At 69.5% G+C, this 57,671-nt stretch carries 43 protein-coding genes (1 of these 43 running past the window's edge); 34 read left to right on the top strand and 9 right to left on the bottom strand.

The window, feature by feature from the left end; genetic code table 11:
* Positions 1-468: the 3' portion of a purine-nucleoside phosphorylase gene (deoD, locus tag ACJ8AT_RS21325; protein ID WP_407739628.1), read on the top strand. The gene continues 258 nt to the left of window position 1, outside the view; the window shows 468 of its 726 coding nt (coding positions 259-726); its start codon lies off the left edge, out of view; the stop codon is at positions 466-468.
* 4 nt (positions 469-472) lie between these two features.
* Here deoD and ACJ8AT_RS21320 read toward each other — a convergent pair whose 3' ends face one another.
* Together ACJ8AT_RS21320 and ACJ8AT_RS21315 are read right to left on the bottom strand one after the other, a co-directional pair.
* Positions 473-1,756, bottom strand: a complete 1,284-nt coding sequence (locus tag ACJ8AT_RS21320; protein WP_407739627.1) for a DNA polymerase beta superfamily protein — start codon at positions 1,754-1,756, stop codon at positions 473-475.
* A 27-nt stretch (positions 1,757-1,783) separates the two neighbouring features.
* Complete coding sequence (locus ACJ8AT_RS21315; protein ID WP_407739626.1) at positions 1,784-4,282, bottom strand: PKD domain-containing protein; 2,499 nt, start codon at positions 4,280-4,282, stop codon at positions 1,784-1,786.
* A gap of 227 nt (positions 4,283-4,509) precedes the next feature.
* Between ACJ8AT_RS21315 and ACJ8AT_RS21310 the strand changes: the two genes are divergently transcribed.
* Both ACJ8AT_RS21310 and ACJ8AT_RS21305 read left to right on the top strand, forming a co-directional pair.
* Complete coding sequence (locus ACJ8AT_RS21310; RefSeq protein WP_407739625.1) at positions 4,510-5,382, top strand: creatininase family protein; 873 nt, start codon at positions 4,510-4,512, stop codon at positions 5,380-5,382.
* A gap of 73 nt (positions 5,383-5,455) precedes the next feature.
* Positions 5,456-6,376: a ribose-phosphate diphosphokinase gene (locus ACJ8AT_RS21305; protein WP_407739624.1), complete on the top strand. Its 921-nt coding sequence runs from the start codon at positions 5,456-5,458 to the stop codon at positions 6,374-6,376.
* 29 nt (positions 6,377-6,405) lie between these two features.
* Here the strand turns inward: ACJ8AT_RS21305 and ACJ8AT_RS21300 are convergent, their stop codons facing one another.
* Positions 6,406-6,963, bottom strand: a complete 558-nt coding sequence (locus ACJ8AT_RS21300) for a hypothetical protein (RefSeq protein ID WP_407739623.1) — start codon at positions 6,961-6,963, stop codon at positions 6,406-6,408.
* A gap of 380 nt (positions 6,964-7,343) precedes the next feature.
* Between ACJ8AT_RS21300 and ACJ8AT_RS21295 the strand changes: the two genes are divergently transcribed.
* The gene (locus ACJ8AT_RS21295) at positions 7,344-8,456 is read left to right on the top strand and encodes a serine/threonine protein kinase (RefSeq protein WP_407739622.1); all 1,113 of its coding nucleotides are present in this window, start codon (positions 7,344-7,346) and stop codon (positions 8,454-8,456) included.
* A gap of 117 nt (positions 8,457-8,573) precedes the next feature.
* A complete protein-coding gene (eutB, locus tag ACJ8AT_RS21290) occupies positions 8,574-10,889 on the top strand; it encodes an ethanolamine ammonia-lyase subunit EutB (RefSeq protein WP_407739621.1) in 2,316 nt (771 codons plus the stop codon).
* Between the two features lie 9 nt (positions 10,890-10,898).
* Here eutB and ACJ8AT_RS21285 read toward each other — a convergent pair whose 3' ends face one another.
* Positions 10,899-11,528: a hypothetical protein gene (locus tag ACJ8AT_RS21285; RefSeq protein ID WP_407739620.1), complete on the bottom strand. Its 630-nt coding sequence runs from the start codon at positions 11,526-11,528 to the stop codon at positions 10,899-10,901.
* Between the two features lie 188 nt (positions 11,529-11,716).
* On the opposite strand from ACJ8AT_RS21285, the gene pssA reads away from it, so the two are divergent.
* From pssA to ACJ8AT_RS21215, 14 genes are all read left to right on the top strand, one after another.
* On the top strand, positions 11,717-12,364 hold the full coding sequence (gene pssA / locus ACJ8AT_RS21280) for a CDP-diacylglycerol--serine O-phosphatidyltransferase (protein ID WP_407739619.1): 648 nt from the start codon (positions 11,717-11,719) through the stop codon (positions 12,362-12,364).
* A 260-nt stretch (positions 12,365-12,624) separates the two neighbouring features.
* Positions 12,625-15,567 (top strand): choice-of-anchor D domain-containing protein, encoded by a 2,943-nt coding sequence (locus tag ACJ8AT_RS21275; protein ID WP_407739618.1) that lies wholly within the window; start codon positions 12,625-12,627, stop codon positions 15,565-15,567.
* Between the two features lie 167 nt (positions 15,568-15,734).
* On the top strand, positions 15,735-16,085 hold the full coding sequence (locus tag ACJ8AT_RS21270; RefSeq protein WP_407739617.1) for a hypothetical protein: 351 nt from the start codon (positions 15,735-15,737) through the stop codon (positions 16,083-16,085).
* Positions 16,086-16,217: 132 nt separating this feature from the next.
* Positions 16,218-18,443 carry a protein kinase domain-containing protein gene (locus tag ACJ8AT_RS21265; protein WP_407739616.1) on the top strand — a complete coding sequence of 742 codons (2,226 nt, stop codon included), beginning with the start codon at positions 16,218-16,220 and terminating at the stop codon, positions 18,441-18,443.
* A gap of 19 nt (positions 18,444-18,462) precedes the next feature.
* On the top strand, positions 18,463-20,346 hold the full coding sequence (locus ACJ8AT_RS21260; protein ID WP_407739615.1) for a protein kinase domain-containing protein: 1,884 nt from the start codon (positions 18,463-18,465) through the stop codon (positions 20,344-20,346).
* 177 nt (positions 20,347-20,523) lie between these two features.
* Positions 20,524-21,048: a MerR family transcriptional regulator gene (locus ACJ8AT_RS21255; protein WP_407739614.1), complete on the top strand. Its 525-nt coding sequence runs from the start codon at positions 20,524-20,526 to the stop codon at positions 21,046-21,048.
* Positions 21,049-21,099: 51 nt separating this feature from the next.
* Entirely contained in the window at positions 21,100-21,591 is a 492-nt protein-coding gene (locus ACJ8AT_RS21250) for a sigma factor-like helix-turn-helix DNA-binding protein (RefSeq protein WP_407739613.1), read from the top strand.
* 103 nt (positions 21,592-21,694) lie between these two features.
* The gene (purH, locus tag ACJ8AT_RS21245; protein ID WP_407739612.1) at positions 21,695-23,239 is read left to right on the top strand and encodes a bifunctional phosphoribosylaminoimidazolecarboxamide formyltransferase/IMP cyclohydrolase; all 1,545 of its coding nucleotides are present in this window, start codon (positions 21,695-21,697) and stop codon (positions 23,237-23,239) included.
* A gap of 4 nt (positions 23,240-23,243) precedes the next feature.
* Positions 23,244-26,096 (top strand): tetratricopeptide repeat protein, encoded by a 2,853-nt coding sequence (locus tag ACJ8AT_RS21240; protein ID WP_407739611.1) that lies wholly within the window; start codon positions 23,244-23,246, stop codon positions 26,094-26,096.
* A 1-nt stretch (position 26,097) separates the two neighbouring features.
* Positions 26,098-27,357 carry a phosphoribosylamine--glycine ligase gene (gene purD / locus ACJ8AT_RS21235; protein WP_407739610.1) on the top strand — a complete coding sequence of 420 codons (1,260 nt, stop codon included), beginning with the start codon at positions 26,098-26,100 and terminating at the stop codon, positions 27,355-27,357.
* Positions 27,354-28,466: an LptF/LptG family permease gene (locus ACJ8AT_RS21230; protein WP_407739609.1), complete on the top strand. Its 1,113-nt coding sequence runs from the start codon at positions 27,354-27,356 to the stop codon at positions 28,464-28,466. The genes purD and ACJ8AT_RS21230 overlap by 4 nt, the downstream gene beginning before the upstream one ends.
* The gene (locus ACJ8AT_RS21225) at positions 28,463-29,587 is read left to right on the top strand and encodes an LptF/LptG family permease (protein WP_407739608.1); all 1,125 of its coding nucleotides are present in this window, start codon (positions 28,463-28,465) and stop codon (positions 29,585-29,587) included. Before ACJ8AT_RS21230 ends, ACJ8AT_RS21225 begins: the two co-directional genes overlap by 4 nt.
* 72 nt (positions 29,588-29,659) lie before the next feature.
* Entirely contained in the window at positions 29,660-30,244 is a 585-nt protein-coding gene (locus tag ACJ8AT_RS21220) for a hypothetical protein (RefSeq protein WP_407739607.1), read from the top strand.
* 90 nt (positions 30,245-30,334) lie between these two features.
* Positions 30,335-31,594 (top strand): O-antigen ligase family protein, encoded by a 1,260-nt coding sequence (locus ACJ8AT_RS21215; RefSeq protein WP_407739606.1) that lies wholly within the window; start codon positions 30,335-30,337, stop codon positions 31,592-31,594.
* Positions 31,595-31,601: 7 nt separating this feature from the next.
* Here ACJ8AT_RS21215 and ACJ8AT_RS21210 read toward each other — a convergent pair whose 3' ends face one another.
* Positions 31,602-32,669: a glycosyltransferase family 4 protein gene (locus ACJ8AT_RS21210; RefSeq protein ID WP_407739647.1), complete on the bottom strand. Its 1,068-nt coding sequence runs from the start codon at positions 32,667-32,669 to the stop codon at positions 31,602-31,604.
* A 140-nt stretch (positions 32,670-32,809) separates the two neighbouring features.
* Here ACJ8AT_RS21210 and ACJ8AT_RS21205 point away from each other — a divergent pair, with 140 nt between their 5' ends.
* The 7 genes from ACJ8AT_RS21205 (at position 32,810) to ACJ8AT_RS21175 (ending at position 43,384) form a co-directional block, all read left to right on the top strand.
* Positions 32,810-33,943 (top strand): glycosyltransferase, encoded by a 1,134-nt coding sequence (locus tag ACJ8AT_RS21205; RefSeq protein WP_407739605.1) that lies wholly within the window; start codon positions 32,810-32,812, stop codon positions 33,941-33,943.
* 44 nt (positions 33,944-33,987) lie between these two features.
* Positions 33,988-35,178: an adenylate/guanylate cyclase domain-containing protein gene (locus ACJ8AT_RS21200; protein ID WP_407739604.1), complete on the top strand. Its 1,191-nt coding sequence runs from the start codon at positions 33,988-33,990 to the stop codon at positions 35,176-35,178.
* Positions 35,179-35,218: 40 nt separating this feature from the next.
* The gene (locus ACJ8AT_RS21195; RefSeq protein ID WP_407739603.1) at positions 35,219-35,869 is read left to right on the top strand and encodes a 2OG-Fe(II) oxygenase; all 651 of its coding nucleotides are present in this window, start codon (positions 35,219-35,221) and stop codon (positions 35,867-35,869) included.
* Positions 35,866-36,534 (top strand): SRPBCC domain-containing protein, encoded by a 669-nt coding sequence (locus ACJ8AT_RS21190; RefSeq protein ID WP_407739602.1) that lies wholly within the window; start codon positions 35,866-35,868, stop codon positions 36,532-36,534. Before ACJ8AT_RS21195 ends, ACJ8AT_RS21190 begins: the two co-directional genes overlap by 4 nt.
* 79 nt (positions 36,535-36,613) lie before the next feature.
* Positions 36,614-37,246, top strand: coding sequence for a hypothetical protein (locus tag ACJ8AT_RS21185; RefSeq protein ID WP_407739601.1), 633 nt, complete (start codon positions 36,614-36,616; stop codon positions 37,244-37,246).
* Positions 37,247-37,500: 254 nt separating this feature from the next.
* Positions 37,501-38,895 carry an undecaprenyl-phosphate glucose phosphotransferase gene (locus ACJ8AT_RS21180; protein WP_407739600.1) on the top strand — a complete coding sequence of 465 codons (1,395 nt, stop codon included), beginning with the start codon at positions 37,501-37,503 and terminating at the stop codon, positions 38,893-38,895.
* A 181-nt stretch (positions 38,896-39,076) separates the two neighbouring features.
* Positions 39,077-43,384, top strand: coding sequence for a hypothetical protein (locus ACJ8AT_RS21175; protein ID WP_407739599.1), 4,308 nt, complete (start codon positions 39,077-39,079; stop codon positions 43,382-43,384).
* A gap of 78 nt (positions 43,385-43,462) precedes the next feature.
* On the opposite strand, the gene ACJ8AT_RS21170 is transcribed toward ACJ8AT_RS21175, so the two are convergent.
* Entirely contained in the window at positions 43,463-46,228 is a 2,766-nt protein-coding gene (locus ACJ8AT_RS21170; protein WP_407739598.1) for a vitamin B12-dependent ribonucleotide reductase, read from the bottom strand.
* Between the two features lie 536 nt (positions 46,229-46,764).
* Between ACJ8AT_RS21170 and ACJ8AT_RS21165 the strand changes: the two genes are divergently transcribed.
* The 5 genes from ACJ8AT_RS21165 to ACJ8AT_RS21145 are packed head-to-tail and all read left to right on the top strand — an operon-like array spanning position 46,765 to position 50,430.
* Positions 46,765-47,112, top strand: a complete 348-nt coding sequence (locus ACJ8AT_RS21165) for a (2Fe-2S) ferredoxin domain-containing protein (protein ID WP_407739597.1) — start codon at positions 46,765-46,767, stop codon at positions 47,110-47,112.
* Between the two features lie 23 nt (positions 47,113-47,135).
* Positions 47,136-47,960, top strand: coding sequence for a phosphate ABC transporter substrate-binding protein (locus ACJ8AT_RS21160; RefSeq protein WP_407739596.1), 825 nt, complete (start codon positions 47,136-47,138; stop codon positions 47,958-47,960).
* Positions 47,917-48,795 carry a phosphate ABC transporter permease subunit PstC gene (gene pstC / locus ACJ8AT_RS21155; RefSeq protein WP_407739595.1) on the top strand — a complete coding sequence of 293 codons (879 nt, stop codon included), beginning with the start codon at positions 47,917-47,919 and terminating at the stop codon, positions 48,793-48,795. The genes ACJ8AT_RS21160 and pstC overlap by 44 nt, the downstream gene beginning before the upstream one ends.
* Positions 48,788-49,642, top strand: coding sequence for a phosphate ABC transporter permease PstA (gene pstA, locus ACJ8AT_RS21150; RefSeq protein ID WP_407739594.1), 855 nt, complete (start codon positions 48,788-48,790; stop codon positions 49,640-49,642). The genes pstC and pstA overlap by 8 nt, the downstream gene beginning before the upstream one ends.
* Before the next feature lie 32 nt (positions 49,643-49,674).
* Positions 49,675-50,430, top strand: a complete 756-nt coding sequence (locus tag ACJ8AT_RS21145) for a phosphate ABC transporter ATP-binding protein (protein ID WP_407739646.1) — start codon at positions 49,675-49,677, stop codon at positions 50,428-50,430.
* A gap of 26 nt (positions 50,431-50,456) precedes the next feature.
* On the opposite strand, the gene ACJ8AT_RS21140 is transcribed toward ACJ8AT_RS21145, so the two are convergent.
* Together ACJ8AT_RS21140 and ACJ8AT_RS21135 are read right to left on the bottom strand one after the other, a co-directional pair.
* Entirely contained in the window at positions 50,457-51,164 is a 708-nt protein-coding gene (locus ACJ8AT_RS21140; RefSeq protein ID WP_407739593.1) for a Bax inhibitor-1/YccA family protein, read from the bottom strand.
* A 139-nt stretch (positions 51,165-51,303) separates the two neighbouring features.
* A complete protein-coding gene (locus ACJ8AT_RS21135) occupies positions 51,304-52,776 on the bottom strand; it encodes a hypothetical protein (RefSeq protein ID WP_407739592.1) in 1,473 nt (490 codons plus the stop codon).
* 67 nt (positions 52,777-52,843) lie between these two features.
* On the opposite strand from ACJ8AT_RS21135, the gene ACJ8AT_RS21130 reads away from it, so the two are divergent.
* From ACJ8AT_RS21130 to ACJ8AT_RS21120, 3 genes are all read left to right on the top strand, one after another.
* Positions 52,844-53,437 carry a 2-hydroxychromene-2-carboxylate isomerase gene (locus ACJ8AT_RS21130; protein WP_407739591.1) on the top strand — a complete coding sequence of 198 codons (594 nt, stop codon included), beginning with the start codon at positions 52,844-52,846 and terminating at the stop codon, positions 53,435-53,437.
* Positions 53,438-53,563: 126 nt separating this feature from the next.
* Entirely contained in the window at positions 53,564-53,953 is a 390-nt protein-coding gene (locus tag ACJ8AT_RS21125) for a hypothetical protein (protein ID WP_407739590.1), read from the top strand.
* Between the two features lie 201 nt (positions 53,954-54,154).
* On the top strand, positions 54,155-55,876 hold the full coding sequence (locus ACJ8AT_RS21120) for a hypothetical protein (RefSeq protein ID WP_407739589.1): 1,722 nt from the start codon (positions 54,155-54,157) through the stop codon (positions 55,874-55,876).
* Between the two features lie 92 nt (positions 55,877-55,968).
* On the opposite strand, the gene ACJ8AT_RS21115 is transcribed toward ACJ8AT_RS21120, so the two are convergent.
* Positions 55,969-57,480, bottom strand: a complete 1,512-nt coding sequence (locus tag ACJ8AT_RS21115; RefSeq protein WP_407739588.1) for a hypothetical protein — start codon at positions 57,478-57,480, stop codon at positions 55,969-55,971.
* Positions 57,481-57,671: the final 191 nt, after the last annotated feature.

Raw genomic sequence — 57,671 nt, 5'->3', positions numbered from 1 at the left:
ATCCGGGTCGGCAGTTGCGGGGCCATCCGCAAGGACGTGCCGATGCGCAGCGTGATCGTCGCGATGGGCGCGGGCACGGACTCGAAGGTCAACCGCATGCGGCTGATGGATCATGACTTCCCGGCCGTGGCGGACTTCACCCTGGCCCGGCGGGCCGTGGAGTCCGCCGAGCGACGGGGCAAGGCGGTGCGAGTTGGCTCCGTCTTCTCCACGGACTTCTTCTACCACCCGCAGACCCAGTTCCTGGACGCGATCGAGCGCATGGGCATGTTGGCGGTGGAGATGGAGGTCGCGGGCCTCTACGGCGTCGCCGCCGAGTTCGGAGCTCGGGCGCTCGCGCTGCTCACGGTGTCGGATCAGATCCGCCTGGGCCAGAGCCTCACGCCCGAGGAGCGGCAGCTCACCTTCGATGAGATGATCGAGGTGGCGCTGGATGTCGCGGTCGCCGAGGCCAGCCCCAGCACCTGAGGGATTACTCGGCCTCTGGCTCGGTGTCGCTCGAGGTGTACTCGGGCGACGCGGGAGCCTCTCGGCCCCACGGCCCCGGCTCCTGGAGCACCCAGCGCCGTGCGAGCTCCTCTCCCGCGCGGCGCAGCAGCCGGTCGGCGCGGGCATAGTCCGGGTGTTCCGGCAGGGGGCTCTTGTCCCGTGCTGATTCGAGCTCGGGGGCGAGCGCCTCGGCGTCCCGGAGGACTTCGTCCAGCGCCACACGGCCATGCTTGATGTCGAGCAGCCGCTCGCGCAGCGCACCCGTGGCCTCGAAGACGGGCGCCCCATCTCGCAGCCAGCCCGTGGCCAGGGCGATGAGCCTCAGCAGGTTGTAGGCGTTCTTGGGCCGCAGCTCGCGCGCATCGGGAGGGCGCCTGCCTCCGCCTCGCGCGTAGCGGGTGAGCGCCGCGAAGTCGTTGGCCTCGATCAGCCCCTGGTCCGACAGCGAGCGGTAGAGCTGTTTGATGTACGTCTTGGCCGCGAGGATCCCATCCTCGAGCGTGGGAGCCTGGCGCGGCGAGTGCTTCGCCAGCCGGCGGGCCACCTCGTCAAGGTCCGGCGCGGGCTCCTCGCACAGCCAGTCGAGGACGAGATCGCGGTGCTCGGCCAGCCGCTGCGAGCTGGACAGCTTGTGGAGCTGGCTCAGCGCGTAGCGGCCGAAGCTGCCGAAGATGTTTCGAGACACGAAGGCTTCGCGCTCGGCCAGCATCCACTCGCCGAGGACGTCCTTGGCTCGGACGGAGGGGACGAAGAGCAGCTCCAGCGTGTTGGGATCGGCTCGGAGCGCCTGATCGATGGCCTTGCGGTATTCCCAGTAGGTGGTGCTGCCATCGGCGCTGACGAGATCCCTCGGCGCCTCGCCCAGCCCCCACGTCCATGACAGCGGGAGGGCGAAGACGCCGCGCGAGTCCGTGTCCGAGCCCTCATGCGCGAGCCCCCAGGCGCGAGAGCCCACCGTCGCCTCGAGCACCACACAGGGCTGGAGCGCCTCCCACGCGGCGGCGCGGCGCAGGGCGAACTGCACCTGGCCGGGCTTGCGCGGCACCAGCTCTTCCCGCGCGTACCAGAGCTCGCCCACGCCGGTGATCTGCACGTCGAAGCCCCCGTCGCGGGCGCGGACGACACGGCCCACCATGCCCTGGGGAACGCGGCGCTCTCCGGAGACTCGCGCGACGCGGGTGATGACCTCGGTCCCATGGGGCAGCGGGACCGAGAGGGGATCGACGCTCTGAAGTCCACGGATGCGGGGCTGATGACCTTGGCTCATGGATGGGTCGGCCTCCGGAGGAGCGGCTCAGTCGTTGTTGGCGCCCGCGAGGATCCACGAGCGAATGCGAATGATCAGCCCCGGGTTCTGGACGAAGTAGTTGGGCTTGTTGGTCGGCATGCGGTTGCCACAGGCAGTGCCCGAGATCTTTTGGACGAGCGTCGAGTTATCCGGATCGCCCGGCGTGACCCGCCTCAGCGTGGAGCACGCAGCGTTGACGGTGGAGGCATTGACCAGGTTGCCATAGCTGACTGTTGCCCCGAGGTTGAGACCACCCGAGGCGCCGTGGCAGCCCGTGCACGGCACGGAGTTCCAGATGCTCTGGATATCGGCGGCGTAGTGGGGCACCGACACGGGCACCGTGATGGTGCGGACCACGGGAGTGCTCTGGCCATCCGTGACGCTCACGGAGAGGGTGAAGGAGGTCTGCGTGCCCATCTGTGGCGAGAACCACTGCGCGCTGCTGGCGGTCTGGCTGCCCACCCAGCTTCCCTGCGTGTTCAGGTCCGTCTGAGTCCACGAGTAGGTGAGCGGGTCCCCATCCGGATCGCTCGCGGTGATGGAGAACGAGCCGGTGTCACCTGCCAGCAGCGAGTTCGGGCCGGTGATGGTGGCGGCCACCGTGGGCGGCTGGTTCACCTTCTTGACGGTGATGTTGAGGGTGCCCTGCACGCTGCCACCCTGGCCGTCCGTGACGGTGACTTGCAGCGTGTAGGTGCCATCGGCGGTCACATCCGGCGCCTTCCAGGTGGTGTTGGCCACGTTGGAGTTGCCGAAGGTGCCCATCAAGTTGGTAGGCGCCGTCTGGACCCACTTATAGGTGAGCGGGTCACCGTCCGCGTCCGAGGCGCTGACCGAGAGGTTGAGGGTCTGCTGCTCGTTGATGGTGGTGGCGGAGGCCGAGGGCCCCGCGGTCAGCACGGGCGAGGTGTTGACGAAGGCGTGCACCGTGACCGGAGCCGTGTTGGTGTCCGTGCCGCCCTTGCCATCGGACACCGTGACGCGCAGCTGGAAGACCGTATCCGCCGACGTTCGGGGGGCCGTCCAGGTGGGGTTGGCCACCGAGGTGCTGCTGAAGGTACCGGCGGGCGTGGCCGGCTCCTGGGTCCACGCGTAGCTGATGGGATCGTTGTCGGGATCCGAGGCGGTGAGCGAGAGGCTGGTGGACTGCTGCGCGTTGAGCGTGGAGGGAGTCGCCACGGGGCCCGTCAGGGTCGGCGGGTTGTTCGTGGGCACGGGCGGGGCCACGTCCACGTTCACCGTGTCCTGCACGGTGCCACCCTGGCCGTCCGACACCGTCACCGTCAGCGTGAAGCGCTGGGCGCTGGCCACCACCGGCGAGGTCCAGGTGGGGTTGGCCACCGAGGTGCTGTTGAAGGTGCCGGCAGGTGAAGCGGGCGTCTGCGTCCACGCATAGGTGAGCGTGTCGCCGTCCGGATCGCTCGCGCTCACGGAGAGCTGAACGGGCGCGGAGCCGGTCACCGACGTGGGCGAGGCCTGAGGCGCCTGCGCCAGGGTGGGCGGACGGTTGACGGGCGCGAGCACGTTCACGCTCACCGTGCCGCTGACGCTCCCGCCCTTGCCGTCCGAGACGGTGACGCGGAACTGGAAGGCCGTATCGGCCGTCACCTTGGGCGCCGTCCACGTGGGAGTGGCGGCGGTGGAGCTGTTGAAGGCGCCTGCCAGTGAGGCGGGCGCCGTCTGGACCCAGGAATAGGAGAGCGGGTCACTATCCGGGTCCGAGGCGCTGACCGACAGACTGACGGACTGCTGCGAGTTGATGGTCGCGGCGGAAGCGGAGGGACCTGCGGTCAGCGCGGGCGGCTTGTTCTGGGGCACGGGCGGATCCACGTCCACGTCCACCGAGCCTTGCGCGGAGGCGTCCAGGGGGTCCGAGACCGTCACTGTCAGCGTGAAGCGCTGGTGGGCGCTCACCACGGGCGGGGTCCAGGTGGGGTTGGCCGCGCTGGCGTCGCTGAAGGTGCCGGCGGGGAGGGCGGGCACCTGGGTCCACGAGTAGGTGAGGGCATCGCCGTCCGCGTCCGTCGCGGAGGCGGTGAGCTGGATGGGGGTGGCTCCCACCACGGACGTGGGAGAAGCCTTGGGCGATCCCGCGGCGAGCACGGGAGCCCGGTCAACGACGGGGGTCGGGTGCACCGTCACCTGCGCGGACTGGTGGGACATGCCGCCCTTGCCATCCGAGACCGTGATGCCGAGAAGGAAGGCCGTGTCCTCCGTCACCTCGGGGGCCTTCCAGGTCGAGTGGGCGGCGTTGCGATCGCTGAACGTGCCCGCCGGAGAGGGAGGGTTCTGCGTCCAGCTATAGGTGAGCGCGTCTCCCTCTGGATCGGTGGCCTCGATGGCCAGCGCCACAGAGGCTCCAGACGTCACGTCCGTCGACTGGGCCGTCAGGCCCGTCAGCACCGGCGGTTGGTTGCCGGGGGCCTTGGTGTCATTACCGCAAGCAGCGATCCACAGCCCTACGAGCAGCCATGGCAAGACGGACCGGGTCAGGCGGCGGTGCATATGTCCTCCCCAAAACGAAATGGCCCGGCAGTCTAGCCCAGGGTCATGTATTTCGGGGAATCGCAGATTACTCAGTGCGCGGCACAGGTCCAGGACCGCAGGGAGCACAGAAGACATGAGCTGCGGAGCTTGCTCGTGCGGGCACAACATTGTCGCCAGGCTGTCGCGAGCCACTTGCCTTGGCCCCCCGGGCTTCGCTCAAGCTTCGCTCCGAAAGTGAGGATGTCGTGACGAACCTCCAAGGAGTTCCTCGGGTGTTGCTGGGCGTGTTGCTCTTCGGGTTGGCGGGGCTCTCCACGGCCCATGCGGGGGGGCGCGCGGCCGCGCCTCGGGGCGTGCTCCTGGAGCAGCTCGCCTGGCCTCAGGCCGAGAAGATTCTCACGCCCGAGACGGTCGTGGTCATACCCCTGGGGGCGCAGTCCAAGGAGCACGGTCCGCACCTGCCGCTCGGCAACGACTGGAACATGGCCGAGTACCTCAAGCAGCGCGTGCTCCAAGGCGCTGACGCCGTGGTCGCTCCGACGATCAATTACTCGTACTACCCCTCGTTCGTGGAGTACCCCGGCTCGACGTCGCTGCGGCTGGAGACGGCCCGGGACGTCATCGTCGACATCTGCCGCGGCCTCTCTCGCTTCGGCCCTCGCCGCTTCTACGTGCTGAACACCGGCATCTCCACGCTGAAGGCGCTGCGGCCGGCGGCGGAGCAGCTCGCGGCCGATGGCATCCTCCTGCGCTTCACCGATCTGTCGACCGCCACGGCTGACGTGGAGAAGGAGATCTCCCAGCAGGAGGGCGGCACGCACGCCGACGAGATCGAGACCTCGATGATGCTCTACATCGCCCCGAAGACGGTGGACATGTCCAAGGCGGTCAAGGACTACCACCCCGGCACGGGCCCGCTGCACCGGAACCCCACGAAAGAGGGCGTGTACTCGGCGAGCGGCGTCTACGGGGACGCGACGCTGGCCACCCGCGCCAAGGGGCAGCGCGTGGTGGAGGCGCTGGTGAACGTGCTCCTCTCCGACATCGAGGCCCTGCGCAAGGCCTCCCTTCCGGCGGCTGCTCCCTCGGAGGGGAGCGCGCCCAAGGGCTCACCCTGAGCGTTCGAGAACGTGATCAGATCGCGCCGGGACGGCACAATCCGCAGCGGTCAGTTCTGCACCGGGAGCCTCCATGCGTGTCGTCCTGATGTCCGGCTCATCCCACCCCGCGCTGGGGGCCGCCATCGCCAAGGTGCTCGATCTCGAGCAGGGGCGATGCGTCACCGCTCAATTCCCGGACGGAGAGCACCACGTCGAGGTCGCGGAGGAGGTGAGGGGCTGTGACGTCTACCTCCTCCAGTCGCTGGGGCCTCCCGTGGATGCGCACCTCATGGAGCTGCTCCTGCTGGTGGATGCGTGCCGGCGCCGCGGTGCCGGGAGGGTGACGGCCGTCGTGCCGTACCTGGCTTACGCCCGGCAGGATCGCCGGGAGACGGGACGCGAGCCGCTGGGAGCCCGCCTGGTGGCGGACCTCATCCGGGTCTCGGGAGTGGATCGGGCCGTCGTGGTGGACCTGCACAGCCCGGCCGTCGAGGGCTGCTTCAACATCGCCGTGGAGCACCTGAGCGCCATGCCGCTGCTGGCCGACCACGTGCGCCGCACGGTCACTCCTGGCTCGGTGGTCGTCTCACCGGATCTGGGCGGAGTCAAACGCGTGGAGCGGTACGCGGCGCAGCTCAAGCTCCCGGTGGCCGTGGTCCACAAGCACCGCAGGAGCGGCTCCGAGGTCCAGGCCCGCACCATCACCGGCGACGTGAAGGGCTGCCCCCCCATTATCGTGGACGACATGATCTCCACGGCAGGCACCATCGAGGCGGCGGTGAACGCACTGCTGGAGGCCGGCTGTGCGCCCGAGGTCACCGTGGTGGCCACCCACGCGCTGCTCGTGGGCCCCGCGGTCGAGAGGCTCTCGCGGCTGCCGATCCGGCGGCTGCTCACCACGGACAGTGTCCCTCGGGTCGATCGGCTCCCCTTCAAGGTGGAGGTCGTGTCGATCGCCGCCCTGTTGGCGCGGACCATCGAGCTGCTGCGCCTGGGCTCCCAGGGAGGGTGAGGCAAGCTCCAGGCGCTCACCCGGCGCTACTATCGAGCAGCGGCGGCGCCCGGGGCCTCGAGCTTCTGGACAGCGGCAGGGTCCAGCTTGCGCATCAGCGCCAGCTCCATGTCGAGATCCCGCGAGGGAGCGTAGATGGCGCGCTGGGACTGCATGGACAGCTCCTGCTGGGCCAGCAGCCCCCGGTTGTCCTGCGCCGACTGCGTGCCAGTGGTAGGCATGGCCGACAGATCGCCCGCCTGATCATTCGGGTCTGCCTTGAGGCCCCGGGAGACACGCAGGATGCACCCTCCCGCTGCGTGTGGCTCGCCCTGGATGAGGTAGCTGACCAGGGTGCGATTCGCGCCGCCCGTCCCGTTCTCGCGCCACTCCGTGCGCAGCACGTACTGCCCGGGGGCCGTGCGGAAGCTGTAGCCCTGCTCGGTCATGAAGGCCTCCACCTGGGGCCAGACCTGGGCCAACGGCTGGGAGTACACGTGCTGGGCGGCCTCGTCTCGAAGCACCTGGGATGAACCCGCACAGGCCGTGAGGAGCAAGGCACTCAGGAACAGGAACGGGTTACGGCTCCAGCAGCGGGGGGCGGACATCTTCAGGACTCCAGTGGAGAAGAGGAGGGCTCGGAGAGACGCTCACCTGTGAACGAATGCCCCGGTTCCTCATATCGAGGCTTTTTCATGCCGCTCAAGAGCTGAATTGTCTGCTTTCAAACTTGAAACCCAGTGTTTCAATCTTGAAAAAGCAGACAGCTTTTAAACCCGTTTTTCAGTATCGAAATGCTCCTCCGAGAAGCCTTCGCTTCCCGGAATTGACCCGCCGAGGAAGAGGTGTAAGCCTTTGAGTCGACAGGGAACCGCGAAGTCGCTCGTCCCGTCCGCTCCCCTGTCAGAGCAGATCGATCGGGTCCACCTGATGGGTCTGCTACAATACATATCGTCATCAATCCCTTGATGACCTGGAGTCTTCGATAATGGACAAGGCATTGAACCTGATACGTCCAGAGATGTTGACTCCCGGAACGCAGGTCGAGCACTGGCGGGTGCTCGAGAGCCTGGGCCTGCACGCCCACGGCGCGCTCTACCGCGTGGAAGATGTCCGAGGCCCGGCGCCTTCGCTGGCGATGAGGCTCTCGTTCCGCAGGGGCGAGGGCCAGTTCAGTGACAAGGTGGCGCGGCTGCAGGCGGCGCACCCCAACATGGCGCGGCTGCACGGCTACGGGCGCTGGCACCACCAGGGCGATGGCTTCTTCTACTGCGTGCGCGATCACGTGCAGGGCCAGTCCTTGGCGCACTGGGTGGAGACGACCAATCCCACGTTCTTCCAGATCGCCGCGCTCATGGGCCGGGTGGCCTCCGCGCTCGGGGACACGCACGCCCGCGACACCTGGCACCGCGACATCCATCCGGACAACATCCGCGTGCGCGATGGGGACGGAGAGCCGGTGCTGATGGAGCTGCGCACCGGCGGCAACGAGTGCCTGGACTCGCTCGTGCAGATGCCGCTGCCGCAGGAACTGCAGGTGTTCCGCAGCCCCGAGGAGCTGCGCTTCCAGCGGACGAACCTGGGCCGCCAGCACGCCTGCTACCTCTACCGGCCCACCGATGATCTGTACTCGCTCGGGGCCACCGCCTACTGGCTGGTGACGGGCCATCCGCCGTTCTCGCCGAGCTTGTCGTGCGAGCAGCTCCACACCGAGATCGAGCTGCGCGCGCCGCTGCCGCCCTGGGAGGTGAACCCGCGCGTGCCCAAGCCCCTGGGCGCCATCATCCTGCGGCTCCTGAGCAAGCTGCCCGAGGCCCGGCCCCAGAACGGAGAGGTCGTATGCGCGGAGCTGATGGTGGCCCTGTCCGCGGGCTCCCGCGCCATGTGGGCCAAGCGGGTGTTCGATTGCGACGAGGGAGGCCTTCGCTGGCCGGAGGCTCCCAAGGTATGCCCCCGGCCTGGGCCGCGGCTGCCCCGCGTGGTGCACTTCAGCCCGCGCACCGAGCGGCCGGCCAAGGTGTTCGAGGGGGGGCCTGGAGGGGCGGCGGTTGTTCCGAGCGAGCCATCCGAGCCGCTGTCCCCCTGGGCGCGGATGATGTAATTCGTGAGTTTCTGGACTTGATGGAGTCTCCCCGGCTGGCGGAAGGGCTGGCGGGCTTGGCGCTCGGACGCACCTCTCATTAACCTGCCGGGATTCAGCGGTTGGGATGGGGTGCCAATGAGCCAGCTTCAGCGTGTGCCGCCCGAGCCGTCCTCTCCATCACCTCGCTCGTCGGGTGAGTCCGAGCGCTCCGCGGAGTCCGCTCCGAGAGTGCTGGAAGACGGCGTCTCCATTGCCGAGATCCAGGCGGGTGAGGACGTCTTCGCCTATGTGCGGCGGGTCCGCGGCGCCTTGGATCTCCGGCTGTACCAGCAGGTGCTGGGGGCGGCGAACACCTATAAGGAAGGGGATGAGGCCATTGGCGTGGCGGCGGCGGACGAGGTGTCTCGCGCCCACGCCCGGACGCTGCTGGCGCGCACCCGCCTGGGAGAGCTCCACGCCCATCCGCCCCTGGAGGATCGGCTCTACGCGTTCATGTTGGAGGCCATCGACGCCGAGGCCCGCGCGGCCACGGCGGACTGGACGCTGGGGCGGCTCAAGGACTTCTTGCTGACGGCTCGCGAGGAGGAGATCAAAGGCGTCTGTCGCGGCCTGAGCAGCGACGTCATCGCCTGCGTCGTCAAGCTGATGACGGACGCGGAGCTCACCACCGTGGGGAGCAAGGTCTTCCACCCGCTGCCGGGCAGCAAGCTGGGAGCGCGGGGCTACCTGGGAGCGCGCATCCAGCCCAACTCGCCCACGGATCACCCGGACGACATCCGCTGGCAGGTGTTCAACGGCTGGGCCTTCGCGGTGGGGGACGTGGTGCTGGGCACCAACCCGGTGTCCTCGGCTCCCGAGTCCGTGGCCGCGGTGGAGGCGGCGCTGCACGACATCCTGGCCACCTTCGGGCTGCAGGAGGTGATGCCGAACTGCGTGCTCTCTCACATCGATATTCAAGCGCGAGTGGAGGAGCAGCAGCCGGGCACCACGGGCATCTGGTTCCAGAGCATCGCGGGCACCGAGGCGGCCAACCGCACCTTTGACGTCACCCTGGAGAAGATGGTGGAGCACGCGGCCCGGCGCACGGGGCGGTTCGGGCTCTACTTCGAGACGGGGCAGGGCGCGGACGCGACGAACGGCCAGCACGCCGGCTGCGACATGGTGCTGCTGGAGTCTCGCAAGTACGGCTTCGCCCGGGCGCTGAAGCGGCGCGTGGCGCTGGCGCAGGTGGGCGCGGGGCGCGAGGCGGCGCCCTGGGTCCACGTCAACGACGTGGCGGGCTTCATTGGCCCGGAGGTGTTCCGCTCGCGGGAGCAGCTCGTGCGCTGCTGCCTCGAGGACATCGTCATGGGCAAGCTGCACGGGCTGATGATCGGCCTGGACATCTGCTCCACGCTGCACATGGACGTGACGCTGGAGGAGCTCGGCTGGTGCCAGGAGCAGATCGCCCCCGCGTGTCCCGGCTATCTGATGGCGCTGCCCACGCGCAATGATCCGATGCTCAGCTACCTCACCACTTCGTTCCAGGATCACGTGCGCCTGCGCGAGCGCTTCGGCTACCGGGTGGATGACCGGATGTGGGCCTTCTTCCAGCAGCTCGGGGTGATCGATGCGCAGGGACGGCCCACGGCCCGCTTCGGGGATCCGCGCTGGGTGTATGTGGAGTATCGCAAGCGCAAGGGAGATCAGCGCTCGGAGGCGGAGCTGCTGGCCGAGGCCCGGCAGCAGATGGACGCGGTGCGGTCCCGGAGCGTGCCGCTCGCGGTGGGGTGCGGCCAGCACGTGTGGGACCTGGAGCCGGGGCTCGAGCGGGAGCTCCACAGCCACTACGAGGATGCCAAGCAGGGCATCTGGACGGAGCTGTCGCCCGCGTTCCTGGAGACGATTCCCCACGCGGTGATGCTGCGGACCGAGGCCTTGGATCGGCGCGACTACATCCTCCACCCGGTCTCCGGCGAGCGGCTGGATGCGGACTCGGTGCGCGTGGTGGAGTCGCTGCGGCAGCGCCGAGGCGCTCGGTGGGATGTGCAGATCGTCCTCTCGGACGGGCTGGATCCGCGCTCGCTCATGGACGAGGGCCACCTGGCGCCCTTCCTGGAGGCCCTGCGCCACGAGCTGGAGGCGGCGAACTACCGCGTGGCCCCCGAGCATTTCATCGTCAGGTACGGGCGCGTGCGAGCCGGCTATCAGGTGGGAGAGCTGCTGTTCGGCGATGCGACGGATGGGCTGCCACGGGCCCTCGTCCACGTGGTGGGGGAGCGGCCCGGCTCGGGCCACCACAGCTTCTCCGCGTACCTCACGGCGCCCTCGGGCCGGGTCTGGTCGGGCCACGAGCGCCCGGTGGACCACGACATCACCCGGGTCATCGCGGGCATCTCGGACACCAGCGTGCGGCCCGAGGCGGCGGCGCACGAGGCGGTGCGCATCCTCGGGTCGCTGTGCCGGGGCTGAGCCGCGGGCCTACTTCGCCAGCGGCTTGCTGTTGGTGATGGTGAGCCCGCTCTCGGTGGCGGTGGCGAACACCTCGCTGGCGGCGGGGATGTTGAGCAGCGCGCGCACCGTCTTGGTGCCGAGGACGAACTTCACCTCGACGGTGTGCTCACCCGGTGGGACATCCCTCACCACCACGAGCTGGGTGTTGGCGGCGCCCTTGCGCAGCCCGTCCACGGAGACGGAGCACTGCTTGGGGCAACGCACGTTGAGCACGGAGGGACCGCCAGTGGCCGCCTTGGCCTCCTTCTCCTGGCCGAGCGGCGTGCGCTCGGTGATGGTCAGGCGCTTACTGTTGTCGACCTGCACCATCACCTTCATGCCGGCGGGGATGTCCGCATAGCCACTGTAGAGGGGGCAGTTGAGGAAGCCGCCCGTGGCCTCGACGCGCCGCTGCCCGGGTGCCACGTCCGTGAACTCCCAGCTGTTCGGGGCCTGGCGCCGACCGGCCTTGCCATCCACGCGCACGGCGCAGTCATCCATGCAGCGCACGATGACGGTGGAGTTCCCTCCCGCCTTGGTGTCGGGAGTCTTGGCCCCAGCCGGCGGGGTCGCGGGGGAGCTGGCGATGAGGGCGACAAGGACAGCGGTGAGGCGCATGGGGCGGAAGCCTTTCGAGATCCGGTGAGACGGCCTTGCCCTACCGTCCCGTCCTGTGGCTCGTCAACTCAGCGGTGGGAGACAGGGCAAAGCGCATGCCGTGCCAGAAAAGCATGGTGCCGCCACGCGATCCCGGGGATGGTTCGGCCGCAGCGATGGCGCCCTCTGGGACGCCCAGGAGAGTCCGAATGACGACCGAGACTCGCGAGAAACCGCCTCGCCGCCACTTTTCGATGATCCGGACCTTCGTGCTCGCGGACTTCGTGACGCTGGGCAACGGCTTCTCGGGGGCGGGGGCCATCCTGTCCTCGATGCAGTTCCTGGCCACCGGCGCGCAGCACTGGCTGTGGGTGGCCTTCGGGTTGATGCCGCTGGCGCTGGTGCTCGACTTCGCGGATGGGCGGATTGCCCGCTGGCGCTTCAAGTCCTCGCCGCTGGGGGCGGATCTGGACTCGCTGGCGGACGTCATCTCGTTCGGGATGGCGCCGGCGGCGCTGGCCTTCGCGGTGGGGATGCGGGGCGCGCTGGACATCGCGGTGCTGCTGTACTTCGTGGCCTGCGGGATCAGCCGGCTGGCGCGCTTCAACGTCACGGCCGCCGAACTCAGTGATGGAACGGGCAAGGTGAAGTACTTCGAGGGCACGCCCATCCCCACCAGCCTGGCCTTGGTGGCGGTGCTGGCGGTGGCGACCTGGAAGGGGCGGATCGGCACCGGGGAGCAGCTGCTCGGAGGCGTGTGGGAGCTTGGCCCCGTGGCGCTGCACCCCCTGGTGCTGCTGTACCTGGCCAGCGGCAGCGCGATGATCAGCAAGACGCTGCGCATCCCGAAGTTCTGAGCCGAACGCAGCCTTGTCCTCTCGCTCCGGGTTGATGAGAGCAGGCGAGCATTTGATCTTGTTCCCCAGTGCACGTCCGGCGCGGGAAACGTGCAGTGCTCTGCGGGCCCGCGCCACTCCCAAGGCCTTCCCTGGGTGTGTGCTTGCCCGGCCCACCCTGGGTGCCTAGTTTCGCCACCTGATCCTCCAGACTCTCATGGTGGGTGGTGAGAGGACCTGGGGGTGGGTACGGGCGAAGGTGTCGGGGAGGGATGGGTGCCATGAGTAGGCGCTGGGGCCTTTGGGTCCTCGTGGTGGGGCTACTCGCCGGGTGCGCGGACCGGGAGGATGCCTCGATGGCGGACGGCCGGCTGACGGCCACGCCAGGCGGAGTCGACTTTCAACGTGTCGCGGTGTTCGACGGGCGCGAAGCGGAGGTGACGCTGCGCAACGTGGGACGCTCGCGCATCGAGGTCAACGACATCTGGGTGGAGGGGCCGGACGGGCAGTACCTGGCCAGCTTCACCCATGAGGGGCCGCACAGCCTGCTGCCTGGAAGTGAGTGCGCCCTGAAGGTGCGCTTCGCTCCGCTGGAGACGGGCGAGCTGCCCGCCACGCTCGTCATCCGCTCGGATGCGAAGCGCGAGCCCCTCCTGCGTGTGCCCCTCAAGGGCTCGGGAGTGGATGCCTGGGCGAGGGTGTCTCCGCACCAGCTGGACTTCGGCCGCATTGAGGCCGAGTCCTCGAAGACGCTGGCCGTCACCGTGGAGAACCCCACGAACATGCCCGTGGAGGTGGCCGCGCGGCTGGTGGGCGCGGACAAGGACGAGTTCGCCATCGCGCCGGTGACGCTGGCGCCGTGGGAGAAGCGCGAGCTGCCGCTGGCGTTCAACCCGGCGCGCGTGGGCCACAAGGAGGTGGCGCTCGCGGTGACGCCGTGCCGTGGCTGCGCGGACGTGCCCGTGCAGGTGGCGGCCGAGGCGCTGGACAGGGCCGTGGTGGCCGAGCCGGCCGAGCTGGACTTCGGAGGCGTGCCCATCGACAAGGACAAGCGGCTGATGGCGCGCATCCACAACATCAGCACCGAGCCGATGACGGTGACGTTGTTGGATCTCGAGGGCCGGGACGTCTCCTTCAGCCAGGCGGCCAAGGACTTCCCGCTGGTGCTCCAGCCCGGCGAGGCGCGCGAGTGGGAGCTGCGCTACAGCCCGGGCCACATGGGGTTCGCGGATGACACCGCGCGCTTCCACGTGGCGAGCAAGCGCAACCCCATCACCCCGGTGTCGCTGCTGGGCCATGGCGGCGCGGCGGAGCTCTGCGTCTCGCCGGTGGCGCACGAGTTTGGCGCGCAGCCGCTCGGCTCCAAGACGAGCGTGATCGTCAACATCAAGAACTGCGGCTCGGAGAACGGCGGGCCGCTCAAGCTCACCGGCCTGGAGTTCCAGCCGGATCCCTCGGGCCCGGTGCAGTTCAGCACCGCGCCCATGCAGTTGCCCTACAAGCTGGAGCCCGGCGAAGAGGTCAACCTCAAGGTCTTCTACGAACCCACGCGCGAGGGCTCCGGCACCGGCGCGCTGACGCTGACGACGAACGCCTTCAACGCGGCCTCGGTGCGGCTCGACTTCCATGGCGTGGCTCAGCGCCATGCCCCGTGCCAGCTCGCCATCACTCCGATGGCGATCAACTTCGGCACGGTGCCGCCGAAGCGCGGCGCGGTGCTCGGCGTGAAGCTGGAGAACCGCGGCAACGATCTGTGCCCGGTGAAGAACATCCGGCTGCGCGATGACGGCGGCGGCGTCTTCCGGCTGCCGGGCGGCGAGCTGGATGGCGTCATCATGCCCCCGGGCAACTGGTTCAGCTTCGAGGTGGCCTTCGATGCGCCGGCCTCGGGCGGGACGTTCCTGGGCTCGGTGCAGATGGAGGAGATGGATCCGGCCAACCCGCTGGTGCTCGTGCCGCTGCAGGCGAACTCGCAGAGCGCGTGCCTGGTGCCCTCGCCGCGCTTCGTGGACTTCGGCGTGGGCCGCAAGGACTGCCCGCCGGAGCCTCGCCAGGTGCACTACGTCAACGCGTGCGCCAGCCCGATCACCGTGTCGGGAGTGCGCCTGGGCCCTGGCACCACGGACTCGGAGTTCTCGCTGCGCTCGGCGCCCAATCCGTTGCCCGTCACGCTCCATCCGGGGGACGGCTTCACAGCGGAGATCGAGTACTACGCCCAGGTGACGGGCATGAACCTGTCCCCGCTCTTCGTGGACTCGAGCGATCTGCCCGAGCCGCTGCTCGTCTCGCTCGTGGGCGAGTCCTCCAAGCTCGTGAACAAGACGGACACGTTCGTCCAGCAGGACGGCTCGAAGGTGGACGTCCTCTTCGTGGTGGACAACACCGCCTCCATGGTCGAGGAGCAGCCGCGCTTCATCAACGCGCTGCCTTCCTTCGTGAACACCGCGCTAGACAAGAGCGTGGATCTGCACGTGGCGGTGACCACCACCGGCATCAACCCCGAGTCCAACAGCTGCCCGGGCGGAGCGCAGGGCGGCGAGGCGGGGCGCCTGTTCCCCGTGGATGGCAGCAGCCCGCGCCTCCTCACGAACCAGACGCCCAACCTCATCGCCAAGCTCCAGAACAACTCCCAGGTGGGCCTGTGCGCCTCGGTGGAGCAGGGCTTCGAGGCGGTGCGCCGCGCGCTCTCGGATCCGCTCGTGGCGGGGGCGGATGATCCGCGCACCCCGCAGCCCAACGACGGCAACGCGGGCTTCCTGCGGAGCGAGGCCGCGCTGGTGGTCGTCTTCGTGGGAGACGAGGACGATCACTCGCCGGACAGCGTGGACACCTACGTGCGCTTCTTCCGGGCCAAGAAGGGCGAGTTCCAGCCGCAGCGCATGACCCTCTATGCCATCGCGCCCACGGCGGCGGCCTGCCCCACGGCGGGCGGCACGGGCACGCGCTACGCCGAGGCGGCCACCCGCACGGGCGGTGAGGTGCTCTCCGTCTGCGCCCCGGACTACGCGCCGCTGCTGCGCAACGTGGCCAACAAGGCGTTCTCTCCCCAGGACCGCTTCCCGCTGAGCGAGCTGCCGGACGCGGGCACGGTGGCGGTGCGCATCAACGGCGCCGCCGTCACCAGCGGCTGGAGCTACGACGCGGCCACCAACAGCGTCGTCTTCTCTGCGAGCCCGGCCGCGGGCGCCAAGGTGGAGATCTCCTACCGGCGCGCCTGCCAGTGAACGTGGCCTCAGGGTAGCGGGGAAGCCGACTTTCCGGCTCCGGACGAAGGGATGTCGGCCCTGGGTGCTACAGGGCTGACTCACCCTGTGCGGATGACCAGAAAGTTGGAGGACACCTCGTGCTGAGTACCCTGAGCCCGTCGCAGCCGCAGCCGAGGAGGCGCCTGGTGAGCACCCGTCAGCACAAGCAGCCGTTGTCCGCCGCGCCGAATCCCTCGCGCTCGGGCCCCGGCCTGCGCGTCATCCGCGGTGAGGGGCAGCGCCGCCCGGATGAGCCGCTCACCTCCCGGGATGCCGTGGCCCGTGTGCTGATGGAGGCCGGCGCGGATCTGCTGCTGCGGCGCATCTCCCCGGACCGAGCCGAGGAGATCGAGCGCCAGGTGGACCGTGCCCTGGAGCTGTTCGACCGCGTGGACGACAACCCCCTGGTGATGCCCGTGCTGCGCCGCCACCTGGACGCCCTGGAGGCGCTCATGCGAGAGACCCGCGAGCGCCGCACCGCCCGCCGGGGGGGCTGAACGCCTGGCTGCCCGCCTGCCTGAGGGTTGCCCTAATTCCTGAATCTGAATCAGGGGTTTGACCCCCCTGCCAGTGGGGCTTACGCTCGCGATCTCTGGAAACCCAGGCCCTCCCAGCGGGCGGGTCAGATCGTGTCGCTCGAGAACTACGGCAAGTACCAACTCCTGAAACGGCTCGCGCAGGGCGGGATGGCGCAGATCTACCTTGCGCGCCACCAGGGGGCGCCGGCTTCCGACGAGCTGGTGGTCATCAAGCGCATCCTTCCGCACCTGGCCGAGAACGTGGAGTTCATCCGGATGTTCTTGGATGAGGCCCGCATCGCCGCGCGGCTGGCCCACCCCAACATCGTGACGATCCACGATCTGGGGGCGCAGGACGACAGCTTCTTCCTGGCCATGGAGTACATCCACGGCGAGGACCTGCGGCGCATGTGCAAGCGCGCCGCCGCCGAGGGCCACGAGCTGCCGGTGCCGCTGGCGTGCCGGATCATCATCGACGCGTGCGCGGGGCTGGACTACGCGCACAAGAAGACGGACCCCTCGGGCAAGCCGCTGGGCATCGTCCACCGGGACATCTCGCCGCAGAACATCCTGGTGTCCTTCGATGGCGTGGTGAAGGTGGTGGACTTCGGCATCGCCAAGGCGGCCGACCAGGCCACCGTGACGCGCTCGGGGGTGCTCAAGGGCAAGTACTCGTACATGTCTCCGGAGCAGGCGGCTGGTAAGCGGGTGGACTGCCGCAGCGACGTGTTCGCGCTCGGGGTGGTGCTCTACGAGATCCTCACCAACACGCGCCTGTTCAAGCGCACCAGCGACATGGCGACGCTGTCGGCGGTGGCCGAGTGCCAGGTGACGCCGCCCTCCCAGGTCAACCCGCGCGTGCCGGCGGATCTGGATCCCATCGTCATGAAGGCGCTCGCCAAGGAGCAGGAGGCGCGCTACGCCGAGGCGAGCCAGCTCCAGGTGGCGCTCGAGCAGTGGCTGAGCGCCCACCAGCTCACGGCGAGCCCGGCGGAGCTGTCGGCCTTCCTGCATCAGGTCTACGCGGAGCGGCTCGCTCGCGAGGCGCGCTCCGGCGGCATCGTGGTGGACGAGGATCCTCCCTCCACCGGGCAGCGCACGGCCGTGGAGGGCCACCGCCGCTCGGGGGTCAACCCCAGCGTCGCCTCGAGGAGGGAGAAGGAGGTCACCCGGGCGGATCGCGGAGAGCTGCTCTCCGCCGAGGAGCCGATCGAGGTGACGGATCCTTCGCCGCCGAGGCCCTCGCGGGTCAACCGGAGCGTCGAGTCCCGGCGTGACGAGTCGGATCGCTATCGCATCGGCCGGCCCTCGAGCCCCCGGACTCCGTCCCCGGTGGAGAACCGTCGCCCGGTGTTCGCCGAGCTGCCGACGGAGGCGTTGGATGCGTCGCAGCTGTCATCCGATGGGTCCTCGTTCGTCACGGGCACGACCCAGGCCCCGCGCAGGCTGCGTGATCGGCGCCGGTGGATGGTGCTCGCCGCCGTGCTGGGGTCGGCGCTGGGAATAGGCTTGCTGCTGTGGGGCTTCCTGCGGCCCGTGGCGCCTATGTGGCCAGCCATCGTCCGGCTGGACACGGTGCCTCCCGGCGCCGTCGTGCAGTTCGACGGCAAGCCGGTTCCGGGCGTCACCCCGTTGGTATTGCCCACCGTGAAGGCGGGCACCTACCCGGTGTTGGTCTCCCACGATGGCTACCAAGAGTTGCACGCCACGGTGGCCATTCCGGCCACGGGCTCGGTGTCGCTCGAGCCGCTGCAGCTCAAGCCGGAGCCTCCCAAGGAGACGCCTCCAGTCGGGGTGACACCGCCGGTGGTGACACCGCCGACGCCGACGCCGACGCCCGCGGCCGTGGCCGTGAAGCTCACCCTGGAGACCGTGCCGACGCAGGCGACGATCTTCGTGAACGGCCAGGAGCGGGGAGCGGCGCCGCAGGTGGTGGAGGCCAAGGCCGAGGAAGAGCTGGAGGTGAAGGCGAGCGCTCCGCAGTACCGGCCCCTCTCGCAGAAGGTGAAGGTGGGGGCGGAGCCCTCGCAGCTGGTGAAGCTCACGCTCGAGCCGCTTCCGAAGCCGGCGCCCCCCGTCTCGCCCATCAAGACGGTGCGCGTGGATCCGCCCAAGCCTCCGCCGGAGCAGCCCAAGGCGATGGTGCGCTTCGCGGTGACGCCGTGGGCCGAGGTGACATGCAACGGGCACAGCCTGGGCACCACGCCGTTCGGGGAGGTGGCGCTGACCGTCGGCGTGTACCAGTGCAAGTTCTACAACCCGGATCTGGGCCGCACGCTCACGCAGAAGATCGAAGTGAAGGCCACCGGCATGAACAAAGTCGTGGTGAAGTTCTAGCCATGGCCTGGACGCTCTCGTGACGCTCCCCGCTGGCAGCCAGATTGGCAAGTACGTCGTCCAGAAGAAGCTCGCAGAGGGCGGGATGGCGGAGATCTACCTCGCCACCTCACAGGGCGCGGAGGGCTTCGAGAAGGAAGTCGTCATCAAGCGGATCCGCGCGTTCCTCGCCAGCGATCCCGGCTTCGTGGACATGTTCATCGCCGAGGCGCGGCTGGCCTCGCGGCTCAACCACGCCAACGTGGTGCAGATCTTCGACTTCGAGAAGCACGAGGACACCTACTACCTGGCCATGGAGTACGTGCGCGGCTGCACGCTCTGGGACTTGAGCAAGAAGTGCAGGGATCTGATGGAGCCGATGCCCGCCGTGCTGGTGGCGCACATCGGCGCGGAGGTCGCTCGCGGCCTGCACTACGCGCACCGGCTCAAGGTCAACGGCGAGCCGCTGTTCCTGGTCCACCGCGACGTCACTCCGCACAACGTGCTCATCTCGTTCGACGGGGCCGTGAAGCTCACTGACTTCGGCATCGCCAAGGCGGGCAACAAGCTCACCTCGCCGGGCATGCTCAAGGGCAAGTTCGCGTACATGTCGCCCGAGCAGTCTCGCGGCGAGAACGTGGACGCGCGCACGGACGTGTTCGCGCTCGGGATCGTCCTCTGGGAGATGCTCACCGGGACCAAGCTGTTCGATGGGGACTCGGATCTGGCCGTGCTGCGCTCGGTGCAGCAGAGAGCGATTCTCCACCCGGCCCGCATGACACCGGAGGTCCCCGAGGAGCTGGGCGACGTGGTGATGAAGGCACTCGAGCGCGAGCTGGATGCCCGCTACCAGACGGCCAGCGAGTTCGAGCGGGCCCTGGTGCAGTGCGTGCTCAACCACGCCCGGTCGCCGGATGACACGGACGTGTCCGCCTTCGTGCGCCGGGTCTATGTCGGCTCGATTCCCTCGGCGATGGCGCTGCCGGCCATACCCGAGAGACCCCAGCAGCATGCCAGCAAGCAGGGCGCGTCGGGGCCGCCTCCTCCCGGGCCCACGTTCGTGATGCCCGGCCCGCAGGGGCGCAAGAACACGGACAGCCAGCGCGTGGTCTCGCCCGACGAGGACCCCAACGCTTCGACCCACATGCTGTCGGGAAGAGGGGAGTCCTCGGGCGGGAGTCGTCCCTCCAAGGTGACCACGCCCGGCAGGCCCATTCCTTCCGTGCAGGGCCAGTCCTCCACGTCTCCGGGGATGCAGCAGGCCCCCTCGCCGCGGCCCACGGAGGGGGCGCTGCCTTCCGAGGCGGACTCGGAGCCCATGCAGTACCCGCCGACCGTCTCGCTCCCCCTGCCCGCGAGCACGGAGGCTCCCGCGCCCAAGAGCGAGCCTCCCGCCAGGTCCAAGCGCGTGGGGCTGTGGGTGGGCCTGGGCGCGGCGGCCCTGTTCGCCGTGGTGGGAGTCGACGCGTTCCTCCGGGTCCGGATGCAGGGGCCGGACTCCAGCTCCGGCGCGTCCAAGAGCCCGGGGACCGTCGCCACGAGCAACGCGGGCCCGCCGGCTCCGGAGCCTTCGCAGGGGAGCTCCGCCGTTCCTGATGCCGGGAAGGGGGCGAATCCTGGAGCGCTGGCCGTGGCTCCTTCAGGAGGCACCCCCCCGAGCACGAGCGCCAAGCACGAGGAGACTCACGCCGCCGCGCCGACGCTCGCGACAGGCAGTCTCGTCGTCACGGCCATGCCCTTTGCCACCGTTTGGGCGAACGGGAAGAAGCTGGACGAAGTCCAGGGCCGGAAGGTCTTCAAGCTGCCCGCGGGCACCTATCAGCTCCGCTTTGAGCACCCCAAGGGCAACAAGACGGACTCCGTCACCATCGAGCCCAACGGCACGGCGAGGAGCGAGTTCCGCGCGCCCCACGCCACCCGCTGAGCGCTCGCCCCTGACATTCCGCGCAGTCGACTGCTGAGCCCCCGCCGGCCCGGGTTCCCCCGCGCCCCGGCCGGGGCTCTGTTCATTTCTGATCATTCCACCCGTACGGCATTTCCGGCTTGACACGCACTGCCGTTATCTGGCACTCAGTATAATCTCTTCAATACACTCTATTGAATGGAAGCAATGGCACTGCTGGGGCCTGAAGAGATTGAACGGATCGAGCGCGATCACGCGGCCGGGCTACCGGCGAGCGCCATCCTCGAGATCTTCCGGCCACGCGGCGTGCAGCTCTCGGAGGCGACGTTCCGCAAGTACGTCCAGGCCGGGTTGCTGCCTCGCAGCCGCCGCGTGGGGCGCAAGGGCAAGCACCAGGGCAGCCTGGGTCTCTACCCTGTGGAGGCGGTGCGCCGTATCAACGCCATCAAGAAGATGATGGCGGAGGGACACACCCTCGAGGACATCAAGCGGTCGTTCCTCTTCCACCGCAACCACATCGATCAGCTGGAGAGGGATCTGGCCTCGGTGCTGGATGGGTTCCAGTCGGAGCTGGGGGACCGGCCCTTCGGTGGGGAGCACCGCAAGACGCTGGAGGAGCAGCTGGCCATCCTGCGCCGCCGGGCGCAGGACCTGGTTCGAGACGTGGCACGTCTGGGGAGCGCCGTCACCGCGCGTGGAGACGAAACGGCAGATTCGCAATAGGATGCTACAGGCCTGGACAACCTGCTAGATTTGGAAACACCCGGAGGGGACATGTCGGAAGTGAAGCAGCTTGAGGGCGAGGAGGAGGGCGGGGAGGAAGGGCAGAGCGCGGAGCGCCGCCGCTCCAAGACGATGTCGCGCAAGGAGATGGCGCGCGACTTGCGCCGCCGGAGGTTGTCGGGGCAGGTGGATCCCGAGGAGGGAGAGCTCCTCAAGACGATTGACTCGCAGCGGCCGCGCACCCGCGCCGACTGCGTCAACGGGCCGCGGCCGTGCCTGTTCGTCTCGTGCAAGCACAACCTCTACCTGGATGTGAACCCGGAGACGGGCTCCATCAAGCTCAACTTCCCGGACAAGGAGATCTGGGAGCTGGAGCACACCTGCGCCCTGGATGTGGCCGAGAAGGGCGGGATTACGCTCGAGGAGGTGGGGGAGATCATGAACCTCACCCGCGAGCGCATCCGGCAGGTGGAGACGCGGGGGCTGATGAAGCTGCGCGAGGCCACCGAGGCCGAGCCGCCTGTCTCCGCTCGCAAGCCCTGAGCACCCAAGCGTCGGGTGGGCTGCGCCGGCCCTACGCGGCGCGTTGACACCCTGGGGGGCGGTTGGTAACACGCGCGCCTCCCTCTCGACGCGAGGCGCACTCGTGCTGGCTCTCCTCAGCGTTTCCGACAAACGCGGGCTGGTTCCTTTCGCGCAGGGGCTCGTCCGGCGCGGCTTCCGGATCCTCTCCACCGGAGGCACGCTGGCGACGCTCCACGCCGCGGGCGTCCCCGCCACCCAGGTCTCCGAGCACACGCAGAGCCCGGAGCTCCTCGGCGGCCGCGTGAAGACGCTGCACCCTCGCATCCACGGCGGCCTGCTCGGGCGCCTGGAGGTGGAGAGCGACCGGGCGGAGATGGCGGCCCACGGCATCGAGCCCATCTCGCTGGTCGCCGTGAACCTGTATCCCTTCCGGCAGACGGTCGCCTCCGGGGCCAGCGAGGCCGAGGTCATCGAGCAGATTGACATCGGTGGGCCCGCCATGGTGCGCGCGGCGGCGAAGAACTCGCGCCATGTCACCGTGGTGGTGGACCCCGAGGATTATGAGGCGGTGCTGGCGGAGCTGGAGAAGTCCGGCGGGGTGGGGGAGCAGACGCGGCGCCGGCTGATGCGCAAGGCGTTCGCGCACACGGCGGCCTATGACGCGGCCATCGCCGGGTGGCTCGGGAGCCAGGCCCAGGAGCCCTTCCCGGACGAGCTCTCCCTGTCCTTCCGCAAGGCGCAGGGCCTGCGCTACGGCGAGAACCCTCACCAGCGCGGCGCCTTCTACCGGGAGCACACCGCTCCGCCCGAGCCCACGGTGGCCTTCTCCAAGGTGCTCCAGGGCAAGGAGCTGTCCTACAACAACATTTTGGACCTGGATGCGGCGCTCGGAGTCGTCCTGGAGTTCCCCGAGCAGCCCTGCGCCGTCATCATCAAGCACAACACCCCGTGCGGCGTGGCGGTGGATGCTTCGCTGATGAAGGCCTACCGCACGGCGCGTGCGGCCGATGAGATCTCCGCCTTTGGGGGCATCGTCGCCCTGAACCGAGAGGTGGACGAGGCGTGCGCCCAGGCGCTGGCGGAGACGTTCCTCGAGGCGGTCATCGCCCCCTCGTACTCCGCGGCGGCGCTGCAGGTGCTGGCGGCCAAGAAGAACCTGCGGCTGCTGGAGGCTGGAGCCGCGCTGGCCTCGCCTCAGGTCCGGCCCCGGGTGCAGCTGGACGCCCGGAGCGTGTCCGGAGGGCTGCTGCTGATGGATCGGGATGCGGTCGAGCCCCCGCTCGAATGGAAGGTCGTCACCCAGCGCCCCCCCACGGCCGAGGAGGAGAAGGCTCTCCGCTTCGCCTGGAAGGTGTGCAAGCATGTGAAGAGCAATGCCATCGTCTTTGCCACCCCGGACCGGCTGCTCGCCGCCGGAGGTGGGCAGACCAGCCGGGTGGACTCGGTGAAGATTGCCGCCGGGCGCGGCGGGCCGGCCCTCAAGGGCAGCGCCGTGGCCTCGGATGCCTTCTTCCCCTTCCGGGACGGGCTGGACGAGGCGGCCAGGGCCGGGGCGACGTGCGTCATCCAGCCTGGCGGCTCGGTCCGCGACGCGGAGGTCATTGCAGCCGCCGATGAACATGGGCTAGCGATGGTACTGACGGGAGTGCGACACTTCCGTCACTGAAACCATGCGGATCGTCTGCCAAAAATGTGCGGCTGCCTACGCGATTGATGATCGGCTGATCTCGCCGAAGGGGGTTCGTGCGCAATGCCCCCGATGTCGGCACCTCCAGCTCGTCAAGCGTGACGCCGCGTCCCCCGCGCCTGAAGCCGCCGCGCCCTCCGCGCCCCCGCCTCAGCTCGCGCAGCCCGCGGCCATGCCGCGCCCCATGCCATCCACCAGCCCGGCCGCTGGTAACTCCGCCGTCGCGGTGGATCTCTTCAACGAGTTCGGCAACGCGCCGGACGAGTCCCCGGCGCCGGATCCGTTGTTCGATGGCCTCGTGGCGCCCGCGCCTGCACCGGCTCCCGCGCCCACGCGTCCGCCTGCGCCCGCCCCCGCGCGTGCGGCCGCGCCCATGCCCGCGCGTCCCGCCGCCCAGCCTCCGCAGCCTCAGGGTGGCAACAGCGGCGATCCGTTGCTCGACTTCCTCGGGCCACCGCCGTCGGCACCGCCTCCTCCCGTGGCGCCCTCTCCGCGCCGGATGACGGGACCCTCCGTGCCCGCTGCCGCGCCTCAGGGGATGCCTCCGCAGGCCGCCAGGCCCCAGGCGCCTGCGGCCGCTCCCGCTCCCGTGCCCGCCACCGTCGGCTGCCGCGAGTGCAAGAAGCCGTTCACCGATCCCTTCGATCAGGCGATCGGCACCTGCGAAGACTGCCGGCAGAAGCAGGATCGCTCGCAGGCGGCCACCGCCGTCACCAGCAGCGCTCCGGCTCCCGCGTCTTCCTTCGAGCTGCCTCCGCTCGAGGCCATCGACGTGTCAGGTGTGACGTCCCAGGCTCCGGCGTTGGCGCTCGAGCCTCGCAGTGGAGCCCGCTCTTCTCCGCCGCGGCCCTATGTCGCGCAGTCCTCGCAGCCCCTGGTGATGCGCGGTGAGGGCTCGGGGGGCATGGGCAAGGTGCTCCTGGTGCTGCTGCTCGTGGTCGGCGCGGGCGGTGGTGCCGGGTACTACTTCGTGGTGATGAGGCCCAAGGTCGCCACGCCTGTGAAGACCGTGCAGGCTCCCGCGCCGGCGCCCATTCCCCCAGCCATCCAAGCCGTGCTGTCCCGCTGGGAGCTGCGCTACCTGGACCTCAGCGGTAGCAGCATGGATCGCCTGGATGCGGGCTCGAAGCTGCTCGCCAAGGATCAGCGGTCCGCCTATGCGGAGGCGGAGGAGTTCTTCCAGCAGGCGCTGCTGCTCGATCCCAGCAGTGACGCGTCCATCGCTGGCTACGTCCAGGCCGTGGCGCTCGGGCGCGGCACCAGCATCGACAAGGCCACCTTCGATGAGGCGCTCTCGCTCATCGAGGCCGCCGAGGAGCGTGCGGGCCGCACGGCGCTGATGTTGCTCGCGCATGCCAACCTGCTGCTGTGCCGCCCCAACGAGGTACCCCTGGTCGAGCAGTCCCGTCAGCTCGCGGAGGAGGCCCTGAACAAGGGCACGGATCTGGACAAGGCCGAGGCACACCTGGTGCTCGGCCGGGCCTATCTCAAGACGTCCATGGGGCTGGCCAACCAGCACTTCGATGAGGCGCTCGTGCTGTCTCCCACGCTCCAGCGCGTGCAGTACCACCGCGCGCTGGCCGAGGAGGCAACCGGGGCCTACTCGCTCGCGCTCGAGGCGCTGAAGGGGCGTCTGCAGAAGGACCCCGAGCACTGGGACAGCCTGGCCACCATGGCGCGCATCTATCTGGAGGTGGGTGAAGTCGAAGAGGCGCGCAAGCTCTACGAGGCGCGCGCCAAGGCCCAGCCGAATGACGTGCGCGTGCTGCTGGCCCTGGCCGTGCTGCGCTACCAGGTGGACGGCAACGCGGCGGGAGCGGCCAAGGAGCTGCGGGCGATCCTCAAGAACCGGCAGCGGTACTCGGAGCGAGAGGTCGCCGAGGTGCTGGTCCACCTCGCCGCCGCCGAGCGCATGGCCGGCAACGTGGACGCGGGCGTCAAGGCGGCCGAGGAGGCCGCGGGGGTGGTGAAGGATCTGCCAGCGGCGCACCTGCAGCTCTTCCTCGCGGCGATGGGGCGTGGGGATGTGGCGAAGGCGGCGCCCCACCTGCCCGCCATCCAGGGCAAGCTCGAGGACACCGCGCTGGAGAAGGTGCTCGAGGGGCGGCTGCGGCTGGCCGAGAAGAAGCCCACCGAGGCGCTGGAGCTCTTCCATGACGCCTTCAAGCTCGACCCGCGCCGCGAGGATGCGATCCTGCTGGCGGGCATCGCCGCCGCGCAGGCGGGCCACCGGGACGATGCGTTCCGGATGTTCTTCCAGGCCCTTCAGTCCGATCCCTTGCGGCTCACCCCGAAGCCCGTGTCGACAGTGTACTTCCTGCGCCCGGGCGAGACGCTGGCGGGCATGGCCGGCTCCATCGAGGCCCTGTCGACCGGCAAGGATGACGTGGGCGCCTCGCTCTATGAGGGGCTGCTGCTCGTCCACATCGGCGATCGGGCTGGCGCGGAGCGGCTGTTCAAGGGCGTGCTCGAGCTGGATCCCAACAACGCGGGGGCGGCGGCCTATCTGTCGCTGCTGGCGCTGCAACGGGGAGATGGGAACAAGGCGCGCACCTTCGCCGCCCGGGCGGTGACGACGGGCCGGCAGATGCCCATCGCGCATGTGGCCAACGGGCTGGCGCTGGCGGAGGCCAAGCAGGTGGAGCCCGCCAAGCGCTCCCTGCGCGAGGCACTCTCGCTGGCGCCGGGTATGCTGTCGGCCGAGGTGAAGCTGGACGAGCTGGACCTGGCCGCGCACCCGGTCGAGGCTCGGGAGCGGCTGGTGAAGGTGGCGGGGCTGGATCCCACGTATCTGCCCGCCAAGCGGCTGCTCTTCATGACGGATCAGCGGAGGTGATGTGCGGGTTCTTCTCCTCGGCTCCGGGGGCCGCGAGCACGCGCTCGCATGGAAGCTGGCGCAGAGCCCGAAGCTGTCGGCGCTGCTGTGCGGCCCAGGCAATCCGGGCACCGCGAGGCTGGGGAGAAACATCCCGCTGAAGGCGGAGGCGCCGGACGCGGTGGCGGCGCTGGCGCGTCAGGAGAAGGTGGATCTGGTGGTGGTGGGGCCCGAGGCCCCGCTGGTGGCGGGCGTGGCGGATGCGCTCGCGGCGGCGGGGATCCCCTGCTTCGGGCCGGTGGCGGCGGCCGCGCGGCTGGAGGGCTCCAAGGCCTTCGCCAAGGAGATCATGGCCGAGGCCGGCGTGCCCACGGCGGACTTCCAGGTCTTCACCGAGGTGGCGGCGGCGGAGGCCTACGCCGTGTCGCGCGGGAAGATCGTCGTCAAGGCGGACGGCCTGGCCGCGGGCAAGGGTGTCATCGTCGCGCCGGATGCGGAGGCGGCTCGGGCGGCGGTTCGCGCGGTGGGCGCCATGGGCGCGGCGGGTCAGCAGATGGTGCTGGAGGAGCTGCTGGAGGGCGAGGAGGTCTCCGTCATCGCGCTGTGCGACGGCGAGCGGTACGTGCTGCTACCGCCCGCGCAGGACCACAAGCGCGTGGGAGATGGAGACACGGGCCCGAACACCGGCGGCATGGGCGCGTACTGCCCGGTGCCGTTCCTCTCGCCCGAGGCGCTGGCCCAGGTGGGTGAGCGCGTCATCGCTCCGGTGCTGGAGGTGATGCGCCGGCGGGGCACTCCGTTCCAGGGCGCGCTCTACGCGGGGCTGATGCTGACCCGGAGCGGACCCAAGGTGCTCGAGTTCAACGCGCGCCTGGGAGACCCGGAGACGCAGGTGCTGATGCTCCAACTCGGGGAGGATCTGCTGCCGTTGCTGGACGCGTGCGCGCGGGGCCGGCTGGAGCAGCGGGCGCTGGCGCTGGCGCCGGGAGCCTCGGTGGGCGTGGTGCTGGCGGCGGGGGGCTATCCGGACACGCCCCGGCGAGGCCAGCGGATTGAGGGGCTCGAGGCCGTGCCCACGGGCGCCACGGTCTTCATGGCGGGCGTGGAGCAGAAGGACGGGGCGCTCGTCACCGCGGGAGGCCGCGTGCTGACGGTGTGCGCGCGAGGCAAGGATCTGGCGCAGGCGCGGGAGCAGGCCTACGCCGCCATCTCGGGTATCCGCTTCGAGGGCATGCACTTCCGCCGCGACATTGGCGCGCGAGGGCTGCGCGCCGCGCCGTGAAGCTGCTCGCGCGCTACCTGCTGAAGGAGCTGATCGTCCCCCTGGTGGTGTGGGTGGCGTTCCTGTTCCTGCTGCTCTTCGTGATGCAGTTCCTGCGGGGCACGGACGTGCTGCTCGGCTCGGCGGTGACGCTCGGGGACATCGGGCGGCTCATCCTCTACCTGTCGCCGCACTTCCTGGTGATGGCGCTGCCCATCGCGTTCCTGCTGGCCATCCTGCTCGGGCTGGGGCGGCTGAACGAGGACCGGGAGCTCACGGCGCTCCAGGCGCTGGGGATCAGCCCCGCGCAGCTGTTGGCCGGGCCGCTGGCCATCGGCGCGCTGCTGGGCGGGCTCATGCTGCTGCTGTCGTTCACCGGCGAGCCCTGGGGCCTGACGGCCGTGAGGGATCTGGTCAACGACGTCATCAAGAAGAACGTGGCCGGAGACGTGAAGTCCGGCGTCTTCTACGAGGACCTGAGCGATCTGACGCTCTACGCGGAGCGGGTGTCCCGGCAGGGCGAGCAGTGGACCCACGTGCTGCTGCATGACGATCGCGAGCCCTCCTCGCCGCTGCTGGTGCTGGCCCAGACGGGGCGGGTGAACACCAATGGGGGCGAAGAGGCGCTGCGGCTGGAGCTGAAGGATGGCGAGGTGCACCGCGCCAACCGCACCACCACGGACTACAGCCTGCTGCGCTTCGAGCAGGGGGAGATCTCCGTGGGGCTGGGAGGCTCGCTCAACCGCAAGAACCGGTTCCGCTCGCCGAAGGAGGAGATGACGCCAGGCGAGCTGCTCCAGGTGGCCGAGGAGGCGGAGAAGAGCGGTGGGGATCCGCGGCCGTTCCTCATGTCGCTCCACAGCCGGCTGGGGAACGCGGTGGCGCCGCTGTCCTTCGCCCTGCTGGGGACGCCGCTCGCGCTGGGGCGGCGGCAGTCGGGCCGGGCGTGGGGCTACCTGCTGACGCTGAGCGGGTACGTGCTCTTCTATCTGCTGAGCCGCGGGTTCGAGAACCTGGGCAACCAGGGCAAGCTGCCCGTGCTGCTGGCGGGACAGCTCGCCAACGTCATCTTCATCGCGCTGGGCGTGTTCGCGATGTGGCGAGTGAGCCGCTCGGGGACGGTGCGGTGAGGAAGACGCTCTTCTTCTACGTGATGCGCACGTATGTGCGCTCCGTGGTGGGCATCCTCGCCGCGGTGCTGACGGTGTTCCTGGTGGTGGACTTCGTGGACCGGGCCCGCGCCTATACGGGCGAGGGCTGGGCCTGGGACGTGCTCCGGCTGTACGCCAACAAGGCGCTGGTGGCCACGCAGCAGCTGGGGCCGGCGGCGCTGTTGCTCGCGGGGGGGGCGACGGTCTCCACGTTCCGCAAGCGCGGCGAGGTGACGGCCCTGCGCGCGCTCACCTTCGGTCCCAGCTCGCTCTACATGCCCATTGGCCTGTGCGCGCTGGCGGTGTGTCTGGGGCTCATTGCCTTCGATGAGCTGGTGGTGGTGAAGGCCAGCCGGCGGGTGGATGAGATCACCTCGCAGCGCTTCAGCCGGGGAGGCGACTGGCGCCTCTATTACACGCCCAAGCAGTGGTTCCGGCGGGGCGAGCACGTCTTCTTCCTCCGCGCCGGCAGCGCCGAGGAGGGGTTCCGGGATGTGGCCATCCTGACGATCACCCCCGAGTTCCGGCTCTCGCGCCGGCTGGACGCGGAGGCCATGTATCCCGGGGCGGGGACTCGGTGGCGGCTCACCGGCGTGGTGGAGCGCACGTTCTCACCGGATGGGCGCACCGAGGTGCGGAGCCTGCCCGAGGCCGAGTACGAGCTCGGCGTGCCGGTGAGCTCGTTCCGCATCCGCCCGGGCCGCCCCGAGCAGATGCGCTCGGCGGAGCTGCGCGAGCAGATTGTCGCGCGTGCCGAGGTAGGGCTGGCCTCGCGCCAATACGAGCTGGCCCTGCACAACCGCTTCGCCTATCCGGTGGCGGGCTTTCCCGCGGCGCTGCTGGCCGTGGGCCTGGCGCTGCGGCCCAACCGCCGAGGCCACCTGACGGCGGCCATCGTGGAGGGGCTGCTCATCACCATGGCCATGTGGGGGTTGATGGTGGTGTGCCGGACGCTGGTGATGACGGAGCGGCTGGAGCCCTTCGTGGCGGCCTGGTTGCCGGCGCTCGTGCTGAGCGTGGCGGCGGCGATGCTCTGGCTGCGGCGCGAGGGGCTCCTCCAACTGCCTCGGCGCCGGGGGCTGGCGAGCCCCGCCCGGTAGCCCCGGGATTACAGTGGGGGTAAAGTGGGCGTCAGTACGCAACTGTAGGTGAGGACTTTCGATAATCCTGGCATGACTATCTCTCGCGCCCAGGCCTCCCACTTCCGCTCCCTCGAGAAGACGCTGGAGAAGTACTCCCCGGCTCCGTCCCAGGATGGGTTCCAGCCCTCGGCGAAGTCGCACCACAAGCCGAAGCCGCAGCCCCAGCCGGGTCCCACGCCGCAGCCGGGGCCGACGCCGTCTCCGAATGGCCACCTGCCGGGGCCCAACCCGGGCGTGGTGCTGCCGAAGCTGCCGGGCCGCCCCAAGGGCGTGACGGAGATCGAGGCGGTCGTCACGATCGACAAGTACGAGGGCACGATCAACGGCAAGAACGGCACGCACGAGATCGCGCTGGGCCACATCACCCTGGTCAACGCGGTGGGCGACAAGAAGGCGCTCGACACGATGCAGGTGGAGCTGGCCATGAACGTGAAGAGCGCCAAGGACTCGCACGGCCTGCCGAAGGAGATTCCCTTCAAGCCGGGCCAGCAGATCGAAGTGGAGGGTGAGTTCATCCCCGCCAAGCAGGCCAACGACAAGGGCCGGGCCGTGCTGCACTTCACGCACTCGCCGGGCGGCTACGTCATCGGCCCCGACGGCACCAAGTACGCGTAGGGAAGTCCTGGAACGGCCTGGGGCGGTTGGTCAGAATGCAGGAGAGGTTGGCGGTGAGGTCCACGCAGGCCTCACTTGGAGACCTCATCCTTGCGCCGCGCTGTCACCATCGTCCTCGCTGTGTGGGCCGTCGGGCTCTTTCTCATGGAGGGCCTTCAGCAGGTAGGCGCTTGGGCCGCGGTGCTGCTGGCGGTGGTGCTGGCTGTCCGTAAGGAGCTGCGCCTGGAGCCGGATGTCCGCGCCTACGTGCGGGCCGTGCTGGCGCTGGGGGCGTGGCAGCTGGTTTCTCCCGCCGTGGCGCTCGTGACGGGAGCCGCGGAGCACTGGCCGCGCAGCGGGCGCTACTTCCAGATCGTCGACACGGTGTCCGGAGCCATGGTCGCGTGCATTGGCACCGTGGGAGTGCCGTGGCTGCTGCTCGGTGGGCTGGTGGCGGGCGGGTGGCTGGCGTCCTCGGCGCTCGGCCTGTTCCAGAACCGGGTGCTCTGGACCTGGGAGCCTCCGGCCTTCCTGAAGCTGAACATGGTGCGGCTGCAGGAGAACTTCGGCACGGACGAGGAGCCTCGCTATGCGGCTGGAGGCTTCCTCTTCCACCGGCTGCGCTTCTCCCATCAGGCGATCGCGGTCCTGGGGCCGGCGCTGGCGGTGCTGGCTCGGGGCAGGGTGGGGTGGCGCCGGGTGCTGGCGGGCGTGGTTGTCTGCGCGCTGCTGCTGGCGCCCTATGCGGCGTTCGCTCGGGCCGCGCTCCTCACGGGGTTCGCCGTGTGCGTGCTGGCGCTGTTGCTGCTGAGCCATGGCACGCCTCGGAAGGTGGGTTTGGGCGTGGCGGCCGTGCTGGCGGTGATGGTGGCGGTGACGCCGGCGTGGCGCGAGCGCATGGGCAAGGCGGCGGAGAACCTCTTCGGCGGGGAGCGGACCCTGGCGATGTCCGTGGGCTGGCGGCTGGTGCGGGCCCATCCGCTGCTGGGCGTGGGCTTCGGAAACCACAAGCCGGCGGCGCTGGCGACGCAGCCGGAGACGGGCATCACGGATCTGCTGGCCACGGACTCGCACAACCTGTGGCTGACGACGTGGGCCGAGACAGGGCTGGTGGGGCTGGTGCTGCTGGCCTCGGTCCACCTGCTGCTCGCGCGGGCGCTGGTGCGCAGGCACCGCGAGGGCTCACTCGCGGCCACGGGGGCGCTGCTCTCGTTCGGAGGGTTTCATCTCCTCTCGGTGGTGCACTACCTGCCGTTCCACACCAGCGTGCACCTGGGCTTCTGCTTCATCTGGGGCCTGGGCTTGTGCCGAGGGAGCGAGGTGTTGGGGTTGCGCCGGGACGAGGTTCCGAAGGAGCCGGGCGCGCCGTGAGCCTCCGTTACCGAGACGTCGGAGACTTCTCCAGGACCCGCCGGTAGACGGCGAGGGTGCGCCGGGCACAGTCCTCCCAGGTGTATCGGGACACTCGCTCGCGGCCCTTCTCCACCAGGCTCCGGCGAAGCAGGTCATCCCTCAGCAGGCGCAGCACGGCTTCGTTCCATGCTGGGAGATCATCGGGCGGCACCAGGATCGCCGCCTCGCCCGTAACCTCTGGGAGCGCCGACACGTTCGAGGCGATCACCGGACACCCCGCCGCCATCGCCTCCAGCGCGGGCAGCCCAAAGCCCTCGTAGCGCGAGGGCAACAGCAGCGCCTCCGCCGCGCCATAGAACAGGGGCATCTCGTCTTCCGGCAGCTCCGTCAGCTCCACGGTGGTGTCCGGGAAGCCGAGCTCCCGGGCGGCTCCCTTTCCCGCGAGCAGGACGATGGGCAGGGGCAGCTGCGGCGCGAGCTTCGCCAGCAGCCCCAGGTTCTTGTGCGCCTTGGGATTGCCGACCGCCGCGAGGTAGCGCTCGGGCAGGCGGCGCCGCTGGATGAAGTCCTTCGCCTGGGAGCGGGTGAGGGGCTGGTACTGCGCATCCACCCCCGGAGCGATGACCTGGAACCGATAGGGCGTCAGGTCCAGGTACTTCGCCAGCTCCTCGCGGGAGAACTCGGACACGGTCAGCAGCGCCGAGGCCCGCTTCGCCCGAGGGCGGACGATGAGCCGGTAGTAGAGCGTGTGGACCGGGCTGTAGTTCTCTGGCAGCGCCAGGTGGTTGGCGTCGTGGAGCGTGGCCACCAGCTTCCCGTTCCACAGCCCCGGCAGCGAGAACGAGGTGGCGTGGAAGAGGTCCGGGGAGAGCTCCAGCAGATCCATCAGCAGCGTGGGCTGCTCCTTCAAGGGCGCCAGGAAGCCCGCGCGAGCGCGGCGCAGCGGAATCGAGGGCGTCAGCGCACCCAGATCCGAGGGCAGCCCCTCGGGAGCCGTGAGCCCCAGGAAGCTCAGGTCCGGCGCGAGCGCTGGCAGCCGCCGCGCCAGCTCCAGGGCATAGCGCGCGATGCCGTGCATCCGGCCGCGGACCATGCGCAGGTCGATGAGGATCCTTGCCACGCCCCACGGAGTAGCACACGCGGCGAGGCGGTGGGGATGCTCGCGCACCCGTTTGGAGACTCCCAGGGTGGGAGCAGTGGCGCGCCCGCCCCTGAGTGCTAGAAGGGCGCCCCGTGAAGGTCGCCCTCGTCCATGACTGGCTCGTCACCCTGCGCGGTGGCGAGCGCGTCCTCGAAGCCCTCTGCGAGCTGTTTCCCGACGCGGACGTCTACACCCTCATCCACCAGCCCGGGACGATGCCGCCCGCCATCGAGAACCGGCGCATCTACACCTCGTTCCTCCAGCACATCCCCGGCATCCACACCCGGTACCGGCACTTCCTGCCGCTCTTCCCGCGCGCCATCGAGTCCTTCCACCTGGAGGGCTACGAGTTGGTGCTCTCCTCCAGTCACTGCGTGGCCAAGGGCATCCGCAAGCCGCCTGGCGCGAAGCACCTCAGCTATATCCACGCGCCCATGCGGTACATGTGGGATCTCTTCGATGACTACTTCGGGCCGGGCCGGGCCTCGTTGCCCGTGCGCACCGCCGCGCTCGCCGTCCGGCCCTGGCTCCAGCGGTGGGATCGGAGGACCGCGGCCGGCGTGGATCGCTTCCTCGCCAACAGCCGCAACATCGCCACGAAGATCCGCCGCTTCTGGGATCGCGAGGCGGGGGTCGTCCACCCGCCCGTGGATCTCGAGCGCTTCTGTGCGTCGTCGCTCGAGGGCACGGGCCGGGGTGGCTACTTCCTCTGGCTCGGCGCGTTCGCTCCGTACAAGCGGCTCGACATGGCCCTGGAGGCCTTCCGCAATCTGGACACACCGCTGTGGGTGGTGGGCTCGGGGCAGGAGGCCGCGAAGCTCACCTCCGGCCCATTGCCGCCGCACATCCGCTTTCTCGGCAACGTGTCGGACGCGGAGGTCCCCGCGCTCTACCGCGACGCCCGGGCGCTGCTCTTCACCGGCGAGGAGGACTTCGGACTGACGCCGCTGGAAGCCCAGGCCACCGGACGCCCAGTCATCGCCTACGCCAAGGGTGGAGTGCTGGAGACCGTCACCTCGCGCACCGGCCTGTTCTTCTCCGAGCAGACCCCTGCCGCGCTCGCTGCCACCGTGCGCCAGTTCGACACCTGGGAAGCCACCTTCCGTCCCGAGGAGGCCCGCGCCCAGGCCCTAGGCTTCTCCAAGGCCGTCTTCCAGCGCGGGATCATGGCGGAGGTGGAGGCACTGCTCGGTTCGCGCGCTTCCTCCGGTTCTGTCCAGCCCTGACGGCCGTATGCTCGGCGCCTGCTCATCCTCCTGGAGAACTCGCCTTGAGAACCGCAGCGCTGCCCCAGCTCCAGACGCAGATCCTGCACTTGCGGCACGTGGATGACGACGGACTGTCACTGATGACGGATCTGGTCGGGTTGTTGCGCGCTCAGGGCCTGCCCCTGTGGAGGTGCCGCTTCAACCTGATGACCAAGCACCCGGAGCTCGTGTGGCACACCGTGCAGTGGATCGGGGATGAGGGCCAGGGCGCCACGCTGATCGATCGCAGCCGCGTCGCCCAGGATGCGCCGATCTTCACGCGCAGCCCCGTACCGCTGCTGCTCAAAGGCTCGCCACCCATCCGGGTGCGGCTGGACCGGGAGGACTCGCCGTTTCCGATCTGCCAGGAGCTCAAGGCCCAGGGGGGAACGGACTACTTCATCTACGGGCTGCCGTACCTGTCGGGAGACATCGGCTACATCTCGTGGGCCACGCGGGCGCCCGGCGGCTTCTCGGACGAAGCGCTGGCGGCCTTGCTGGAGCTGGCGCCCTATCTGGCGCGGCGCATCGAGCTGGCCTCGGCCTACCACGCCACCCGGGCGCTGCTGGAGGTGTACCTGGGCCGCAATGCCGGCCAGCGCGTGGCCCAGGGCGGCTTCCAGCGCGGCGGCGGCGAGCTCATCGACGCGGCGATCTGGTTCTGCGATCTGCGCGACTTCACCTCGCTCTCCGAGCAGACCCCGCCGCAAGCCATGGTGAAGACCCTGGACGAGTACTTCGACCATGTGGCCGGAGCGGTGATGGCGCGCGGAGGGGAAGTCCTCAAGTTCATCGGTGACGCCATCCTGGCCATCTTCCCGCTGGCCGGGGATGCGCAGCGCGCCTGCCAGAGCGCATTGATGGCAGCGGAGGAGGCCCTGGCCGCGTTGCAGCGGCTGAACGAGGAGCGCCGCGCCCGAGGCGAGGTGCCGCTCGCCATCGGCGTGGCCCTGCACGTGGGGCAGGTGATGTACGGCAACATTGGCGCACGCAGCCGGTTGGATTTCACGGTCATCTCCTCGGCCGTGAACGAGGCGTGCCGCCTCGAAGCGCTGTGCAAGCCGCTCCAGGTGCCGCTGACCCTGAGCGAGGCGTTCGTGCAGCTCGTTCGACCGGAGACGGCGGTGGAGCTGGGCCAGCACGCGCTCAAAGGGGTCCGGGCTCCCATCCGGGTGTTCACCCTGCAAGGGCATCTCCCCTCGAGTTCGACGTGACGTGCTCGGAGAGCTGAGGTCGGCGGGGTAGAATCCTCGCATGCGCTTTCAGCTTCCCTGGGGCGGGGCCTTCCGCCTCCAGAACTTCGTCCGCCGCACCCCCGACGCCTTGCCGCCCGAGACGGTCGAGTCCATTCGCGCGGCGATCCTGAACTCGCCGCTGCTGGGCGAGACCAACCTGATGGAGCGGTTCGCGGGCACCTACGGCTTCTCGATCACCTTCCGGCGCGAGGCCCTGGGACAGGTGAAGGAACGGTTCTCCGCCTTCGCTCCCTTCCTGGACGCCGCGCTCCTGCCGGACTGCAACGCGTTTCTGCTCAACCCGCTCCTGGTCCAGAACGGGACCAGCGTGGGCGCTCACATCGATCGAAGCCTGAAGTTCTATGCGGCCAGCATCGGCTGCCCGATCGCCGTGAGCGTCCTCTACGTCCAGGTGCCGCAGAGCCTCGACGGGGGAGAGCTGCGGCTGCATCACCGAGGCAAGCAGGTGGCGGCGCTGGCTCCCATGCCGGGATCGCTGGTGACGTTCCGGGGCGACATGACGCACGAGGTGGTGGCGGTCGCGGCGGGCGCCCCCGAGCTCTCATCCGCGCGCATCAGCCTGGTGGTCGAGCAGTACCGCGTGCCAGAGGCCCTGAAGGCGCAGGTGCCGCTCTTCGAGGTGCGGGCCCGGGCAGGAGCGCTGGCATGAGCGAGCTGACGGTGGACGTGTGGATACCCCAGGCGCTGGAGCAGGTCTTCACCGCCTTCGTGGACCCTTTCCAGTTGCGGCGCTGGTACGGCGCCCCGCCGGGCTGTCACCGCACCGGCGCGGACGGCGACGTGGCGCCGGGCGAGCCGTTTCGCGTGGAGCTGATCGACGCGAAGGGCGTTCCCTTCGCGCAGCTCGGGCGCATCCTCTCGGTGGAGCCCGGCGAGGGGCTCGTGCTGGAGATGGCCTGGGAGGGCGGCAACCTCGGCCGAGACACGACGCGCGCTGCCATCTCCCTCCGGCCCGTGGACAATGGCACCCGGCTGGAGGTGTGTCAGGGGCCGTTCTCAAGCCAGGAGCCGCTGGAAGCGCACCGGGCCTACTGGAAGGCCAACCTGGGGCGTCTGGCGCGCGTGGCCGCCGGAGAGGCCGTGCCGTGCTTCGAGGAGTTCTGGGAAGAGTCGCTCGGCTTTGTCGAGCCGCTCGGGGTGGCGGCCTACGCCGTGCTGGCCGGCCTGCGAGAGGCGGGAGCGCCGCCCGAGGCCATCGCGCAGCTCGAGGAGACGCTCTACGCCCACCTCACCCGGCTGCCCGAGGAGACCGCGAGGGTACTCGGGGCCGTGCTTCACGCGCGCCTGAACATGGATCCAGAAATTCAGAAATAAATGGGGCCGGGAAGAAACGCGATGCCCGGCGTACCTCCAGGCGGAAGCACTCTGCTCCCGCCTGACACGAGGAACTCCCATGAAGCGCACGACGACCGCCCTGATCCTGTTCGCGACCACCCGACTGCTGACGGCCTGTGGACCGGCCTCGGAAGAAGGGCCGCTCCCAGCCGAGAGCGAGGCTGTGGAGACCCAGACCCAGGCGCTCTACGAGTCCTGCACCGACAGCGCGGTGAGCCTCGTTCAGCCGGACGGCGCCGCGGTGACCTTCCAGTATCCGCACTGCTCCTACGCGGACAGCGCCGCCACCTCGGTGGACAGCACCTATGATCAGACGCTGTGTGCCAACAAGTTCGTGACGGAGGTCCAGGCGGTGAATGGCCTGCCCTTCACCCCCTTCGTCGAGCTGGTACCGGCCTCGGAGGTGACCACTCAGAGCGCCTGCGAGGGAGCGGCCATCACCGGCTACGCCTGGGGCCTGGCCGGCAGGGGAGGGTGGGTGTCGTTGGGCAGCGTCGTCACCAACGGCGTCTGGCACCCGGCGTCCTGTGGCAATCTGTTCTGCTTCCCCGCCTCCTGCCAGCTCCGGTTCGACATTGGCACCGGGGCCAGCGGCTACAACAAGGTGCGCGTGGCTGGCTTCGGGGCGGCGCTCGGCATCTTCAAGACCCGCGTCAAGACGGGCGTCCATGGCGGCCCTGGCCCCTGCTAGGCACCGCCGGGCACTGAGCGGGCGGCCACAGCCCTGACAGCCGTGCCAGGGGGAGCCCCGATTTTCGAGCGGGGCAAGCCCCCCATACGCCGAGCCTGCCCTCCAGGGCAGGGGCCAACCCGTTGGATTCACGGGCCTTTCCATGCTAGGAGGCTCCCGCGCCCGAGCTGTCTCGTGGAGGACACCCTCCCGGGAAAAGGTGCGAGAATTGCAACGGCGGGTCCAACCGTTCGGCCGGCCCCAGGAGTCTTGGCGTGTTCAGTCGTCTCCAGCGCTTCTACACGTCCATCAAGGTCGCCACCGACATCTTCATGCTCGCGATGGCGTTCTGCCTCGCGTACGCCACGCGCTTCATCGGCCTCATCCCCATCACGGATGGCATCCCCCCGCTGGATGAGACGCTCGTCTCGCTGGCCATGGCGCTGGTCATCTTCCCGATGACCTTCCACCAGTCCAACCTCTACACCACCAACCGCTCGCGCACGCACATCGGAGAGCTGTTCGCCGTCTTCAAGGCCTCCATCACCGCGACGCTCATCCTCGTGGCGCTCACGTACTTCACCCGCGAGCGCTACTCGCGCCTCACGCTGGCGCTGTTCCTGGGCTACGCGCTGGTGCTCGTGTCGGTGACGCGGTTGATGCTCCGGCTGGTGCTCGCCGAGGTCCGCCGCCGCGGCTTCAACCTGAAGACCATCCTCGTCATCGGCGAGGGCGAGCTCGGCCGGCGCGTCGTCGAGACGGTGAGGGAGCACCGCGAGCTGGGCTTCCGCGTGGTGGGAGTGCTCGCGCAGGATCCCGAGAAGGCGCGCCGCAAGGTGCGCGGCGCTCCGGTGATTGGCCGGGTGGAGGACGTGGAGCGGGTGCTGGACGAGCAGCCCGTGGACGAGGTCATCATCGCGCTGCCGCTCGAGCAGCAGCCCGTGGTGAAGCAGCTCATGGAGCAGCTGGCGCTGCGCACCGTGGACGTGAAGGTGGTGCCGGACCTGTACCAGTACATCACCCTCTACGGCGGCCTGGAGGAGTTCGGCGGCCTGCCCATCATCAGCCTCCAGGGCGATCCCATGGACGGCTGGAGCCGGGTGGCCAAGCGCGCCTTCGACGTCCTCTTCTCGCTGGTGGCCATCATCCTGACGGCGCCCATCATGCTGGTGACGGCGGTGATGGTGAAGCTCACCAGCCGCGGCCCCATCCTCTACCAGCAGGAGCGCATGGGGATGGACGGGCGCACCTTCCACATCCTCAAGTTCCGCACCATGCGCATCGACGCCGAGGTGACGGGCGCGAAGATGGCCAGCGCGGATGATCCCCGGCGCACGCCCATTGGCACGTTCCTGCGCAAGTACTCCATCGACGAGCTGCCCCAGTTCTTCAACGTGCTGGTGGGGGACATGAGCCTGGTGGGCCCGCGCCCCGAGCGCCCCGTGTTCATCGAGGAGTTCAAGCGGCAGATCCCTCGCTACCACCTGCGCCACAAGGTGAAGTCCGGCATCACCGGCTGGGCGCAGATCAACGGCCTGCGCGGCCAGACGTCCATCCAGAAGCGGATTGAATACGATCTCTACTACATCGAGAACTGGTCGCTCTTGATGGACGTGAAGATCCTGGTGCGCACCGCGCTCGGCGGCTTCCTGTCGAAGAACGCGTACTGAGCCGGGCCTCCTTGCGAGCCTCCGAGCGGCAGCCGGATGGCTGCACACACTCGGAGATGGCTGCCCACGTGGACCCCCCGTGAAGTGCAGTTCTTCTGGATGTTTCAATCAGGGCTGAAGCGCTTCGGGGACACACGAGTGCCGCGCATCGTGGCGGAAGCCGTCTAGAATCGGCCTCCTCATGGCGGAAAAGCTCGGTGCGATCCTGGTCCGCAAGGGCCTCATCAACGCTGGACAGCTCGACGAGGCTCTCAAGGCCCAGATGATCTACGGGGGCCGGTTGGGCACGAACCTCGTCGAGCTGGACTACCTCGATCTCGAGACGCTGGGCACGGTGCTCTCGGAGCAGAGCCGCACCCCGCAGGCGACGATCGCGGAGTTCGAGGCCGTCACCTCGGCGACGCTCGCGCTGATTCCCGGGTCGGAGGCCGAGAAGCACTTCGTGTTCCCGCTGGTGCAGGACGGGCGCAAGCTGAAGCTGGCGATGGCGAACCCCTCGGACATGGGGGCGATCGATGAGCTGTCGTTCACCACGGGCCTGCGCATCATCCCGTGCGTCGTGCCGGAGCTGAGGCTCTACCTGTACCTGGAGAAGCGCTACGGCATCGTCCGGCCCGAGCGGTACATCAAGCTGGATGGAGAGGCGACCAAGACCGGGCCAGGAGCACGGCTTCCGGGAGGCGCTCTCGCCACCACGGCCGCGGGTGCCGCGAGGCCCGCGAGCGCGCCGGCTCCCGTGGCTGCCAAGCCGGGGGGCATGTTCGGTGCGCCGGGCACGTTCCTGAGCGAGGACTCGAATGCCGGCGAGGACCTGTCGCTGGAGATGCCGGCGCTGGATCAGATCAAGGTCCCCACTTCGGCGGAGGCTCAGGAGTCCGAGCGAGATTCGATCGGTGGGCTGGAGCCCGGGCAGTACCTGAGCGCGGATGACGATGATCCGGCCCAGCCGGTGGCCGCGCCTCAGCTGAGGACTGCACCGGCGGCGGCGCCTGTTGCGCCCCAGCCTCCGGCGCCGGGAAAGCCAGCGGGCGCGCCCGCGATGCCTGCCGCGGCTCCGCCGGCCGGTGCGGCTCGGCCCGGTGGGGCCTCGTTGCCTCCTTCGGCCTGGTCCTCCATGACCGGCTCGGGAGCCCCGCAGGCTGCGGCGGGTGGGGGGCACGCCGCGCCCCCTGTGGATCCTCGAATGATGACGCCTCAGGGGACGCCGGTGCGACCGGGGATGCCTCAGCAGCCGGGCACTCCGATGGGGACGCCTGTGGGCGCGGCTCCCGCGCATCCGGCGCCGGGGGCTCATCCGGCAGGGGCGGCTCATCCCTCGGCTGGGCATCCACCGACAGGGGCCCATCCGGCTCATCCCTCCGCTGCGGCTGGACATCCTGCGATGGCTCCGCAGCAGCATGGGCAGGTCGCGGGAGGCGTTCCCGCTCCAGGGGCTCCTCAGCCCGCTCAGCCTCCGCGCCTGTCTCCCGCGACGATGCCCGGCGTGAACCCGGCGAGCCCGCCCGTAATGCACGTGGGGGCTCCGCCGCCGCGCGCCCCCGCGCCCGCGATGCCCCAGCCACCTCCTGGTGGGGCTCCGAGGCCGCAGACCCTTTATCCCGTTCCAGGGCAGCCCCTGCCGACAGGCCCCGCGCTGCAGGTGGCTCGACCGTCCACGCAGGTGCCGGTGCTGCCTCAGGCTCCGCAGATGGCGAGGCCGGCCATACCTGGAGCGCCGGCTGGAGCGCAGCCGATGCCGCCTGGCGCTCGCCCAGCGCAGATGCCGCCGGGGGCTCCACCGATGCAGGCGGGTGCGCACCCCTCGCCGATGCCGCACGGTGCTCAGCACGTGGCGCCTGGTACGACTCATGCGCCGATTCCGCCGGGGGCGCCGCATGTGGCGCCCGGTATGACCCACGCGCCGATTCCGCCGGGGGCGCCGCAGATGCCGCCGGCAGGAGCCCAGGCTCCGCAGGTTCCGCCGGGGGCTCCTCGGCCACCAGGGCCTGTCGCGTCCGCGCCTCCGTCTCCTCCCACGGGAGCGGCTCCCGGGGCTGTTCCCGGGGCGATGCCTCGGCCGCCGCAAGCGCAAGTGGGAGCCCCGCCGGGCGCGGGCATGCCTCCGAGGCCGATGACCGTTGCTCCCGTGCCCGCGCAGCCTGGGGCCGCGCCGGCACCTCCCTCGTGGCAGAGCGCCACGGGGATACCGGCCGTGGCGACTTCGCCCGGAGCCCCTGGGGCGCAGCCCGTTCCGGTTCCTCCCGGCACCCAGGCCCGGCCGGCGCCACAGCCGGGACCCGCGAGCCGGGTGGGCATTCCAGCCGCTCAGATGCCTCCCGGGGCCACCCGGCCGCCGACGACTGTTCCGCTTCCGGGCGTGGCCGCACCCGCTGGCCCTCCCGTGGCCGCGATGCCTCAGGGAGCCCCTCCGTCAGGGCCTGCCGTTCGTCCAGCGAGCCCGAGCAATTTCGCGATGCCTGCCGTGGGCGCCCAGCCGACGGCCTCCGCTCAGGGGGCTCCGATGCCTCCCGGCATGCATCCGTCCGCTCCGCCCGTGCCGGCTCAGCCTGGAGTGCCCTCGCAGGCTCAGGCGGCTCCTCCCGCGATGGGGGCGCGTCCCCCGGTTGCGGCGCCCTCAGTGCCGCAGCCCGGCCAGCGGATGACGATCCCACCCGTGCCTTCGGCTCCTGGGCAGCCTCCGGGGTTGGCTCCTCCGGGTACGGCTCCTGTGCCAGTGCCGGTGCAGCGTGCCGGATCGCTGACTCCCGCGGCGATGCCCGCGGTCCAGGAGGCTCCGCTTCCGGGGCCTGCAATGCCTCCCCAGGCGGCTCCGGTTGCAGCGCCCGCGATTCCGAGGACCGCGCCTCCTGTTCCGTCCGTTGCGGCGCCTCCTGTTCCGGCATCGCCTCCAGCTCCTCCTGCCCGGCCTGTTCCAGCGGCAGGCCCGGCTGCCGACATGGCGGCTCGCGCGGCGGCACCGGCCAGCGCTCCTGCTGCGATGAAGCCCGTGGCGCCCGTTGCCCCCGTGTCGACCAACGGCGCCGTGGAGATCTCCATGGACGAGGCCAACTCGTTGGAGGAGCTGACTCCCTCCGAGGAGCGTGGCGCGCTCGACGCCGAGGACGTGTTCGAGCCCGTGGCGGAGCTCGAGGGGATCGAGGAGACGCCTGCCTCGGCTCCTCCCGTTCCCGAGCCTTGGGATATGGCCTTGCCAGAGCCCGCGAAGGCACCGGCGAAGGACATGTCCGCGTGGCCGTCCGTCTTGGCGCTGGAGGACGCCAGCTCGCCAGCCACGCCCGTGGAAGCGCCGCTCGAGCCGGCTGAAGAGGTGGCTGAGGCGGAGCTTGCGATCGACTCGGGCGAGGCCGTCGCCGAGGAGCTCCCTGTCGCGCTGACCGAAGAGGAGCCCCTGGAAGGCTCCGAGGCGCCTGCCGTGGAGGCGGCCGCGGAAGAGCCCAAGGCGGCGCTCGAGGAAGCCCCTGCCGAAGCACCGGAGTTGTCGCTCGAGGATGTGTCCGCCGAGGCGCTGCCCGAGCCGGTGGAAGCGGTGTCCGCGGAAGCACCGGTGCTGTCGCTCGAGGATGTGTCCCCGGAAGCACCGGAGCTGCCAGCCGAGGCGGTGTCCGCCGAGGCGCCCGAGCTGCCAGCCGAGGAGGTGTCCGCGAAGGCACAGCCCGAGCCGGTGGAATCGAAGCCAGTGGAACCGGAGCCCCTGAAACCGGAGCCGGTGGAAGCGCCGATCATGCGGAGCGAGGAGGTGGTGGCGGAGGCGCAGATGGCTCGTGTCGGGGAAGTGGTCGTGGAAGCCCCGAGGCCTCCGGTGGACTTGGGCGAGCTGCCGCCCGCTCCCGAGGAGCCGATGCAGTTGGCGGCGACCTGGGAGTTCATGGGGATGGCCGAGGCGCAGGTGGGCGCTCCCTCCACGCCTTCCGATGAGCGAGCGCTGGAGCTGGACACCGCTGCTCCCGCGATGCCCGAGTACACCGGCAACCCGGAGGACGAGGTGTCGCTGGCGCCGACCTGGGACTTCGTTCCCCAATGGCAGCCTCAGCCAGTGGCCCCAAAGAGCGAGCCGCCCGCCGCGCCCGCGACTCCCGCGGTCGAGGAGCCCGCTGCCCCCGCGAGTCCTGCCGCCGTGAGCCCGGAGTCGAGCACGGACATCACGGCCACGGCCAAGTACGGAGCCTCGAACGCGCAGCCCGCCATGACCGGGAAGTACGGCACCGTGAGCCCGGAGCCCGAGCCGGCCGAGAAGACCGGCCTCTTCGGCGCCTTGAAGGAGGAGCCGGAAGCGCCGCGGGCTCCTGAGAGCTTCAACCCGACAGCGACCGCCAAGTACGGGCTCGAGAGTGCCGCGCCCGCGCCCGCGCAGCCCGGGGCAGGGGAGGAGCCGGGATGGGATCAGCTCATCCCGACGACCGACGCGCCCGCGGAGCCCGATCCCTTCACGGAGTTCGCGGCCGAGGCCGCCAAGGCCAAGCAGGGCGGAGGCACGGGCTCCCAGCAGTAGGCCGCCGCCGGGAGCTGAAAAGAAGAAGGGCCCCGGAGCCAGACTCCGGAGCCCTCGTCTCACCCACTCACGCGGGGCTCAGCTGCAGCCGCTGGTGGCGCCGCAGTTGGAGCACTTGTAGCAGGCGCCGCTGCGCACCATGATCGCGCCGCAGGTGTGGCAGGGCGGGGCGTCCGCCTGATTGAGCCAGGTGCTCTTCGGGGACGCGACCACCGGGAGCGGCACGGGAGTCTGCGCGACCTTCGCCGAGCTCTCCCGCGGCTCGATGGCCACCTCGGTCTCCTCCAGCTGGGCGCTCGGCATGAACTTCAGCGCCAGCCACCGGAAGATGTAGTCGGTGATCGACTTGGCGATCGGGATCGCCGGGTTGCCCGTGAAGCCGCTCGGCTCGAAGCGGGTGTGGCTGAACTTGTCCACCAGCACCTGCAGCGGCACGCCGTACTGGAGCGCCAGCGACACGGAGGTGGCGAAGCTGTCCATCAGCCCGCTCACCACCGAGCCCTCCTTCGCCATCACGATGAAGAGCTCGCCCGGCGTGCCGTCCTCGTACATGCCCACCGTGAGGTAGCCCTCGTGGCCGCCGATCGAGAACTTGTGGGTGATGGACTGGCGCTCGTCCGGCAGGCGCCGGCGCACGGCCTTGGGCTCGGGCTTCACGGCCGGCTCGGCCTGCACCGCCGCGGCCTGGGTGTCCTTCACCTTCTCCTTCGAGGTGTTCAGCGGCTGCGTCCGCTTGCACCCGTCGCGGTACACGGCGATGGCCTTCAGCCCGCGCTTCCAGGCCTCCAGGTACGCCTTCTCGATGTCCTCCACCGTGGCGTTGGACGGCATGTTCACCGTCTTCGAGATCGCTCCCGAGAGGAACGGCTGGCACGCCTCCATCATCTGGAGGTGGCCCATCCAGCCGATGCTCCGGCTGCCCTTGGCGGGCTTGAAGGCGCAGTCGAACACCGGCAGGTGCTCGGGCTTGAGGTGCGGGGCGCCCTCGATGGTGTCGTGCTTGTCCAGGTGGCCGATGATGTCCTGCGCCTGCGTCTGCGGGTAGCCCAGCTTCTCGAGCGCCAGCGGCACCGTCTGGTTGACGATCTTCAGCATGCCGCCGCCCACCAGCTTCTTGTACTTGATGAGCGCGATGTCCGGCTCAATCCCCGTGGTGTCGCAGTCCATCATGAAGCCGATGGTCCCCGTGGGCGCCAGCACCGTCACCTGGCTGTTGCGGAAGCCATGCTCCGTCCCCTGGGCCAGCGCCTCGTCCCACGCCGCCTTCTGCGCCGCGTACAGCTCCTGGCTCACGCCCTCGGCGGAGAGCTGGTAGGCCGCCTTGCGGTGCTTGCGGATGACGCCCAGCATCGGCTCGGCGTTCTTCGCGTAGCCGGCGAAGGTGCCCTGGCGCTCGGCGATGCGGGCGCTGGTGGCGTACGCCTGGCCGCACATCAGCGAGGTGATGGCGCCCGCGTAGTTGCGCCCCTCGTCCGAGTCATACGGCAGGCCGGTGGCCATCAGCAGCGCGCCCAGGTTGGCGTAGCCCAGGCCCAGCGGCCGGTAGTCGTGGCTGTTCCGGGCGATCCTCTCCGTGGGGTACTTGGAGAAGCCGACGATGATCTCCATCGCCAGCAGCAGCACGTCCACCGCGTGCCGGAAGGCGGTGACGTCGAACTCGCCGTCGATGGTGCGGAAGTGCATCAGGTTCAGCGACGCCAGGTTGCAGGCCGAGTCATCCAGGAACATGTACTCAGAGCAGGGGTTGGACGCGTTGATGCGGGCGGTGGCCGCGCACGTGTGCCAGTCGTTCACCGTCGAGTCGAACTGCATGCCCGGGTCGCCGCACAGGTGGGCCGCCTCGGCGATCTCGCGGAACAGCTCGCGCGCCCGGAACGTGTCCATGGGCCGCCCGTCGCGCACCGCGCGCGTGGTCCACGCCGCGTCATTCTCCACGGCCTTCATGAACTCGTCGGTGACGCGCACCGAGTTGTTCGAGTTCTGGAAGAACACGCTCGAGTACGCCTCGCCGTTGAAGGACGGATCGTACCCGGCCTCGATGAGCGCCCAGGCCTTCTTCTCCTCCTGCGCCTTGCAGCGGATGAAGTCCAGGATGTCCGGGTGCTCGGCGTTGAGGATGACCATCTTCGCCGCGCGCCGCGTCTTGCCGCCGCTCTTGATCACGCCGGCGAACGCGTCGAAGCCCTTCATGAAGGACACGGGGCCGGAGGCGGTGCCGCCGCCCGCGAGCAGCTCGCGGCTGGCGCGCAGGCTGGACAGGTTGCTGCCCGTGCCCGAGCCGTACTTGAAGAGCATGCCCTCCGTCTTGGCCAGCGTGAGGATCGAATCCATGGAGTCATCCACGGAGTTGATGAAGCACGCCGAGCACTGCGGGTGGGCCTCGACGCCCACGTTGAACCAGACGGGCGAGTTGAAGGACGCCTTCTGCCGCAAGAGCAGGTGGGTGAGCTCCGCGTGGAAGGCCTCGCGGTCGGGCTCCGCGGCGAAGTAGCCGCCCTCCACGCCCCAGGCCGTCAACGTGTCCACCACGCGGGCCACCAGCTTGCGCACGCTGCTCTCGCGGTCGGCGGTGCCGGGCGTGCCGCGGAAATACTTGGACGCCACCACGTTGGTGGCCAGCATGGACCAGGACTTGGGCACCTCGATCTGCTTCTGCTCGAAGACGACGCGCCCGTCCTCGCCGGTGATGCCCGCGGAGCGGTACTCCCAGGCCAGCTCGTCCGCCGGATCCACCCCCGGCGTCGTGAAGAAGCGCTTCACCGTCAACCCGGCGGTGGCACCCTTCACCTTCTTCGCCGCCCTCTTTCCGTTGACCGCTGGCTTCGTCCCTAGCTCCTTCTCCATGGACCGACCTCCGAACTGCTGGATTCACTCAGTGTGTGGATGCAAAATTTTGCAGAATTCCCCAAGTCCGCGAGATCCCGAGGGATCTACTGATCAGCGCATGACAGCGCCGAGCGGAGGAGCAAGGGCCTGCTGGACCGGAAACGCGACACCCAGGCGCTCGAAGCGGCGCTCCCGAGGGAAACCCACCCGGTGCAGAACACGAACCCCATATCCTGTGTCCCTCACTGTCCCACACCCTATGGATGGGGGCTTGGCCTGTGTTACCGCCCCAATGGGCTTGCCCGAACAGCAACCGGGCGGGGGGCGAGTTTGTAGAGCCGATGAGGGCTCAAAATCAAGGTGCGACGCATGGAAAGTAATCATATGGCAAGTCATGTATGGTCACATTGAAGAACTGAGTCTGATCACAAGCGGATATTTGCTGTGAGTCTGCTCACGGATCCCCGAACTGCCAAGTTGCCGGCTGGCTGGGGGAGGGGGACGAGCGGACGGTGGTCGCTTTCAGACAGGGTGTGCGTTAGGAGGAGAACGTCATGGCCCCTCCGTTCCAGCGCCACATCTTCGTGTGTACGAACCGCCGTCCCGATGATCACCCCAAGGGCTCGTGTGCCGCCAAGGGGAGCGAGGACATCCGGGCGGCCTTCAAAGCCGAGCTGGAGAAGCGCGGCATCAAAGGGCAGATGCGCGCCAACGCCGCCGGGTGCCTGGACACGTGCGCCCTGGGGCCCTCGGTGGTCGTCTACCCCGAGGGAGTCTGGTACGGCGGCGTGAAGCTGGAGGACGTGCCCGTCATCGTCGAGGAGCACCTCATCGGTGGGCGGCCGGTGGAGCGGCTGCTGATGAAGTTCCAGAAAAAAGAGCCGAAGCCCTCGGGGAGCTGAGGCCCCGTGGTAAGCCTGGGGCCATGGGCAAAGCATGCGCCGCGGTGGCGCTCCTCATGGTGCTCGCGGCGGGGTGCAAGTCCGAGAAGGCGGGACAGGCCTCGTCGAAGCTGACGCTGAGCGGGGCGAGCACCGTGGCGCCGCTGATGGCCGAGGTCGCCAAGCGCTTCGAGGCGAAGAACCCGGGCGTCCGCGTGGATGTGCAGAGTGGCGGCTCGGCCCGAGGCGTCATGGATGCCCGGCAGGGCCTGGCCGACATCGGGATGGTGTCGCGCGATCTCACGCCGGATGAGCAGGACCTGGACGCGCACCTCGTGGCGAAGGATGGGATCTGCGTCATCGTCCACAAGACCAACCCCGTCGCCTCGCTGACGGACGAGCAGATCGTCTCCATTTATACGGGGAAGATCTCCAACTGGAAGGACGTGGGCGGGGCGGACGCGCCCATCGTGGTGGTCAACAAGGCCGAGGGCCGATCGACGCTCGAGCTGTTCCTGCACCACTTCCAGCTCAAGAACTCCGACATCAAGGCGCAGGTGATCATCGGAGACAACCAGCAGGGCATCAAGACGGTGGAGGGCTCGCCCGAGGCCATCGGCTACGTGTCGATTGGCGCCGCGGAGTACGCCGCGAAGCAGGGGGAGCCCCTCCGGCTGCTGCCCATGGCCGGCGTCGAGGCCAGCGTGGACAACGTGCGCAATGGGAAGTTCCCCCTGGGCCGCACGCTGAACCTCGTGACGAAGAAGGGGCCGCGGGGCGAGCTGGCCCGCAAGTTCATCACCTTCTCGCAGTCCTCCGAGATCCATGACCTCATCGAGGCGCAGTACTTCATCCCGATGGGGAAGTGACGCGCTGCTCCTCTGGGGCCTGCGCGGGACGGCCTTGGTCTCCGCGGCCATCGTGCTGCTCATCCTCGGGTTCGTCGCGCAAGAGTCCTTCCCGCTGCTGCGCACCGTCTCTCCGCTCCGGCTGCTGACGGATCGCTCGTGGAATCCGCTCGAGGGGGCCTACAACCTGGCGCCCATGCTCGTGGGGACGCTGCTGGTCGCCGTGGGCGCGGTGGTGCTCTCCGCGCCGCTGGGCATTGCCTCGGCTGTGTTCTGCAACTTCTACGCGCCTCCGCTCGTGGCGCGGAGCTACCGCGCCATCATCGAGCTGCTGGCGGGGATCCCCTCCGTGGTCTACGGACTGTGGGGGCTCACGGTCGTCGTGCCGTTGCTGGGCCGGATCCATCCTCCCGGCGCGAGCGTGCTGGCGGGCATCCTGATCCTCGCGCTGATGATCCTTCCCACCATGGTGGTGGTCGCGGACGCGTCGCTCACCCGGGTGCCGCCGGAGTACCTCCAGGGAGCGGCCGCGCTGGGCTTCTCGCGTTGGACCACGGTGTGGGCGGTGGCCATCCCGGCGGCGCGCAGGGGCATCCTCACCGGAGCGCTCCTTCAGACCGGCCGAGCTCTGGGCGAGACGATGGCCGTGCTGATGGTCTGCGGCAACGTCGTCCAGGTGCCTCTGAGCCTCACCCAGCCGGTCCGCACCCTCACCGCCAACATCGCGCTCGAGATGGCGTACGCCATGGGCAACCACCGCTCCGCGCTCTTCACGAGCGGCCTGGTGTTGTTCCTGATGATCTTCGTCCTCATCGGCTGCGCGGAGCTCGTCAACCGGGAGCGCTCGCATGCGTGAGTCCCGGGCACGCGGAGCGGATCGGCTCGCCACGCTCGTCTTCTGGGCGGGGGCCTGCCTCGTCGCGGCGCTCTTCCTCTGGCTCGTGGGGGACGTGCTCTGGCGGGGCTTCTCCCATCTGTCGCTGAGCTTCCTCACGGATGCTCCCGAGGACGCGGGGCGCACCGGGGGAATCGCGCCGATCATCGTCTCCACGCTGATCATCGTGGCGATCTGCATGGCCGTGACGGTTCCCCTCGGGCTCGGGACGGCCATCCTGCTGGCGGAGTATCTGCCGGGCTCGAGCCGCCAGGGCCGCCTCGTGCGCAGGAGCCTCGATGTGCTCGCGGGCGTGCCGTCGGTGGTGTTCGGCCTGTTCGGCAACGCGCTGTTCTGCCAGCTCTTCGGGCTGGGCTTCTCGCTCTTGTCCGGTGGGCTGACGCTCGCGTGCATGGTGCTGCCGTTCTTCATCCGGACGGCGGAGGAGGGGCTGCGCGCGGTACCTCGGGAGTACCGGATGGCGGCCTCGGCCCTGGGGCTGTCGCAGACGGGGACGCTCGCCCACGTCCTGCTCCCCGCGGCGATGCCGGGGCTCATGGCGGGGTTCATCCTGGCGGTGACGCGCTCGCTGGCGGAGACGGCCGCGCTCATCTTCACCAGCGGCTACGTGGACCGCATGCCCGAGTCCCTCTTCGAGTCCGGGCGGACCCTCTCCGTTCACATCTACGATCTGGCCATGAATGTGTCGGGAGGCGACGGAGCCGCCTACGCTTCGGCCCTGGTGCTCATGGTGATTCTGATCGTTCTCAATCGCGTGGCCATGTGGCTCAGCCGGAAGTGGTCCACGACGAAGGTGGTGGCCTCATGAGCGCTGGGGATGCAGCGCGCGAGGGGCCCACGATCCGCGCCCAGGGCGTCAGCGTCCGTTACCGCGCCAGCCCGGCGTTCGAGGACGTCTCGCTGGAGATGAAGGGCGGCGCCATCACCGCGCTCGTGGGGCCGTCCGGCTGCGGAAAGACGAGCTTCCTGTGCAGCATCAACCGGCTCACCGATCTCATCGAGGGCTGTACCGTGACCGGCCAGCTCGCGGTAGGTGGGGAGAGCATCCTCGGCCGGGAGATCGATCTGCTGGGCCTGCGGCGGCGGGTGGGGATGATCAGCCAGCGCCCCAATCCCTTCCCGCTCTCCATCTGGAGGAACCTCGAGCTGCCGCTGCGAGAGCACGGCGTGAGGGACCGCGCCGAGCGCCAGCAGCGCATCGAGCAGGCCCTGAAGGACGTGGGCCTCTGGGACGAGGTGAAGGATCGGCTGGGCGGCTCGGCCCTGGCGCTCTCGGGCGGGCAGCAGCAGCGGCTGTGCCTCGCCCGCGCACTTGTGCTCCGGCCGCAGGCCCTGTTGCTCGACGAGCCTTGCAGCGCCCTGGATCCCATCTCCAGCGGAGGGGTGGAGCAGCTCATCGCCCAGCTTCGGGGGCACTGCACGGTCGTCATCGTCACCCACAACCTGGCGCAGGCGCGCCGGCTCGCGGACGAGACCGCCGTGTTCTGGACGCGCGAGGGGCGCGGCTATCTGCTCGAAGCAGGCTCCACGGAGCAGATCTTCGAGGCGCCCACGCACCCCGTCACCGCTGCCTACGTGAAGGGGCTGCGCGGGTAGCGCGCGAGCCCCGGGCATCGGGTTGCCTAGCGGCGGCGGCCGAACAGCCGCAGCAGGGCGAGGAACAGGTTGATGAAGTCCAGGTACAGCTCGAGCGCGCCGATGATGCTCACCGTGGCGGCGCTGCTGAAGCCGGTGGTGGCGTGCAGCTGGCGCAGCTTCTGGGTGTCATAGGCCGTCAGCCCCGAGAAGACGACGACGCAGGCGCACGCGCTCACGAAGCCCAGCATGTCGTTGCGCAGGAAGATGTTCACGAAGCCGGCGATGATCACGCCCACCAGGCCCATGAAGAGGAAGGCGCCCCAGCCGCTCAGATCCTTCTTGGTGATCGTCCCGTAGAGGCTCATCGCGCCGAAGATGCCGCCCGTCAGCAGGAAGGCCTGGCCGATGGAGCCCGCGGTGTAGACGAGGAAATAGATCGAGAAGGTCATGCCCGTGAGCGCCGCGTAGACGACGAACATCAACCCGGCCACCGCGCCGGAGAGCTTGCGCGCCGCCATCGAGAGCACGAAGACGAGGCCCAGCTCCGCTAGCAGCATCGGCACCATCCACGAGGCGACCAACCTCAGCAGCGCCTCATTGCTCACGGTGAAGAGCGCCATGCCTCCCGTGATCAGGAGGCCGGCGAACATCCAGCCGTACACGCGCGACATGAACGCGCGCTGAGACTCCTGGATGAGGGTCTCGTTCACCTCCTGTGAGGAGGTCTGCCATCCGGGGCTTTCCCAGGCCATTGCGCTTCGTCCTTTCACGCGCCGGGAGGACCCCGGCGATGGGCTGCCTTTATAACGCGAAGCCCAACGCCTGGCTCGGCCCTCCATTCCGCTCGGAGCGCTCGCTCAGGCTTGTCCTGCTGTTCGCGGAAGTCGCGGTTCAGATGGCCTTCCACGCCATGAGCAGCTTCTGGGCGACCTCGGTGGTGATCAGCGGCAGCACGCCGCCTCCTCCCACGATGTTGACGATCTCCCCCATGGAGCCGCGGCACACGCCGCCCCACGCCGGCTGCTTCGACAGCCCCACCGAGGCATAGGCCGAGTAGTCCACGTAGAACGAGGTGGGCAGCGCGCCGGACTCGGTGCACACGAAGTGGTCCTCGGGCGTCGTCTCGACGATGTGCTGCACCACGTAGCCGCCGCCGGTGGTGTCCGTGACGGCGCGCTCGCACAGCTCCGCCCAGGACAGCGGGGCCCCGTAGAGCGCCTGAGCGCGCTCGTTGTAGGGCACCGTGCCCACCGAGCGGCCCAGGAACACCGCCTTCCCGCCGTAGTCCCAGGCGCGCTTGAGGACGAAGCGCCGAGGCTCGGCGGCCACGGCGGCCACCAGATCGTCCAGTTTCTCGCCCGAGGGGCCCACGCCCGGGCCACGCCGGAAGCGCCGCGTCCAGGGCACGCTGGCGCGGATGGCCTCCAGCTCCTCGGGGCTCAGGCCGGCGCCCTCGGCGAGCTCCGGCTCGTCCAGGGCCTGCGAGAGCAGGGAGAACGTCGTCTTCACCTCCAGCTGCGAGTTGGGCGGGTTGAGGAACACGGCCTTCTTGCCTGGCACCGTCCCGAGGAAGTCCTCCACCCAGGGCGAGGGCGTCTCCTCCAGCCGCCGCACGAAGAGGTGGCGGTACACCAGCTCGTACTTCTTGCCGTTCACGAGGAACGCGTCATCACCGGACACCTGATCCGGGTGGACGACGTCCGCGTCCGCGCCGAACTCACGGAAGCGTTCGGCCAGATAGCGCAGCTCGGAGACTTGCGCGTCGTTGCGGCGGCAGAGCAGGGCGATGGTGTCCGGCAGCTTCCCCGGGCGCTCGGCGGCGTAGCCATCCAGCAGGGCGCGGTAGAGCGCCAGCGCGTTGCTGCCATTGAGCGTCAGCAGCGCGTGGATGGACTTCTCGGGGTAGCCGAAGTGCCGGGCCACCACCTCGATGAACGTCCGCGCCGCGATGTCCGAGTAGCCCTGCATCGCGGGGATGGTGGTGTTGATCTCCAGGGCTCGGGGCTGGTTCGCCGTGTTGACGAAGAAGTCCACCCGCGTGGTGGCCAGCCGGGCCACCTGCTTCCAGGTCCGCTCGGCGATGGAGCGCTCCAGCGGCGAGAGCGCACTCAGTAGCACCTCGCGCGAGCCGCCATTGAGCACCGCCTCGGCCATCTTCAGCGTGGCGGAGGCCAGCTTCGCGGACAGCTCCGCGCGGCGGCGGATCTCCGCGGCCTCCAGGATGACAGGAGTCGCGGTGACGGGGATGGGACGCGTGGTGCCGTCCTTCAGAGTCACCGCCAGGCCACGTTGATAGGCCGTCCGAGCCAGCTCCGCGCCGAACTTGGGAGCCTGGAACCGCAGCACTTCTAAAAGTTCGTTCACAGGGATAAATCCTTTGCCGCGCTACATATACCCTGGCCTCACGCCGGGGGCAGGAAGGAGCACTCCGATGGCCAAGACGTGCGAATTCTTCTTCGACTACGCCAGCCCCTACTCCTACCTTGCCTCGGAGCAGGTGGAGGCCCTCGCGAAGCGTACCGGAGCAGACATCCGCTGGCGCCCCTTTCTGCTGGGCGGCGTCTACAAGGCCACGGGCAACGTGCCCCCCATCAGCAACTCCAGCAAGGCCGCCTACCTCTTCAAGGATCTGGTGGATTGGGCGCGCCACCTCGGGTTGCCCGAGCTGCGGCTGCCGGAGAACTTCCCCAGCAACTCGCTGAGGGCCAACCGGCTGGGGATGGTGGCGGCCGAGCAGGGCCGGATTGTTCCGTTCTCCCAGGCCGTCTTCCGCGCCGCCTTCACCGAGGGCAAGGACATCACCGATCCGGCGGCGCTCGCGGAGCTGGCTCGCGCGGCGGGGCTGGAGCCGGAGAAGGCGCTGGCGCGCTCCGAGACCCAGGAGATCAAAGATGCCCTGCGCCGCAACACCGACGAGGCGGTCGCTCGCGGCGCATTTGGCGCCCCAACTTTCTTCGTGGGGGACGAGATGTTCTTCGGCAATGATCGGCTGATGTTCGTGGAGCGGGTGCTGAGCACTCCGTGAGGCGAATTGCCCCAACTTGCAGCAGAGCGTTTCCGTGGCTTAAAAATGCAACGGCTGTTCACCTGAGGCCTCGTGGACGTGAGTCTCGCTGATCACCCTCCGCAGCGGAGTTCCCACCGGTCGCGCTTGCTGGCGCTGCCGTTCGTGGTGCTCTGCGCGGTGGTGTACCTGAGCAGCGCGGCGCACTTCGCCCTCGTCGAGCATGGCACGTGCCTGGAGCATGGCGAGGTCATCCACCTCGGAGAGCTTCGGGAGGAGGCTCCGTCGCGGCCGCCCGAGGCCTCCGTCTCCAACGAGCACATCATCTGGGAGAGCCAGGCGATCTCGGATGATGGGGACGAGGATCACTGCACGGTGGCCTTCCTCCGCCGTGAGGGGCCGGTGTGCCCGGCCTGGTCTCTGCTTGTGCTGGAGATCGCGGCCGAGGCAGGCCCGGTCCCCGCGCTGGAGCAGGTCCACCCGGAGCCCGTAGCCCGGCTCCGCCTGGCGCCCAAGGCTTCTCCGCCAGTGTCCTGAGCCGCTCGGAGCGCGTCCGCTGTGCGGCACCCGTGTGCCGTGCGGGCGAGGGCTGGCTGTGTTCTTCACAGGTGCGCTGGCCGTGGCAGCTCATGAGCCACGCCATGTGTATCGCCCTCGGCGGATGTGACGGACGCGCCTTGCTCTCTTTTCATCGTGAACGACTTTGTGGCCTCGGCCAACGAGGCCTGAGAGACAACCATGCTGTCACGACTGCTGCGCGCCGATGAACCCTCCATTTTCTCCTCCGGGCCGTGGGACCTGGTCCCGGACTCCGAGCTCCCCGTGCCCCCGCTGCTTGAGGGGCTGGGGCAGGCCCACCTCGCCGTGAGCACGCGGATCCCTCTGGCCCAGGCGTACTTCGATCAGGGGCTGCGGTTGTTGCACATGGGCTGGGGCGGCGAGGCCCGCCGCGCCTTCGCCGAGGCGGCCCGGAGGGATCCTCGGCTCGCGATGGCGTGGTGGGGGCTGGCCCTGGCTCGCGGCGCCGGTGGCCGGTACTCGACGGATCGCTCCGAGGCCATCCGCCACGCGCTCGCGCTGAGCGCGGAGGCGACGGATCTGGAGCAGCGCTACATCGTCGCGGCGAGCCTGCTGGCCGACAGGGGGCCGGCCAATGGCCGCATGGTCTTCGTGCGGGAGATGGAGCACCTCATCGATCGCTACCCGGAGGACGCGGAGGCGCGGCTGCTGCTCGCGGGCTTCCTGATGGATGGATACGAGCCCGATGGCCGTCCTGGCGCGGGGCAGCCCTACGCGCAGGCCCTGCTGCGGGAGCTGCTGCGCACGCACCCGCACCACGAGGGAGTCCACCTCGCGTGGATCTCGGCCATGGTGGGCAGCGGGCGCCCCGAGGCCGCGAAGGACAGCGCCCTGCACCTGCTGTCCCTCCCGTTCCGGTGCAGCCCGTATCTTCTGGGCGCGGGCCGGCTGCTGCTGCGGCTGGGGCTCACGGAGCAGGCGCACGAGGCGCTTCAGCTCGCGGTCGAGGCCGATGACGTCTGGCTCGCGCGTGAGCGCCTGCCCGCGAACGCGGCCCCCGGCGCGGCCGAGGCCATGCGGCTGCTCGTCACCGCCTGTGCCGATGCGGGGCGCTACATCGAGGGACAGGGGTGGGCGCGCCGCCTCCGGAGCCGCGTGGAGGGGGGCACGGATGCACAGGCGTCGGTGCTCGTGGCCTGCACGCTGGCCGGGTTGCACCTGCGCTTCGGCTTCTGGCGCGCGGCGGCGGACGTTCGCCTGGAGTTGAGCGAGCAGGCCTCCGCCGCCGAGCGTGGACTGCTCGACGGCCTGCGGGGCTACACCCGCGGCTTGAGCACCCTGGAGTCGGGGCGGCTCGCGGAGGCAGAGCGAGCGTGTGAGGCGCTCGAGGTCCTCCACGTGAAGTTGTCCGAGGAGCGCCGCTCGGATGGCTACATCCTCTGCCCACGCGATGTGGCGCGGGTGGTGGAGGTGGCCGCCGATGAGCTGCGAGGCTCGCTGGACGCGCGCCGGGGAGATTCCGCCCGAGCCGAGGCCACGCTGGTGAGGGCCGTCCGCCTGGAGCGCCGCCTGCGCACCGCGGGGCCTCCGCCCTTCTCCCGTCCCGCACGTGAGACGTTGGCCCGCGTGCGGCTGCGCTGTGGCCGCGAGGAGAAGGCGTTGGAGCTGGCCCTGGCGCTCGCGGCGGAGCGGCCTGGGAGCGGCCAGGTGCGCTTCCTCGTCGCGGAGGCTCGGGTGGCGCTGGAGAAGCTGCCCGAGGCCGCGCAGGACTTCTCCACCGGTCTCCAGCTCTGGCGGCAGGCGGATCCGCATCTTCCGGAGCTACAGCGGGCTCGCACGTTCATGGCCGGACGTGGGCGCCACCTGCACGTGGTGGGCGCCGAGCCGGTCGAGCCCCCAGAGGGGCCCGAGCCCTTTCATCCCCAGAAGGTCATGGGCTGAGCCCCGCGGGCTGGCAGGGTCAGCTCCTTCTCCAGCTCCAGATCGCGCGGGCCAGCCGCTGGAGCATGGCCCTCCCAGGCGCTCGATCGAGCTCAGAACTCAGGGGGGCGCAGGCCGACATTGTTCACGGGGGTGCGCTGGGGCTCGGCCGGAGGCCTCGAGGTGGGCGGGGGCTCGTGGCCGTCCAGCGAGGTGGCCGGGAGCGAGGGCGTCAGCGCGCCGACATAGAGCAGCCCGTGGAAGCCCTCGTCGCTGGGCGTGGTGAACATCCGGATGAAGGGGCTCTGCCCCGGAGCCGCGGCCACGCGCTCGCTCGGGCTGGCGCCGACGATGGTGCACACCAGCTTCGCATCCGGGTTCAGATCGCACCCCCAGCGGCGGCCCTGCGCGTAGCTGAGATCCAGCGCCAGCAGGGCAGGCTCGCTCGTCGCCAGCCGCTTCGCCATGGGGATGAAGTTCTGGTCCCACGGCGTGCCCCGCACGGTGCGCGTGTGCATGTTGCCGGCCAGGATGACGAAGACCTCGCTGGGATGCGACTTGCGGCGCTGCTCCCACAGCTTGGCCAGGAGCGCGTCGCGCTCGCTGCCGGTGGCCTCCTCCGTGTCATACGCCACCACGGAGATGAACAGGCCATAGGTGCGCAGCGAGCGGACGCGATCGATGAGATCCATGATGGCGCGGCTGCTGCGCCCGTCCTGATAGGGCCGGCGCCAGAACAAGCCGCGCAGCAGCTCGTCCTGATCGGCGGGCGCGCCGGGGCTGGCGAGGTACTGGTTGATGCGCTCCTGCTCGGTGCGGGGGATGGACAGGCCCAGGGCCACGGTGAAGCCGGCCGCGGCGGACTGGCACACCATGTCCCCCACCACGGCGGGAGCCTCGCGGCTGCCGAGTTGCTCGCCAATCAGCAGCGTCCGGCTCGGCTTGAGCAGCGGAGCCAGCTCACGCACCTCCTGGGGGCAGGGGTGCACCTCGGCGGCCTGGGCGGTGCCCTCCTGCTTCCAGCGATCGAGGTAGAAGTCGGCCTCTCGCAGTTGAGGACGCTCGGGCTCGGGCGCCACGTCCTTGGTCACGACCTCGATGCCCGCGCCGGACTCCAGTCGCAGGGTGAGCTCCTTCTCGAGCACCAGATCCCGCGCTCCGTTCATCACCCCGCGGCCGTCCTTGTTCGCCTGCTCGACCGGATCGGACGGCAGCGGCCCGAACTCCTGCTGATCCATCTCGATGCGCTTCTGGATCGAGTACTGCCCGGGCCGCGCCTCGCTGCTGTTGCTGATGTTCGTGCGCCAGAGGCGGAAGACGCGGACCACGGACTGCCGGGGGCTCACGCGAATCCCATTCACCAGGTAGCGGTACTGGCTGACGTTGCCCCACTGGCCCTTGGTGGGCGTCTGCCACGTGGTGAGCAGCATCGCCTCATCCTCGGTGGGCTCGAAGGAGTAGCCCCGCTCCGAGAGCAGCTTGCGGGTCTCGTCCAGCGCTTCACCCAGCGGCTTGAGGAACACATGCTCGTAGTGAGGGGTGGTGGGCTCCGAGTCAGGCCGGGCGTTCCGGGCACAGCCGGCCATCAGAGCCATGAGGCAGCACAGCAGGATTCGCTGGGACACAGTCGCTCCAGGGCGGACGGTTGACGCAGGAACGCTCCCTCGCACCGAGACATATCGGGTTGGGAGGGGCGGCTCGAGCCGTTGATCGTGGACGAATTCCGGTCGCCCGTGTCATCAGACCTCCTCGAACCGCGTGCCGGTGGCGCCCATGCGCTCCAGGGAGTCCTTGAGCTCCCCCGAGACGATCAGCG

The organism is Hyalangium sp., from assembly GCF_045802625.1.
Classification (GTDB): domain Bacteria; phylum Myxococcota; class Myxococcia; order Myxococcales; family Myxococcaceae; genus Hyalangium.
This window is presented reverse-complemented; position numbering and strand designations above follow the sequence as displayed.

What these genes read in the sequence shown, in the direction of transcription:
- ACJ8AT_RS21305 (WP_407739624.1), top strand. Translation starts at nt 5,456, where the DNA reads ATGCGTGTCGTCCTGATGTCCGGCTCATCCCACCCCGCGCTGGGGGCC.
- pstC (WP_407739595.1), top strand. Translation starts at nt 47,917, where the DNA reads ATGACCTCATCGAGGCGCAGTACTTCATCCCGATGGGGAAGTGACGCG.
- ACJ8AT_RS21210 (WP_407739647.1), bottom strand. Translation starts at nt 32,669, where the DNA reads ATGGTCCGCGGCCGGATGCACGGCATCGCGCGCTATGCCCTGGAGCTG.
- ACJ8AT_RS21120 (WP_407739589.1), top strand. Translation starts at nt 54,155, where the DNA reads ATGCTGTCACGACTGCTGCGCGCCGATGAACCCTCCATTTTCTCCTCC.
- ACJ8AT_RS21320 (WP_407739627.1), bottom strand. Translation starts at nt 1,756, where the DNA reads ATGAGCCAAGGTCATCAGCCCCGCATCCGTGGACTTCAGAGCGTCGAT.
- ACJ8AT_RS21285 (WP_407739620.1), bottom strand. Translation starts at nt 11,528, where the DNA reads ATGCGCCTCACCGCTGTCCTTGTCGCCCTCATCGCCAGCTCCCCCGCG.
- ACJ8AT_RS21295 (WP_407739622.1), top strand. Translation starts at nt 7,344, where the DNA reads ATGGACAAGGCATTGAACCTGATACGTCCAGAGATGTTGACTCCCGGA.
- ACJ8AT_RS21255 (WP_407739614.1), top strand. Translation starts at nt 20,524, where the DNA reads ATGGAAGCAATGGCACTGCTGGGGCCTGAAGAGATTGAACGGATCGAG.
- ACJ8AT_RS21315 (WP_407739626.1), bottom strand. Translation starts at nt 4,282, where the DNA reads ATGCACCGCCGCCTGACCCGGTCCGTCTTGCCATGGCTGCTCGTAGGG.
- pstA (WP_407739594.1), top strand. Translation starts at nt 48,788, where the DNA reads ATGCGTGAGTCCCGGGCACGCGGAGCGGATCGGCTCGCCACGCTCGTC.
- ACJ8AT_RS21185 (WP_407739601.1), top strand. Translation starts at nt 36,614, where the DNA reads ATGAAGCGCACGACGACCGCCCTGATCCTGTTCGCGACCACCCGACTG.
- ACJ8AT_RS21240 (WP_407739611.1), top strand. Translation starts at nt 23,244, where the DNA reads ATGCGGATCGTCTGCCAAAAATGTGCGGCTGCCTACGCGATTGATGAT.
- ACJ8AT_RS21160 (WP_407739596.1), top strand. Translation starts at nt 47,136, where the DNA reads ATGGGCAAAGCATGCGCCGCGGTGGCGCTCCTCATGGTGCTCGCGGCG.
- ACJ8AT_RS21140 (WP_407739593.1), bottom strand. Translation starts at nt 51,164, where the DNA reads ATGGCCTGGGAAAGCCCCGGATGGCAGACCTCCTCACAGGAGGTGAAC.
- ACJ8AT_RS21250 (WP_407739613.1), top strand. Translation starts at nt 21,100, where the DNA reads ATGTCGGAAGTGAAGCAGCTTGAGGGCGAGGAGGAGGGCGGGGAGGAA.
- ACJ8AT_RS21220 (WP_407739607.1), top strand. Translation starts at nt 29,660, where the DNA reads ATGACTATCTCTCGCGCCCAGGCCTCCCACTTCCGCTCCCTCGAGAAG.
- ACJ8AT_RS21130 (WP_407739591.1), top strand. Translation starts at nt 52,844, where the DNA reads ATGGCCAAGACGTGCGAATTCTTCTTCGACTACGCCAGCCCCTACTCC.
- eutB (WP_407739621.1), top strand. Translation starts at nt 8,574, where the DNA reads ATGAGCCAGCTTCAGCGTGTGCCGCCCGAGCCGTCCTCTCCATCACCT.
- ACJ8AT_RS21195 (WP_407739603.1), top strand. Translation starts at nt 35,219, where the DNA reads ATGCGCTTTCAGCTTCCCTGGGGCGGGGCCTTCCGCCTCCAGAACTTC.
- ACJ8AT_RS21170 (WP_407739598.1), bottom strand. Translation starts at nt 46,228, where the DNA reads ATGGAGAAGGAGCTAGGGACGAAGCCAGCGGTCAACGGAAAGAGGGCG.
- ACJ8AT_RS21275 (WP_407739618.1), top strand. Translation starts at nt 12,625, where the DNA reads ATGAGTAGGCGCTGGGGCCTTTGGGTCCTCGTGGTGGGGCTACTCGCC.
- ACJ8AT_RS21190 (WP_407739602.1), top strand. Translation starts at nt 35,866, where the DNA reads ATGAGCGAGCTGACGGTGGACGTGTGGATACCCCAGGCGCTGGAGCAG.
- ACJ8AT_RS21165 (WP_407739597.1), top strand. Translation starts at nt 46,765, where the DNA reads ATGGCCCCTCCGTTCCAGCGCCACATCTTCGTGTGTACGAACCGCCGT.
- ACJ8AT_RS21175 (WP_407739599.1), top strand. Translation starts at nt 39,077, where the DNA reads ATGGCGGAAAAGCTCGGTGCGATCCTGGTCCGCAAGGGCCTCATCAAC.
- pssA (WP_407739619.1), top strand. Translation starts at nt 11,717, where the DNA reads ATGACGACCGAGACTCGCGAGAAACCGCCTCGCCGCCACTTTTCGATG.
- ACJ8AT_RS21300 (WP_407739623.1), bottom strand. Translation starts at nt 6,963, where the DNA reads ATGTCCGCCCCCCGCTGCTGGAGCCGTAACCCGTTCCTGTTCCTGAGT.